The organism is Psychrobacter sp. M9-54-1 (assembly GCF_016613355.1).
Taxonomy (GTDB): Bacteria; Pseudomonadota; Gammaproteobacteria; order Pseudomonadales; family Moraxellaceae; genus Psychrobacter; species Psychrobacter faecalis.
Window position 1 is genome coordinate 57672 of record NZ_JADGFW010000011.1, and the last position, 56151, is coordinate 113822.

At 43.3% G+C, this 56151-nt stretch carries 66 protein-coding genes, 1 tRNA gene and 1 pseudogene (2 of these 68 running past the window's edge); 57 read left to right on the forward strand and 11 right to left on the reverse strand.

Going from position 1 to position 56151, the window contains the following annotated elements; genetic code table 11:
- The 8 genes from trpB to IQ457_RS05290 all read left to right on the forward strand — a co-directional run.
- On the forward strand, window positions 1-540 hold the end of the coding sequence (gene trpB / locus IQ457_RS05255) for a tryptophan synthase subunit beta (protein WP_207161699.1). 735 nt of this gene lie to the left of the window's left edge; only the last 540 of its 1275 coding nucleotides appear in the window; its start codon lies off the left edge, out of view; the stop codon is at window positions 538-540.
- A 109-nt stretch (window positions 541-649) separates the two neighbouring features.
- Window positions 650-1474, forward strand: a complete 825-nt coding sequence (trpA, locus tag IQ457_RS05260; protein ID WP_200662376.1) for a tryptophan synthase subunit alpha — start codon at window positions 650-652, stop codon at window positions 1472-1474.
- Window positions 1475-1761: 287 nt separating this feature from the next.
- Window positions 1762-2724 (forward strand): acetyl-CoA carboxylase, carboxyltransferase subunit beta, encoded by a 963-nt coding sequence (gene accD / locus IQ457_RS05265; protein ID WP_200662377.1) that lies wholly within the window; start codon window positions 1762-1764, stop codon window positions 2722-2724.
- A gap of 170 nt (window positions 2725-2894) precedes the next feature.
- Window positions 2895-4262 (forward strand): bifunctional tetrahydrofolate synthase/dihydrofolate synthase, encoded by a 1368-nt coding sequence (folC, locus tag IQ457_RS05270; protein WP_200662378.1) that lies wholly within the window; start codon window positions 2895-2897, stop codon window positions 4260-4262.
- 275 nt (window positions 4263-4537) lie between these two features.
- Window positions 4538-5725, forward strand: a complete 1188-nt coding sequence (locus IQ457_RS05275) for an SPOR domain-containing protein (RefSeq protein WP_191691551.1) — start codon at window positions 4538-4540, stop codon at window positions 5723-5725.
- A 324-nt stretch (window positions 5726-6049) separates the two neighbouring features.
- Window positions 6050-6580, forward strand: coding sequence for a DUF2726 domain-containing protein (locus tag IQ457_RS05280; protein WP_144296353.1), 531 nt, complete (start codon window positions 6050-6052; stop codon window positions 6578-6580).
- A gap of 245 nt (window positions 6581-6825) precedes the next feature.
- Entirely contained in the window at window positions 6826-8280 is a 1455-nt protein-coding gene (locus IQ457_RS05285) for a hypothetical protein (protein WP_200662379.1), read from the forward strand.
- A gap of 115 nt (window positions 8281-8395) precedes the next feature.
- The gene (locus IQ457_RS05290; RefSeq protein ID WP_200662380.1) at window positions 8396-9655 is read left to right on the forward strand and encodes a hypothetical protein; all 1260 of its coding nucleotides are present in this window, start codon (window positions 8396-8398) and stop codon (window positions 9653-9655) included.
- Window positions 9656-9722: 67 nt separating this feature from the next.
- Here IQ457_RS05290 and IQ457_RS05295 read toward each other — a convergent pair whose 3' ends face one another.
- Window positions 9723-10658, reverse strand: coding sequence for a DUF1853 family protein (locus IQ457_RS05295; protein ID WP_200662381.1), 936 nt, complete (start codon window positions 10656-10658; stop codon window positions 9723-9725).
- Window positions 10659-10800: 142 nt separating this feature from the next.
- Between IQ457_RS05295 and IQ457_RS05300 the strand changes: the two genes are divergently transcribed.
- Window positions 10801-11103 carry a monooxygenase gene (locus IQ457_RS05300; RefSeq protein ID WP_200662382.1) on the forward strand — a complete coding sequence of 101 codons (303 nt, stop codon included), beginning with the start codon at window positions 10801-10803 and terminating at the stop codon, window positions 11101-11103.
- A 79-nt stretch (window positions 11104-11182) separates the two neighbouring features.
- On the opposite strand, the gene IQ457_RS05305 is transcribed toward IQ457_RS05300, so the two are convergent.
- The 4 genes from IQ457_RS05305 to gatC all read right to left on the reverse strand — a co-directional run bounded on the left by IQ457_RS05305 (window position 11183) and on the right by gatC (window position 14785).
- Window positions 11183-11259 (reverse strand) — tRNA-Pro (locus tag IQ457_RS05305).
- A gap of 114 nt (window positions 11260-11373) precedes the next feature.
- Entirely contained in the window at window positions 11374-12900 is a 1527-nt protein-coding gene (gene gatB / locus IQ457_RS05310) for an Asp-tRNA(Asn)/Glu-tRNA(Gln) amidotransferase subunit GatB (protein ID WP_200662383.1), read from the reverse strand.
- A complete protein-coding gene (gatA, locus tag IQ457_RS05315; RefSeq protein ID WP_144297883.1) occupies window positions 12900-14402 on the reverse strand; it encodes an Asp-tRNA(Asn)/Glu-tRNA(Gln) amidotransferase subunit GatA in 1503 nt (500 codons plus the stop codon). Before gatA ends, gatB begins: the two co-directional genes overlap by 1 nt.
- 68 nt (window positions 14403-14470) lie before the next feature.
- The gene (gene gatC, locus IQ457_RS05320) at window positions 14471-14785 is read right to left on the reverse strand and encodes an Asp-tRNA(Asn)/Glu-tRNA(Gln) amidotransferase subunit GatC (protein ID WP_200662384.1); all 315 of its coding nucleotides are present in this window, start codon (window positions 14783-14785) and stop codon (window positions 14471-14473) included.
- A 698-nt stretch (window positions 14786-15483) separates the two neighbouring features.
- Between gatC and IQ457_RS05325 the strand changes: the two genes are divergently transcribed.
- The 33 genes and pseudogenes from IQ457_RS05325 (at window position 15484) to rplQ (ending at window position 35435) form a co-directional block, all read left to right on the forward strand.
- Window positions 15484-16521, forward strand: a complete 1038-nt coding sequence (locus tag IQ457_RS05325) for a rod shape-determining protein (protein ID WP_414706782.1) — start codon at window positions 15484-15486, stop codon at window positions 16519-16521.
- Window positions 16522-16764: 243 nt separating this feature from the next.
- Window positions 16765-17625: a rod shape-determining protein MreC gene (mreC, locus tag IQ457_RS05330; RefSeq protein WP_102077546.1), complete on the forward strand. Its 861-nt coding sequence runs from the start codon at window positions 16765-16767 to the stop codon at window positions 17623-17625.
- 190 nt (window positions 17626-17815) lie between these two features.
- Window positions 17816-18301 (forward strand): rod shape-determining protein MreD, encoded by a 486-nt coding sequence (mreD, locus tag IQ457_RS05335; protein WP_200662385.1) that lies wholly within the window; start codon window positions 17816-17818, stop codon window positions 18299-18301.
- Between the two features lie 65 nt (window positions 18302-18366).
- Window positions 18367-19053 carry a Maf family protein gene (locus tag IQ457_RS05340; protein ID WP_200662386.1) on the forward strand — a complete coding sequence of 229 codons (687 nt, stop codon included), beginning with the start codon at window positions 18367-18369 and terminating at the stop codon, window positions 19051-19053.
- Between the two features lie 226 nt (window positions 19054-19279).
- Complete coding sequence (locus IQ457_RS05345; RefSeq protein WP_200662387.1) at window positions 19280-20872, forward strand: Rne/Rng family ribonuclease; 1593 nt, start codon at window positions 19280-19282, stop codon at window positions 20870-20872.
- A 428-nt stretch (window positions 20873-21300) separates the two neighbouring features.
- Window positions 21301-21612, forward strand: coding sequence for a 30S ribosomal protein S10 (gene rpsJ / locus IQ457_RS05350; protein WP_010196670.1), 312 nt, complete (start codon window positions 21301-21303; stop codon window positions 21610-21612).
- 47 nt (window positions 21613-21659) lie between these two features.
- The gene (gene rplC / locus IQ457_RS05355) at window positions 21660-22298 is read left to right on the forward strand and encodes a 50S ribosomal protein L3 (protein WP_068408481.1); all 639 of its coding nucleotides are present in this window, start codon (window positions 21660-21662) and stop codon (window positions 22296-22298) included.
- Window positions 22299-22312: 14 nt separating this feature from the next.
- Window positions 22313-22915, forward strand: coding sequence for a 50S ribosomal protein L4 (rplD, locus tag IQ457_RS05360; RefSeq protein WP_068408479.1), 603 nt, complete (start codon window positions 22313-22315; stop codon window positions 22913-22915).
- A complete protein-coding gene (gene rplW / locus IQ457_RS05365; RefSeq protein ID WP_068408477.1) occupies window positions 22912-23262 on the forward strand; it encodes a 50S ribosomal protein L23 in 351 nt (116 codons plus the stop codon). Before rplD ends, rplW begins: the two co-directional genes overlap by 4 nt.
- 11 nt (window positions 23263-23273) lie before the next feature.
- On the forward strand, window positions 23274-24101 hold the full coding sequence (gene rplB / locus IQ457_RS05370; protein ID WP_068408475.1) for a 50S ribosomal protein L2: 828 nt from the start codon (window positions 23274-23276) through the stop codon (window positions 24099-24101).
- Window positions 24102-24113: 12 nt separating this feature from the next.
- Window positions 24114-24389, forward strand: a complete 276-nt coding sequence (rpsS, locus tag IQ457_RS05375; RefSeq protein ID WP_010196682.1) for a 30S ribosomal protein S19 — start codon at window positions 24114-24116, stop codon at window positions 24387-24389.
- Window positions 24390-24399: 10 nt separating this feature from the next.
- The gene (gene rplV, locus IQ457_RS05380) at window positions 24400-24729 is read left to right on the forward strand and encodes a 50S ribosomal protein L22 (RefSeq protein ID WP_068408473.1); all 330 of its coding nucleotides are present in this window, start codon (window positions 24400-24402) and stop codon (window positions 24727-24729) included.
- Window positions 24730-24732: 3 nt separating this feature from the next.
- Window positions 24733-25567, forward strand: a pseudogene (rpsC, locus tag IQ457_RS05385) (30S ribosomal protein S3).
- A complete protein-coding gene (gene rplP, locus IQ457_RS05390; protein WP_068034608.1) occupies window positions 25465-25878 on the forward strand; it encodes a 50S ribosomal protein L16 in 414 nt (137 codons plus the stop codon). The pseudogene rpsC and the gene rplP overlap by 103 nt, the downstream one beginning before the upstream one ends.
- The gene (gene rpmC, locus IQ457_RS05395; RefSeq protein ID WP_068408469.1) at window positions 25878-26075 is read left to right on the forward strand and encodes a 50S ribosomal protein L29; all 198 of its coding nucleotides are present in this window, start codon (window positions 25878-25880) and stop codon (window positions 26073-26075) included. The genes rplP and rpmC overlap by 1 nt, the downstream gene beginning before the upstream one ends.
- Window positions 26072-26344 carry a 30S ribosomal protein S17 gene (gene rpsQ, locus IQ457_RS05400; protein ID WP_068408467.1) on the forward strand — a complete coding sequence of 91 codons (273 nt, stop codon included), beginning with the start codon at window positions 26072-26074 and terminating at the stop codon, window positions 26342-26344. Before rpmC ends, rpsQ begins: the two co-directional genes overlap by 4 nt.
- A 181-nt stretch (window positions 26345-26525) precedes the next feature.
- Window positions 26526-26894 carry a 50S ribosomal protein L14 gene (gene rplN / locus IQ457_RS05405; protein ID WP_010196702.1) on the forward strand — a complete coding sequence of 123 codons (369 nt, stop codon included), beginning with the start codon at window positions 26526-26528 and terminating at the stop codon, window positions 26892-26894.
- 8 nt (window positions 26895-26902) lie between these two features.
- The gene (gene rplX / locus IQ457_RS05410) at window positions 26903-27220 is read left to right on the forward strand and encodes a 50S ribosomal protein L24 (RefSeq protein WP_068408465.1); all 318 of its coding nucleotides are present in this window, start codon (window positions 26903-26905) and stop codon (window positions 27218-27220) included.
- A gap of 21 nt (window positions 27221-27241) precedes the next feature.
- Window positions 27242-27778: a 50S ribosomal protein L5 gene (rplE, locus tag IQ457_RS05415; RefSeq protein ID WP_102077550.1), complete on the forward strand. Its 537-nt coding sequence runs from the start codon at window positions 27242-27244 to the stop codon at window positions 27776-27778.
- A 12-nt stretch (window positions 27779-27790) separates the two neighbouring features.
- Complete coding sequence (gene rpsN, locus IQ457_RS05420) at window positions 27791-28096, forward strand: 30S ribosomal protein S14 (RefSeq protein ID WP_102077551.1); 306 nt, start codon at window positions 27791-27793, stop codon at window positions 28094-28096.
- Window positions 28097-28107: 11 nt separating this feature from the next.
- Window positions 28108-28506 (forward strand): 30S ribosomal protein S8, encoded by a 399-nt coding sequence (rpsH, locus tag IQ457_RS05425; RefSeq protein WP_102077552.1) that lies wholly within the window; start codon window positions 28108-28110, stop codon window positions 28504-28506.
- A 194-nt stretch (window positions 28507-28700) separates the two neighbouring features.
- Window positions 28701-29234, forward strand: coding sequence for a 50S ribosomal protein L6 (gene rplF, locus IQ457_RS05430; protein WP_068408459.1), 534 nt, complete (start codon window positions 28701-28703; stop codon window positions 29232-29234).
- Between the two features lie 11 nt (window positions 29235-29245).
- Complete coding sequence (rplR, locus tag IQ457_RS05435; protein WP_068408457.1) at window positions 29246-29596, forward strand: 50S ribosomal protein L18; 351 nt, start codon at window positions 29246-29248, stop codon at window positions 29594-29596.
- Window positions 29597-29598: 2 nt separating this feature from the next.
- Window positions 29599-30114 carry a 30S ribosomal protein S5 gene (gene rpsE, locus IQ457_RS05440; RefSeq protein WP_068408455.1) on the forward strand — a complete coding sequence of 172 codons (516 nt, stop codon included), beginning with the start codon at window positions 29599-29601 and terminating at the stop codon, window positions 30112-30114.
- Window positions 30115-30136: 22 nt separating this feature from the next.
- Entirely contained in the window at window positions 30137-30316 is a 180-nt protein-coding gene (gene rpmD / locus IQ457_RS05445; RefSeq protein WP_068408453.1) for a 50S ribosomal protein L30, read from the forward strand.
- Complete coding sequence (rplO, locus tag IQ457_RS05450) at window positions 30316-30756, forward strand: 50S ribosomal protein L15 (protein WP_068408451.1); 441 nt, start codon at window positions 30316-30318, stop codon at window positions 30754-30756. Before rpmD ends, rplO begins: the two co-directional genes overlap by 1 nt.
- A 19-nt stretch (window positions 30757-30775) precedes the next feature.
- On the forward strand, window positions 30776-32107 hold the full coding sequence (gene secY, locus IQ457_RS05455; RefSeq protein WP_180952577.1) for a preprotein translocase subunit SecY: 1332 nt from the start codon (window positions 30776-30778) through the stop codon (window positions 32105-32107).
- 32 nt (window positions 32108-32139) lie between these two features.
- Complete coding sequence (gene rpmJ / locus IQ457_RS05460; protein WP_011279805.1) at window positions 32140-32256, forward strand: 50S ribosomal protein L36; 117 nt, start codon at window positions 32140-32142, stop codon at window positions 32254-32256.
- 254 nt (window positions 32257-32510) lie between these two features.
- Entirely contained in the window at window positions 32511-32867 is a 357-nt protein-coding gene (gene rpsM, locus IQ457_RS05465; RefSeq protein WP_058025564.1) for a 30S ribosomal protein S13, read from the forward strand.
- Between the two features lie 20 nt (window positions 32868-32887).
- The gene (gene rpsK / locus IQ457_RS05470) at window positions 32888-33277 is read left to right on the forward strand and encodes a 30S ribosomal protein S11 (protein WP_058368279.1); all 390 of its coding nucleotides are present in this window, start codon (window positions 32888-32890) and stop codon (window positions 33275-33277) included.
- A gap of 48 nt (window positions 33278-33325) precedes the next feature.
- Window positions 33326-33967, forward strand: a complete 642-nt coding sequence (gene rpsD, locus IQ457_RS05475; protein WP_068408447.1) for a 30S ribosomal protein S4 — start codon at window positions 33326-33328, stop codon at window positions 33965-33967.
- Between the two features lie 81 nt (window positions 33968-34048).
- On the forward strand, window positions 34049-35056 hold the full coding sequence (locus IQ457_RS05480; RefSeq protein ID WP_068408445.1) for a DNA-directed RNA polymerase subunit alpha: 1008 nt from the start codon (window positions 34049-34051) through the stop codon (window positions 35054-35056).
- A gap of 19 nt (window positions 35057-35075) precedes the next feature.
- The gene (rplQ, locus tag IQ457_RS05485; RefSeq protein ID WP_068408443.1) at window positions 35076-35435 is read left to right on the forward strand and encodes a 50S ribosomal protein L17; all 360 of its coding nucleotides are present in this window, start codon (window positions 35076-35078) and stop codon (window positions 35433-35435) included.
- 81 nt (window positions 35436-35516) lie between these two features.
- Here rplQ and IQ457_RS05490 read toward each other — a convergent pair whose 3' ends face one another.
- The gene (locus tag IQ457_RS05490) at window positions 35517-36137 is read right to left on the reverse strand and encodes an L-threonylcarbamoyladenylate synthase (protein ID WP_200662388.1); all 621 of its coding nucleotides are present in this window, start codon (window positions 36135-36137) and stop codon (window positions 35517-35519) included.
- 241 nt (window positions 36138-36378) lie between these two features.
- Entirely contained in the window at window positions 36379-37083 is a 705-nt protein-coding gene (locus IQ457_RS05495; protein ID WP_200662389.1) for an elongation factor P hydroxylase, read from the reverse strand.
- 186 nt (window positions 37084-37269) lie between these two features.
- On the opposite strand from IQ457_RS05495, the gene IQ457_RS05500 reads away from it, so the two are divergent.
- The 6 genes from IQ457_RS05500 to lysM all read left to right on the forward strand — a co-directional run bounded on the left by IQ457_RS05500 (window position 37270) and on the right by lysM (window position 41906).
- Window positions 37270-37863 (forward strand): YceD family protein, encoded by a 594-nt coding sequence (locus IQ457_RS05500; protein WP_200662390.1) that lies wholly within the window; start codon window positions 37270-37272, stop codon window positions 37861-37863.
- 328 nt (window positions 37864-38191) lie between these two features.
- Complete coding sequence (rpmF, locus tag IQ457_RS05505; RefSeq protein WP_068408434.1) at window positions 38192-38374, forward strand: 50S ribosomal protein L32; 183 nt, start codon at window positions 38192-38194, stop codon at window positions 38372-38374.
- Window positions 38375-38755: 381 nt separating this feature from the next.
- Entirely contained in the window at window positions 38756-39724 is a 969-nt protein-coding gene (gene fabD / locus IQ457_RS05510) for an ACP S-malonyltransferase (RefSeq protein ID WP_144297875.1), read from the forward strand.
- The gene (fabG, locus tag IQ457_RS05515) at window positions 39715-40449 is read left to right on the forward strand and encodes a 3-oxoacyl-ACP reductase FabG (RefSeq protein WP_342343303.1); all 735 of its coding nucleotides are present in this window, start codon (window positions 39715-39717) and stop codon (window positions 40447-40449) included. The genes fabD and fabG overlap by 10 nt, the downstream gene beginning before the upstream one ends.
- Window positions 40450-40756: 307 nt before the next feature.
- Entirely contained in the window at window positions 40757-40993 is a 237-nt protein-coding gene (gene acpP, locus IQ457_RS05520; protein ID WP_068034635.1) for an acyl carrier protein, read from the forward strand.
- Between the two features lie 403 nt (window positions 40994-41396).
- Window positions 41397-41906, forward strand: coding sequence for a peptidoglycan-binding protein LysM (gene lysM, locus IQ457_RS05525; protein WP_200662392.1), 510 nt, complete (start codon window positions 41397-41399; stop codon window positions 41904-41906).
- Between the two features lie 147 nt (window positions 41907-42053).
- Here lysM and queG read toward each other — a convergent pair whose 3' ends face one another.
- Window positions 42054-43310: a tRNA epoxyqueuosine(34) reductase QueG gene (gene queG, locus IQ457_RS05530; RefSeq protein ID WP_200662393.1), complete on the reverse strand. Its 1257-nt coding sequence runs from the start codon at window positions 43308-43310 to the stop codon at window positions 42054-42056.
- Window positions 43311-43504: 194 nt separating this feature from the next.
- Here queG and IQ457_RS05535 point away from each other — a divergent pair, with 194 nt between their 5' ends.
- Window positions 43505-45286, forward strand: coding sequence for an NAD(P)H-hydrate dehydratase (locus IQ457_RS05535; protein WP_200662394.1), 1782 nt, complete (start codon window positions 43505-43507; stop codon window positions 45284-45286).
- A gap of 83 nt (window positions 45287-45369) precedes the next feature.
- Here the strand turns inward: IQ457_RS05535 and IQ457_RS05540 are convergent, their stop codons facing one another.
- A complete protein-coding gene (locus tag IQ457_RS05540) occupies window positions 45370-45879 on the reverse strand; it encodes a DUF4124 domain-containing protein (RefSeq protein WP_223808605.1) in 510 nt (169 codons plus the stop codon).
- Window positions 45880-46720: 841 nt separating this feature from the next.
- On the opposite strand from IQ457_RS05540, the gene IQ457_RS05545 reads away from it, so the two are divergent.
- The 8 genes from IQ457_RS05545 (at window position 46721) to IQ457_RS05580 (ending at window position 54933) form a co-directional block, all read left to right on the forward strand.
- Window positions 46721-48553 carry an acetolactate synthase 3 large subunit gene (locus tag IQ457_RS05545; protein ID WP_180952479.1) on the forward strand — a complete coding sequence of 611 codons (1833 nt, stop codon included), beginning with the start codon at window positions 46721-46723 and terminating at the stop codon, window positions 48551-48553.
- Complete coding sequence (gene ilvN, locus IQ457_RS05550) at window positions 48553-49050, forward strand: acetolactate synthase small subunit (RefSeq protein WP_068408422.1); 498 nt, start codon at window positions 48553-48555, stop codon at window positions 49048-49050. Before IQ457_RS05545 ends, ilvN begins: the two co-directional genes overlap by 1 nt.
- Window positions 49051-49184: 134 nt before the next feature.
- Entirely contained in the window at window positions 49185-50201 is a 1017-nt protein-coding gene (gene ilvC / locus IQ457_RS05555; protein ID WP_068408420.1) for a ketol-acid reductoisomerase, read from the forward strand.
- A 347-nt stretch (window positions 50202-50548) separates the two neighbouring features.
- The gene (locus IQ457_RS05560; RefSeq protein WP_068408418.1) at window positions 50549-50974 is read left to right on the forward strand and encodes a hypothetical protein; all 426 of its coding nucleotides are present in this window, start codon (window positions 50549-50551) and stop codon (window positions 50972-50974) included.
- Window positions 50975-51341: 367 nt separating this feature from the next.
- Window positions 51342-51554, forward strand: a complete 213-nt coding sequence (locus IQ457_RS05565; RefSeq protein ID WP_068408416.1) for a cold-shock protein — start codon at window positions 51342-51344, stop codon at window positions 51552-51554.
- A 294-nt stretch (window positions 51555-51848) separates the two neighbouring features.
- The gene (locus IQ457_RS05570) at window positions 51849-52496 is read left to right on the forward strand and encodes a DUF421 domain-containing protein (protein ID WP_200662395.1); all 648 of its coding nucleotides are present in this window, start codon (window positions 51849-51851) and stop codon (window positions 52494-52496) included.
- A 606-nt stretch (window positions 52497-53102) separates the two neighbouring features.
- Entirely contained in the window at window positions 53103-53852 is a 750-nt protein-coding gene (locus tag IQ457_RS05575; protein ID WP_198328480.1) for an electron transfer flavoprotein subunit beta/FixA family protein, read from the forward strand.
- A gap of 148 nt (window positions 53853-54000) precedes the next feature.
- Window positions 54001-54933 carry an electron transfer flavoprotein subunit alpha/FixB family protein gene (locus tag IQ457_RS05580; protein WP_200662396.1) on the forward strand — a complete coding sequence of 311 codons (933 nt, stop codon included), beginning with the start codon at window positions 54001-54003 and terminating at the stop codon, window positions 54931-54933.
- Between the two features lie 81 nt (window positions 54934-55014).
- Here IQ457_RS05580 and IQ457_RS05585 read toward each other — a convergent pair whose 3' ends face one another.
- Together IQ457_RS05585 and IQ457_RS05590 are read right to left on the reverse strand one after the other, a co-directional pair.
- Entirely contained in the window at window positions 55015-55809 is a 795-nt protein-coding gene (locus tag IQ457_RS05585) for a TrmH family RNA methyltransferase (RefSeq protein ID WP_200662397.1), read from the reverse strand.
- Between the two features lie 98 nt (window positions 55810-55907).
- Window positions 55908-56151, reverse strand: the 3' portion of a protein-coding gene (locus IQ457_RS05590; protein ID WP_200662398.1) for a class 1 fructose-bisphosphatase. The gene runs 740 nt beyond the window's last position; only the last 244 of its 984 coding nucleotides appear in the window; its start codon lies off the right edge, out of view; it ends in the stop codon at window positions 55908-55910.

A 56151-nucleotide genomic window follows, 5' to 3' on the forward strand; every position in this document is an offset into this window, starting at 1 on the left:
CATTTAGAAAAAACCGGTAAATTGCCTGATGCGTTGGTTGCCTGTGTTGGTGGTGGCTCAAATGCGATTGGTCTGTTTTTTGATTTCTTAAACGATACTGAGGTCAAAATGTATGGCGTCGAAGCAACGGGCGACGGTATTGAATCAGGTCGCCATTCAGCGCCATTGGCCGCTGGTCGCATTGGTGTACTGCATGGTAATCGTACGTATTTGATGGCGGACGATGAAGGCCAAATCCAAGAGACGCATTCTATCTCAGCGGGTCTTGATTATCCGGGCGTTGGCCCTGAGCACAGCTTCTTAAAAGACATGAAGCGTGTTGAATATGTTGGCTGTACTGATAAAGAGTCGCTAGAGGGCTTTCATGAAGTGACACGTAAAGAAGGGATTATCCCTGCGCTTGAATCCGCTCATGCGGTCGCCTACGCGCTGAAGCTGGCTAAAACCATGACGCCTGAGCAAAGTATTATCGTTAATATGTCAGGTCGCGGCGATAAGGATTTGCATTCAGTAATGAAGGCAGAAGGGATTGAGCTGTAGCCACGTATTTTATGACGCTATAAATCCGCCTTTATAAAATAAATTGATTGGCTCTTTTTAATATATATAGAGCCAATATAGCCAGTTTGAATTAATTGTAGAGAACACTATGACCCGAATTGAAAGCACCTTTGAAACCTTAAAAGCCCAAAATAAAAAAGCCCTGATTCCTTATGTGATGGCAGGTGATCCAACGCCTGATAACTTTGTTGGCTTACTACATGACTTGGTTAAGCATGGCGCAGATATGATTGAAGTAGGCTTGCCGTTTTCTGATCCAATGGCCGATGGCCCAACTGTTGCATCAGCTGGCGAGCGCGCGTTAGCAGCCGGTACTAGTACGCGTGATGCGCTAAACATGGTGGCAGAATTCCGCAAACAAGATACGCAAACGCCGATTATCTTAATGGGTTATCTGAATCCCGTGGAAATCATTGGTTATGACAATTTTGTCGCTTTATGCGAGCAATCAGGTGTCGATGGTATTTTGATGGTTGATTTGCCACCAGCCGAGGCGGGTAGCTTTACGCAGCATTTGACTGAGCATGCGATGAATGAGATTTTCCTATTGTCACCAACCACTTTACCTGAGCGCCGCGAGCAAGTTCTGACCCATTGCGGTGGTTATATTTACTATGTGTCATTAAAAGGCGTGACCGGTTCGGCGACGCTCGATACCGATGATGTGGCTACCCAAGTGCAAGCGATTAAAGCCGAGACCGATTTGCCAGTATGTGTGGGCTTTGGTATTCGTGATGCGGCCTCTGCCAAAGCGATCGGTCAGCACGCCGATGGTATTATCGTCGGTAGTGCGCTGGTGCAAAACTTTGCTGATATCGATGCTAAAGATGCGACTGCGGTCGCAGCTGCTCAGCAAAAAATTATGGCAAAAATGGACGAGTTACGCGGCGCACTTGATAGTTTGACCGCCTAATATTATATCGAGTTTATTGGTATCTAAATTTGAAAGGCTTAGAAGGTCAGCGCAATTTTTATAACAATGTTTATAAAGACATAGGCAAATGACTTTGCTAAAGTTAGTTTACGTGTGTAAACTAACATCACATATAAATTGTTACAGTTGCGTATAAGCGCTCTTTATAACTGCTGATGTTATAACGATATGTGACTTTTAAATTGATTCTTATAAACGGACTTCTTAGGGACAAGAGACTAAGCCAATTAAACCAACTTGGCCAACTTGTCGATAAGCCTTTGATAATGGCGAACATTATGACTGATACGATAACAAAACCTGATATGACCACTGCAAATAATACTGAAACAAGCACGACTGAAAAAAATGGCAGTTCCGCTGGGCAATCATGGTTTGAGCGCCCGATACCGGGCATTAAACAGCAACTGACCGCACCTTTGACGGCTGTCGAAACTGAACCGTCAACCAAGTGTAGCAGCTGTCATTCGATGATTACCAATACGGCGCTGATTTTTAATTGTTATGTCTGCCCGCATTGTGACCATCATTTACCGATGAGTGCTCGTGAACGCTTAAACTGGCTACTCGACCAAGTAGAGGGTGAGCTAGGACAGCAATTCACTGCCAAAGACCCATTGAGCTTTGTGGATAGTAAGCCGTATCCGCAGCGCATGAGCGAAGCACAAGACAAAACCGGCGAGTCTGAAGCACTGATTGTGATGTATGGTAAATTGCGCAATCTTGATATCGTGACGTGTGCCTTTGACTTCCGTTTTATGGGTGGCTCTATGGGCTCGGTGGTTGGTGACCGTTTTGTAGAAGCCGCTGAAAAAGCCCTTAAAGATAAAGTACCCTTAGTCTGCTTTGCGGCTTCTGGCGGCGCGCGTATGCAAGAGGGTCTGCTATCCTTGATGCAAATGGCTCGTACGGCGGCGGCGATTGAGCGTTTGCGCTTAGCTGGTGTGCCATATATCGTAGTATTGACCAACCCTGTTTATGGCGGGGTGACGGCATCGCTTGCTATGCTTGGCGATATTCATTTGGCAGAACCAAAAGCCATGATTGGCTTTGCAGGTAAGCGCGTGATTGAGCAGACCGTGCGCGAGACGCTAGAAGAGCCGTTCCAGCGTGCCGAGTTCTTGTTAGAGCATGGCGTGGTTGATGAAGTGGTGCACCGTCATCAGCTCATTGATACCATTTACCGTCTGCTGGCAAAACTATGCCGCGTGCCTAATGTTGATGCTTAGCAGCTTAGCAAACAGGTAATTGAGCTCGTTATTACTTAATAGCATTTATCGTCAATCACGGTAAATGCTATTTTTGCTTTTTGGCTAGGTAGTTATATACTGTCTCTATTTCCTAATTAAGCATTTTCTCATTCTCTATTTTCCCGAAAAATTTCATATAGGTTCCGCCCATGTCTGACTCTACCGTTTCTAATTCTAATATTCCTAATGAGCACTCGAGTTTGACCGAATGGCTTGATTATATGCAGCAAATTCATGTCTCGGCGATAGATATGGGCTTGTCACGCGTATTGCCGGTTGCTGAGACGTTAGGCGTGGTACAGTCAGCCAAAGACGATGCTTATGTGTTTACCGTAGCGGGCACCAATGGTAAAGGCTCAACAACTGCGGTCATCGCGCAGATATGCCAAGCGGCAGGTTATAAAACCGCGCTGTACCAATCACCGCATCTGAGTGTGTTTAACGAGCGCGTGCGCATCAATGGCGAGATGGTCAGTGATGAGACCTTGATTGATGCCTTTAGCAAGGTAGAGGCGGCAAGGTTACAGTGCGCTTTAACCTTGTCATTTTTTGAGATGACAACATTGGCAGCATTATTAATCTTTGCCGAAGCAGATTGTGATGTTTGGGTGTTAGAAGTGGGGCTCGGCGGTCGCTTAGATGTGGTTAATATCATTGATCCTGATATGGCGGTGATTACCAATATCGCTATCGATCATGTCGATTGGCTAGGCGATAATGTCGAAGATATCGGCCGTGAAAAAGCAGGAATCCTACGCGATGGTATTACCCTAGTTTATGGCGATAAGACGATGCCAGCGAGTGTACAGCAAGCGATTGCCACGCATCAGGCAACTTGTTATCAAGCTGGACAAGACTTTAATTATCGTGAAGTAGATACCGACGTTTGGCAATATAGTAATGCTGCTGTCACTATGCAACTACCGCGCCCCGCGCTATCCTTGACTAATACTTCCAATGCTTTATCAGCGGTGCTGGCAAGCCCATTAAATATTGATAAAAGTGCTATTGAAAAGGCATTGCAGACGGTCAAGCTCGCCGGTCGTTTTGATTATAGTGAGACCCATAATCGCCATTGGCTATTTGATGTGGCGCATAACGAGCAAGGCGTTGAGTTTTTATTGGCGCAATTATTACCGCTTTGGCAGCAGCATTTGGCTAAACAAAATAGTTGCGAACACTTAAGTAGCAGGCCTGCCAGCATTAAAATGCTATTTTCTATGTTGGGCGATAAGGATATCAAGAAAGTCGTGCAGCGTTTGACTGAAGCGGGCTTGCCGATTAGCGATTGGTTTATCGCTGAGATTGATTATCCACGTGCAGCAAGCTCATCGCAGCTGCAAAGTATTTTAGCAAGCTATGTTGATAAGGCACAAATACATGCGTTTAAACGTTTATCAGAAGCCACCGCTGCTGTTATAAAGGGCAGCCAAGCGCAAGACTTAATCGTGGTATGTGGCTCGTTCCATACAATTGGCGAGGCGCTAGCGGCGCTTGCTGCTGATAATTTAAATTAAAATCATAATGATTTAATGTTAGTCTTGGCAGAAGCATGATAGCAGACAGTATAAAAAATATGCTTTATAATCAAACTGCTTTAACATACTGCAATACAATGTTATGTACAAATTAAAATGGCTATGTACAGCTTGACTCAGCATTTAAAAATGGCTGGACGTAACTGGCGGCGATATTAAGTTTCAAAATTGTTTATTAAAGCTATATAAACATAGCTTGGAACGATAGTTGCGCCGCTCAATCAACCTTATTACCAACTAAGAGACGTAAACGGATGAACTTTTCGAGACAAGCCTTATTGGGCATTGGGATGATTATTGGCGGTAGCGTGATGCTGTACGCCATGGTGCAACAAATTGGCGATAGCAATAAAACAAAACCTGCGTCAGCGATGATAGAAAAACAAAGCCCGGCGCAAGAATCTCCACAACCTTTGACGACTGATATCGAGACTGAAAAGCGCATCTTGGCACAAAAACAAAAAGAGCGTGCCGCCCGCGTTGCAGAGCAAGAAAGACGTGCGCAGCAATTCTTAAGCGAGCAAGAGGCGGCTGAAGCGCAAGCATTGGCCAAAGCGCGCGCTGAAAGTCAGCAATATTTGGCAAGCACCGCACCTGCTAAAGATAAAGAAGCCGAGGAGAGTAAAGACGCTGAACAAGACACGGCGACCGCGACCAAATCTAGTACAGATAGCGATAATACTGCCACGGCAACTGAGAGTGATAATAGCGCCCGTGAGCAGCAAAAAGTGGCTCAAGCGCAACAAGAAGCCAAGCTGAAAGAACAAGCAGCAGCTAAAAAGCTAGCAGAGAGTAAAAAGGAAGCGGAAGCAAAAAAGCAGGCAGAGGCTAAAAAACAGGCTGAAGCTGAGAAAAAACAAAAAGCTGCAGAAATCGCTAAAAATGAGGTGCCAAAATCGCCTACGGATTATCAGGTCAAAAAGGGTGATGGGCTGATTAAACTGGCACGGCAACACAATATGCCCGTAGAAGTCTTGGCACAAGCGAATAACCTTTCACCGTCGACCTCGCTACAACTGGGTCAGAATATCACCATCCCATCGCGTCAGCAGGTTGATCGCTTAGCACGTGAAGCAGCAGCGGCTGAAAAAGCGCGTGAAGAAAAGCGTCAAAAAGAAGAAGCGTTAGCCAAGAAATCGGCCGATGCCAAGCGTGAAGCGCAGCAGAAACTGAACGAAGCGCGTAAAGAAGTGAAAGAAACCGATGCTAAAGGCAGTTTTGGTGTACAAGTGGCACTGGCGAATGACCAAGCCAAAGCGGATGAGTTGGCAAAAAAATTCCAATCAGCAGGCTATCAAGTCAAAACCAGTCCTACCAGTCGTGGTGTGCGCGTCATCGTCGGTCCTGAACGCGGTAAAGTGGCCGCTTTGGCGCTAAAAGATAAGATTAATAGCGACCCGAAAGTTAATACGACAAGTGCTTGGGTTTTATACTGGCGCTAAAATAAATTTAAATTGCTGCAATCTGATAGCCATTAGCGCTAAATAAACCGCACAATTTTAACTACGCCCGTTTTCACTTTTATCATTCTCACTAAATTTTTTAACACGACATCTATTGTCGTGTTTTTCGTTTTATCGTTTGCCGATTGGGGCCAGCTTGGTTACGATGTGCGCCGCTATTTTCTGTTTCTTCCTTTTCTTTTCTGTACTGTATAACCTGTCAGCCTATAAAGGCTGCCCTGCCGCGGTTAGCTATGTTTCGTCATTTTATTTAATGACATCCTCTACGTAGCTGATGGCTTTCATTATGTATAAGGTAAAACCATGTCATTTGGCGTTATATTTTTAATATTGGCAGTTGGATTTGTCGGGCTGATCACCCTGCCAAAACTGTTTTCTGATAAGCAGGCCACTGAGCCTGAGCCACCACCTGTGCGCGGTGATGAGCTGGCTATTTGGCCATTTGCGCCCATGCCTATTATGACTGATACGGAAGTTATCTTCTTTAAAAAGTTAAAAAATGCCTTGCCCGAATATCATATCTTTGTCCAAGTTCAGCTGTCTCGTATCATTGAAGCAAACAGTGACGAAACCTCGGAGCGTAGCTTTTGGTTCAATCGCATTTGTCGCCAAAGCGTCGACTATGTCATCGTGGATATCGATGCGCAGACTACCTTGCTGGCCATCGAGCTTGATGATTGGACGCATAATAGTAAAGCGCGGCAAAAGGCGGATGATAAAAAGGATAAAGCGCTTGCCAGTGCCGGTATTGCTATCGTGCGCTTTCATGCCGAACGCATGCCGAGTGCCGATATGCTCAGATATGAGCTGATGCAGGTAATTGAGAGTTATTAATTAGGGGTACTTTGTTATAGGCCACGTCGTTTGAATACTTAATAATAATTATGTAATATTATTTATATATTTCTTTACCTTATAGATAAATTCCAAAAATAAATAGCTTATTCCTTCTATTAAGGAGTAAACTTAAGTTTTTTATAAACAGGCAATTTAGTTTTTAAGTAGGTATTTATGACTTAAATACTAGGATTGTTTCTATCACTATTTTTCGGAATATATTTTGAATTAAGGATTACATAATGAAGGCTTTTAAACTAACCGCATTAGCACTTGCCAGTACTTTAGCCTTGGCAGGTTGTGGTAGTGACAGCGACAACAGTGAATATAATGGCAATGGCCCTAGTACTCCTAACGTTCCTACAAAACCACCTGTCGATGATAGTTTGTCTGAGCTTGATCAAGCAAAAGAAATGATTCGCACGGCTAAACTGTTTGTCAGTGACAATAAAGCGGTTACAGAAGCTTATAAGGGCGTAAGTGATATCCTGACAGAAAAACAAGCGTCACGACTTAGCTATACATTTGAGGTACCAAATTCCCTTTATTATTACATGCAGAAAAATGGTCTATCACAATTAAAGGCAGCTGACATTATAGCTTTGGCCGATGATGAAGAGTTCAATGATACATTAGGTAACGTAGCATTGACGCCAGAAAATAGTTTTGTTGCCAATCTGAATGCTGATGGACAATTTAAGCTTTCGGGCACTACTAAGGTAAACGTTGAGGAATACGATTATGCATATAATCCAACGACGGATAGATATGAAGAAATTATTAATCGAGACACCTTTACAACTGCGTTTGATGGTTTCGAAAATGCCTTAGTTTCTAATAATAATAGTGCCAGCTTTAATGGTGGCATTGGATTCAAGAGTATAAAAATTGGTTCTGGCGCTGATATCGTGACGCTGAGCTCTAATAAAGGCTTTACCGTCAGCGGTCAGTTCAGTGATAAAGTTGTGGTTGATGACGAATTTGATCTCAATGACATCAACAGAGAAGGTATTACTTTAGAAAAGGCTATCGTAAAATTAGGCAACTTAAAGCTAACTGCTAATGATAGTGTGATTGAAGCAAAAGACTTAGAGTTTGCTGCCTTAGATATTAGTAAGAAGTTAGCAGATAGTAGTCTAGTGGTTAGAACGATTCCTTATAAACTTGCTATAACAGGTCAAATGACTAAGCAGAAACCTAACACGAATGTAGCAATCACACTCAATGCGACTGCTAACGATGCTGACATTAAAAACTTTTTGACCGTCACTGATGCTGGTAATCTTGAAGAGAAAGCCAATAAATATGTTGGCATGACAATAGTATTGAACATTAAAGGCAATGTGACTAAAGAAGGGTCAACAACGATTCCGCTTAATTTCCAAGCCAATCTTGAACGTACTGCTCGTAACGTCATTGACCTTAAAGGATTAAAGGCTAGCGTAGAAGGTAAAGAGTTATTTGTCACAGGTAAGTCTAATTTAGACAATAATTACGATGTGGTTAGCACGCAATTTACCGTTAAGCAAAATAAAGCATCGATTGAATTAAAGGTTGATGCCAATGGTGATTTTGTTAAAGATAAAATGGGTAAGCTAGGTGACATTATGGTTGACGGTAGTGACTATGGTGATTTAATGGATAATGATGGCAAAATCACGGCTAAATTTAAAGATAACAGTTTAATCGTTCTATAACCAATATAAGTCTAATGGCAGTGCTCAATCATTTTTAATATTATTCGAGCAATAACAAAAAAGAGACGGCTAGTACTGTCTCTTTTTTATGCACTCTAATAAACGTGAGAAATTTATGTCATTCTTTAGCCGAGCTATCTATACCTTTTCACAACAAGACTTACCATTTTTCGCCAAACATAAGCTGTCATTTATTGTTCCAACAACAATCGCTATCATGGCTTCAACGTCTACTTTAGCTCAGAGTGAAAATTCTAACTTATCCTCTAATCTCTACTCGGCATCTAATCCAACTACAGATTTATTGAATAATCAGAATGTAAACGAAAAGTCTCAGGTGGATTGGACAGTAATGGCAACCGCCCACAGCCCAGCACAACCTATTGCTGCTTTCATTGGTGATTGGGATGCGCCATTATACTCAGGTGAGCATGCGTATTTACAAGGGCGTACAGATTTAAAGGTACGCCCTGCTGGTAGCGTAATGAGCTATGGTTTAGGCTGGCGTTATGATTACTTAATGACGTTTAGCGAAGAGACAGCAGAAGTATATTGGCAATATGAAAACAAACAGCCATCGAGCACCAGTCAGTCATATCCATTATTTTTGGATGCTAAACATAATGAAAGGTTTGGCGCTAATATCGGTTTTACCCAGCCACTAAGTCCTAATTGGCAGTTAATAACTCGTGCCAATATTTGGCAAGGATTACACGCGCTTGAAGGTAAGGTTTCAGGTAACTTAACGACACGAGTATTGCCTGATAGTGAGATTAGCAACATAAGAGATAGCGTTGATAAAGCGGATGCCTATGTGGATTACTACTATGATAAGCCTGCGCTCGGTGAAGAGAATCTAAACTGGAATCCTGCTAAGCCTTCTGGTTATGGCTATTCCTTAGATTTACAACTGGCAGGAAAACTATCTGATAAAACACAAGTCGTAATCAGTGGCTACGATATACTTGGGCGTATGCACTGGAAGGATATGCCAAGAACACGCTATGGCTTAAATTATGATGTCAATGGTCGACCTTTATATACGATTGAAGGTCAGCTCGATACTAAAGATGTCACGCAAACACTACCATGGCAGGTGGAAGGTAGTCTGAGACATCAATTAAATCGTCAGTGGCAACTTGGCGTTCATGGGCAAATAAATGATATCCAAGACTTGTATCAACTATCGGCAGATTATCAGCTGACCGGCAATAATTATCCAATGACCATCACAGGATTGATCGAGCCACAGACTAAAGCGTTAGGTATAGCGTTAGATAGTAAGTATGGCGGTATAAAAGTGCTAACAGATGATATTGATGCAGAAAAAGCCAAGCGTAGTGAGATTAGCTTATATGGACGTTATGCTTGGTAAAAGCTTAATTAAATTAATACAAATAGTTATCGAGAAATACGACTGCTTAATTAGAATTGGTTTAAAATCAATTATTTTTCTCATTAACTTGCTTAGGATAAATCACCATCGGCCTGTCACCTTCAAAATACAATCCTGTTCTTAAAATACCGTTTTCAGAATACATAAAGGCTAACTGACGATTGTCATAAAAGTCGCGCTTGCTAAACCATTCAATATAATGAGCGGCGCGTAATGCAGTTACATCAATCGTTGCAAGCGTGGCATTATCAGCTTTATCGCACCATTCGTGCATCGGAAAGCTAGGTGTTAGCCAATGAGGGTAGACGAAATTAGCGATGTTCATTGGCAAAAAGAAGCGTCCTTTAATAACACCATAACGCTTATCAATCTTCACTTGGCCATGACTTTTAGTCTCGACCCACACCGTACGAAACTGTTTGGTTTGCATGTGGGTCATTTTGCGCTGTAAATTGTCGTTAGAATTGATACCGACCCAATTTATCGGCGCAAACGGTGCTGAACCCATAAAAAACTTAATCGCCAGCTCCCAATGCTCAACCAGATTGTCTTCATGATTATACAAAATCAAATCCAGCTCGCCTGTTGTCTGCTTGCCATTGTATAACTGCACGTTATTGGCAAGCGTCTCGTACCGATGTAATTTGCGTGCAAAGCCATCTTCTAGCCAAAATGACAGTAAACCCTCAAAGTGAAAACCCAAGCGATTGGGGCTAGGACGTTTTAATAAATAGCGGGTTAATGCCTGATAGTCATTGGTAGTATCCAACTCTTTTAAACGCGGCTTATAAGCTTCAAACTGCTGTTGCCAAAAGTCTGCGCTATGTATTGCAACTTTGTGGGTAGTTTGATGCGGTGCGAAATCCAACCACGTCGTCAAGACGTTAGGGCAGGCGAGTACATACGCCAAATCACGCACAAAAGGTCGCCGATAAGCTTCCCAAGGTGCATAGCTATCAAGGCGCGGCGTAAGCTCAGACATAGGACAAACCAGAGTAAATATAAAGTATTTACCCTAGCGACTTGCTTACTAAAAGTCTATAGCGAATCGTAATATGTTAAGATTGTAGTCATCTGGCAGAATATATGATTGCCAACCTTTCAGTAATACAGAGGACTAAATTATGAAGTACCTTTTGCAAATCGACTTTCCTTATAACGGTCCTTTTGGTAGTGCGTTTTTTGATGCCATGAAAGAGCTGGCTGAAGATATTGCAACCGAAAACGGTTTGGTCTATAAGCTATGGACAGAAAACGAAGCAACGCAAGAAGCAGGCGGTATTTATGTGTTCGATAATTTGGACGATGCCAACAGATATTTAGAAAAGCATACCCAAAGATTGACTTCATTTGGTTTTAAAGACATCAAATCTAAAGTATTTATCATCAATGAAGCGCTAAGTGCGATTACTAAAGCATCTTTGTAATACTTCATGAAGAATAATGAGCATAAAAAAAGCCAACCATTGATATCAATGGTCGGCTTTTTTGTTCAACTACTATGTTTGGTCGGAACGGCAGGATTTGAACCTGCGACCACTACACCCCCAGTGTAGTGCGCTACCAGACTGCGCTACGCCCCGAATGACTGACTATTTTACGCAAAATTATGCATATTGCAAGGGCTATTTATTTTAGTCAAAATCTACAATGGCATTTTACTTATCACAGTCAGTTGCATACATAGTTATTCAACCTTAACCTAGTAATTCTTTTAGGATTTGGTTTACTTGTTGCGGGTTGGCACTGCCGCGGCTGGCTTTCATCACTTGCCCAACCAGACCGTTAAAGGCTTTTTCTTTACCGCCGCGATACTCTTCGACCATCGCTTGGTTTTTGGCAATAACGTCTTCAACGATGGCTTTAATCGCGCCCGTATCGGTTTCTTGCTTAAGCCCTTTTTCTTCGATGATTTTATCAGCAGCGTCATTAGCATCGCCGCCTTCGCGTTCATAAAGCGCACTAAAGACTTTCTTCGCCAATTTACCCGATAAAGTGTCATCTTTGATACGTGCCAGCATGCCAGCCAATTGCTTGGCGCTGATAGGCGAGTCGGCGATGTCTTTATCATCTTTGTTAAGGGCACCGAGTAGATCACCCATGACCCAGTTAGCCGCCATTTTGGCGTCTTGTTGTCCGACCTCAGCGACGACATTTTCAAAATAATCGGCGAGCGTACGGCTACCGGTCAAGATGCGAGCGTCATATTCTGATAGTCCAAGCGCTTCTTCAAAGCGTGCACGGCGAGCAACAGGTAGTTCAGGCATCGCAGCCTTGATGGTATCGACCGTATGCTGCTCGATACGCACTGGCAATAAGTCAGGGTCAGGAAAATAACGATAGTCGTTGGCGTCTTCTTTGGTACGCATGGTGCGGGTTTCATCGCGCTCAGGATCGTATAGCATCGTCGCTTGGATAACTTTACCGCCGTCCTCGATGATGTCGATTTGACGCTCGATTTCACGATTGATGGCGCGTTCGATAAAGCGGAATGAGTTGAGGTTTTTCAACTCCGTACGTGTCCCCAAATCTGCGCCCGGCTTACGCACAGAGACGTTACAGTCGCAGCGGAATGAGCCTTCTGCCATAATCGCATCTGAGATACCAAGCCATGTGACCAGCTGGTGAATGGCTTTGATATAAGCAATCGCTTCGGCAGCAGAGCGCATATCAGGCTCAGAGACGATTTCGATAAGTGGCGTACCTGCGCGGTTAAGGTCAACGCCTGTCATACCATCGACGGCATCATGCACGGATTTACCCGCATCTTCTTCTAGGTGCGCGCGGGTGATACCCATACGTTTAGGGTATTCGTTTTTCTCGCCTTCATTGACCACCACGTCAATATAACCTTTGCCAACGATAGGGTTGGCCATTTGGGTGATTTGATAGCCTTTTGGCAAGTCAGGATAGAAGTAGTTTTTGCGGTCAAAAGTGTTAAATAGACCTAATTCAGCATTGACACCGATACCAAACTTTAAGGCACGATCGACCACGCCCGTATTCAATACAGGTAAAACACCAGGCAAGCCTAAATCAACGATACTGGCTTGGGTATTTGGTTCGTGACCAAAGTCAGTCGGCGCGCTGGAGAATATTTTACTTTCAGTATTGAGCTGGCAATGAATCTCAATCCCGATGACCACTTCATAGCCATCGACGAACAGCTCTTTGCGGACAATTTCTTGCTGAGCGGCATTATCAGTAGTAGTTGCTGTGTTCATTATACCGTCTCCTTCGCGATGGTAGAGTGTTGTAAATGGTGGTCGGTATGCTGCTGGAATAGATGGGCGGTAGAGAGCAGTTTGCTTTCTTGCCAATATTGACCAATCAATTGCAAACCAATAGGCAAACCGTTTGTGGTTAACCCAACCGGCTGACTAAGCGCAGGTAAACCCGCTAAGTTAACACCAATGGTATATACGTCCCCCAAATACATGGTTGCAGGATCAAGGTCTTCAGCAAGTTTATAAGCTGCGGTCGGCGCGGTTGGACTGGCGATGACATCACAATTGTTAAAAGCGTCTTCAAAGTCTTGTACGATGAGTCGGCGTACTTTTTGAGCCTTAGTGTAATAGGCGTCAAAGTAACCCGCGGATAGCGCATAAGTACCGGTCAAAATACGACGTTGTACTTCAGGGCCAAAGCCTTCTGAGCGTGAGCGCGTATATAAATCGAGCAGGTCGGTTGGGTTGTCACAGCGATAGCCAAAACGCACGCCATCGAAACGCGATAAGTTCGAAGACGCTTCAGCAGGGGCGAGCATATAATAAGTCGCAAGGGTAATTTCAGGGTCAGTGATGTTGACTTCTACAATCGTCGCACCAAGCGCTTCGTATTGTTTTAGCGCTGCACGTACCGCTTGCTCAACCTCAGCATCTAAGCCTTTGGTAAAGTACTCTTTTGCCACGCCAATACGTAAGCCTTCTAATGGCTTGGCGTTGTCGCCAGCAGTTGTGACGGCATCATTTAAGTCTTGCACGTAATCTGGCATATCATGCTTGATAGAAGTGGCATCGCGTGGGTCGTGACCAATCATCGGTTGTAGCAGATACGCACAGTCCATAGCACTGCGGCCCATGCTACCCGCTTGGTCAAGGCTTGACGCATAAGCAATCATACCAAAGCGCGAGATACGACCATAAGTTGGTTTGATACCGGTTAAACCACAAAATGAAGCAGGCTGACGGATAGAACCACCAGTATCGCTGGCAGTAGCAACCGGAACAAACCCTGCGGCAACGGCAGCGGCACTACCACCTGATGAGCCACCTGGGACGCGCTCAAGATTCCAAGGATTGTGTACCGCGCCATAATGCGAGCTCTCATTATCCGAGCCCATCGCAAACTCATCCATATTGAGCTTACCAAGGCTAATCATGCCGGCTTTATTGATATTGGTGACGACAGTGGCATCATAAGGTGACACAAAGTTATGCAGCATTTTTGAGCCACAAGTCGTTAAAACACCTTGGGTACAAAAGATATCTTTATGCGCCATCGGCACACCAAGCAGGGGACGCTTGTCACCTTGGGCACGCATCTCATCAGCGGCTTGTGCTTGCGCGCGCGCGGTTTCGGAGGTGTGGGTGATAAAGCTGTTAATCTTACTGTCGAGCGCGTCGATACGCTTGATATAGTGCTCAGTTAATTCTGCGCTGCTAAATTGTTTGTCTTGCAGGCCCGTAATCAGCTGCTGGGTACTTAAAAGGTGAAGTTCAGACATAAGGTGTCGTCCGTCAAAATGTGAATAACATTAAATAAAGTGGAATACAGTAAAAATTATTGGGGCAATTATTCAATCACTTGCGGCACAAGGTATAAACCCGCTTCAACAGCAGGCGCGACCGATTGATTGCGCTCGCGATTGATATCGTGTTTGGCGACATCGGCGCGCAGATCTTGGCAAACTTCATGAATGTTTGATAAAGGTTTGATACCAGTAGTGTCGACACTGCCAAGCGTTTGCATCAATTTTAATACGTCGCTGATATCGTCGGCGTAGCTGCTGGCGGTGTCTTCATCAACACCGAGGCGTGCAAGGCGGGCAACTTCTAAGATTTCTTGGCGGCTGACATTGCTTTCAGCGGCGATGGTTTGCTGTGACATAGTTTCTCCAGTGAAGGATGGTTTTTATTAGAGTAGGGATAAAAATAGGTAATGACTAATAACTAAATAAAGTAATAATGTTTAAAATACACGCAAATAAACGATCTACCTGAGTATTTTATAAAGAGTGCCTTTATTATAAAGCATCTCACCGAAGATTACAGAGCGGGGCATCGATTGCTGCTGTATCTTTACTAACTTTACTCAAATAAGAGCGTTACAAAATTGACCGAATAGTTATGGATTGATTGTCAATTGCTCAGCATTGCGCTCACAAATACGTTACAGTATGCAGCCACTGCTCAGCGAAATGCTAAGTAAATGCCTTTAAGTGCCCTTAAATGACTTAGCAAAACCCGCCGCAGCAATAATACTTGGTGATCGCGCCTTGTTAGTGTTTGAATTAAATGATGTTTCATTAAATGGCAAGGTTTGCTCTGTCATTTCAAACTTTGTAACATCTTTTCGCGTTTAACGGCAAAATCCTAGCGTACTGATGCAAATTTCTGTGTTTTTTTTGAGCTAAATCGGTATAATTTAGCTCAGTTTTTTCATTTCATCATTATTGCTTCGGTTTGACTTGCTGCGATGATAAACTCGCGCCATCGGTCATGTCTTACGACGACCTGCTCAACACTGACGAGTAACCCTCAGTCAATTTCGTTCGCCTCATTCGCCTCATTTGTAATACGCTGGATATATTAGCCATGAACCCGTTTGGATTTTTATCAAATAATATCGCAATCGACCTCGGTACTGCGAACACCCTTATCTTTATTCCTGGTAAAGGGGTGGTGCTCGACGAGCCTACAGTGGTCGCGCTACGTAGTAATCGTACCCAAAACCCTACCGTCGCCGCCGTTGGTATTGATGCCAAACAGATGCTAGGGCGTACGCCTGCCAACATCACGGCTATTCGCCCGTTAAAAGATGGCGTGATTGCAGACTTTGAAGTGACACAAAAAATGCTCAAGCATTTTATCACTAAAGTAAAAGCCAAGCGTTTTATGGCACAGCCCAACGTGGTGGTTTGTGTGCCTTGCAAATCGACGTTGGTTGAGCGTAAAGCGATTCGTGAAGCGGTATCGTCGGCTGGCGCGAGCAAAGTCTTGTTGCTAGAAGAGCCAATGGCTGCCGCAATCGGTGCGGGCATGCCCGTGCATGAAGCCAGTGGTTCAATGGTCGTTGATATCGGCGGCGGCACCACTGAGATTGCTGTTATCGCGCTGTCAGGCTGCGTCTATGCCGAGTCGATTCGTATCGGCGGCGATATGTTTGATGAAGCGATTATTACTCATGTGCGCCGTACGCATGGCTGCGTGATTGGTGAAACCACTGCTGAGCGTATCAAGCAAGAGGTGGGTTCGGCATTAAATGAAGACAGCCAATTAGAAGTTGAAGTTCGCGGTCGGAGCATGGCAGAAGGCGTACCAAAGACCTTTACGGTCAATTCAGAAGAAGTACAAAAGGCCCTCAGCGACCCATTAAGCGGTATCGTCAGCGCAGTAAAAGCAGCACTTGAACAGACGCCACCTGAGCTGTCATCAGACATCGCTGAGCGCGGTATAGTCTTAACCGGCGGCGGTGCATTGCTGCGTGATTTAGACAAGCTTATCTCTAAAGAAACCGGTCTGCCTGTGACGGTCGCTGAAGAGCCATTAACTTGTGTCAGCCGTGGCGGCGGTATTGCGCTTGATTTTATCAACAACAAAAGCCTAAATATGATTTTTGTTTAAGTTGTGAATATTAAAGCGCTATAAAAATTGTTTGATTCTATTTGTTTTTTCCTATTAAAGGTAGCCAATAAGGTTGCCTTTAATGACATTTAGCCATACCAAAATGCAATAAAAGTACGATAAGTCACGCGTGGTTATTAACGTGTCGACATTATTTTGAACTGACGCTATATGCTGATATTTGTTGCTCTTATGGCGCATCGCAACTGTTGCTCACCTTAAAACCTCTAGATTAGACCAATTATGATTCCAAGTATTTTTGCTCGTCAGCCGCTCGCGCTTCGTAAGACTGCTATCGTATTGATAGTGGCGCTGGTGTTGATGTGGTTTGATAGCAAGAATCCAGAATGGTTTAAGCCGATACGCTCGACCACCCATGCCGCCATGCAGCCTATTTATGAGCTGTCGTTATTGCCAAGTTATGCAAAACACTGGTCGAGCGGCAGCTTGCAGTCGAAAGAAGCGCTACGCCGTGAAAACATGCAGCTAAAAACGCAACTTATCCATGCCCAAGCTAAGCTGCAGCAGCAGGATTATGTCTTGGCACAGAACGCGCGTTTGCAAGGTATCTTATCGACCACGCGCCCTGAGCAATTTGATTTAAACCTAGCGCAAGTGATTGGAACGGATACCAATCTGCTCAGGCAAATTGTGGTACTGAATAAAGGCGAGCAAGATGGCGTGCAAGTGGGTCAAACGGTCATCGATGAAGTGGGCATTTTAGGTCAGATTATTAATGTTTACCCCAATACCAGTCGCTTATTGCTGATTACCGATGAGCAGCAATCGGTTGCTGTGACCGTCAAACGCACCGGACAGCGGGCTATCGTCACAGGCGAGGGCATACCGACCTCATTACGCCTTAACTACGTCTTTAAAACCTCAGATGTGCGCGTCGGCGATGAGCTGGTGTCATCAGGCTTGGGCGGACGTATTCCGGCGGGCTATCGCGTTGGTCGTATCGCCCATGTCGAAGACACGCAAGAAGATAACTTTAGAAGTATTGAAGTCACGCCGGCAGCAAATTTTATTGATAACGCTTATGTGTTGGTGCTGCAAGATAAACTGGTTAATAGAAGAAATGCCGGTATTAAAGAAAACTAAGGGCTTGTCAGCTTACTCATAAGTCCACATTGCGCGTCATTATTTATAGCATAGACAATCACATAGACGTCTGGATAGACAGATAAGATAAATAGTATTCAAAATTGTTTGGTCAACTAGCGCTGCTACTCTTTTCAATATTAAATGAACGATTAAATAGCTGCTAAACTCTCGCTAAAGGTAAGTATTCATGGCATACGCGGATTTTGATGATGTAACTGGCGTACTCCCAGCCTTGATTATACTGAGTTTCATTATTGCCTCATCGCTGAGCGTCTATCCTTTAAGCCCAAGTATGGCCGCACTGCGCCCAATGGTCATGGTCATGGTGCTGATTTTTTGGTTACTGTTTCAGCCGCGCTATGTCGGGATTTTCAGCGCCTTTGCTATTGGTATTATCGCCGATTTATTAATGGATACTCACTTAGGTCAGCAAGCGTTCGCCGCCGTTATGGTCGCAATGGTCATAAAAATCACCAGTATTTATATCAGACAGCTTAATACCATTAGCGCTTGGCTTATTGCAAGCCTAGGATTGGTTGTTTTCCAAGTCAGCTTATGGATATTGCAACTATTTATCCAAAATACCTTTGTTGCCCAATCTGCTCTATCGTTGCTTATGAGTATCATCAGCTGGCCATTGGTGCTATTGGCATTACGGAGATTTGCCCGCTAGTTTTTTACATTTATTTGTTTCATAAAGCTGAAAAACCATAAATTTATAAAATAAGAGTTATCACAATGAATCTCATTTTAGCGTCTGGCTCGCCGCGTCGTCATGAGCTGCTAACCAGAGCGCAACTCGACTTTACGGTCATGAGCGTCGATATTGATGAAACGCCGCATGTGAATGAATCTCCTAAAGATTATATTGAACGTATGGTTGCTAGCAAAGCAGAAGCGGCGCTAGAGCAATTAAATAAAGAGCTAAATAAAAAGTTAAACGACAGGCAAACTGATTTATCTGAATCAATTATTATTTTAACCGCTGATACCATTGGCGTCTTAGCCGATGGTAAAACGGTATTGGTTAAACCTGATAGCCGTGAAGACGCTTATCGCATGTGGCAACAGATGTCTGATGACACCCACCAAGTATGGACAGCGGTACAAGCAACTCAAGTATTGTTATCTGTTAAGCCTTCAAGCTCTCCAAACTCCGGCAGAGCATTTCAAATCGTGAATCAACAACAAATCACTGAGCGCACCGATGTCACCTTTATTCCTTTAACCGAAGAGATGATGGAAAACTATTGGGACAGCGGCGAGCCTGCTGATAAAGCTGGTGGCTACGGTATTCAGGGTTTGGGCGCCGCCTGGGTAAGCCGCATTAATGGCAGCTATACCAATGTGGTTGGTTTACCGCTGGCACAAACTGTGGCGTTGATTAAAAATATCACAGCTATCAGCGCCAACGATAAAGCCTAAGCACTGAAGAAATAAACTGGGCAAATAAATAGGTTAGAGTAGAGCGTATTTGGTTTAAGACAATTAAACGGCTAATTTTATATGAACTGGCAAAAGGCTATCACTCAATCATTTGCACATAATGACACGCTAGGATAATGGGCAAACCCAAGGTGCATTTGGTACACTGTGAGGCTACCAAACGATGAACGCTTCACAAGAAAGCTGAGTGCTAAGAGAAAATATTATGTCCGAAGAGCTGCTGATTAATATTAGTCCCATGGAATCGCGCGTCGCCGTGTTAGATAACGGGGTGTTGGGCGAGATTTATATCGAGCGTCATCATAAACTGGGCTTGGTCGGTAATATTTATTTGGGCACGGTAGTACGCGTGCTTCCGGGTATGCAAGCGGCTTTTGTCGATATCGGCCAGTCACGCACGGCGTTTTTACATGTCAATGATATGCAGCGCGAACCGCGTCCTGTCAGCGAGAGCAAAAATAAGACCTCAGAAAATACTGATAACGAACGTCCTGTTATCGAAGCTACCGCTGATGATTTGGCGGTGACGCCGCCTGTGGTCAGTGCGCACAGTACTGAGGTTGTAGCTGTTACAAAATCTCTTATCCAGCATCGGCTGCACGAAGGCCAACGTATCTTAGTACAAGTTACCAAAGACCAGCTCGGTAGCAAGGGCGCGCGTTTAACTACCAATATATCGCTGCCATCACGTTACTTGGTCTATCTGCCATCGAGCGATCATATCGGTATCTCGCAGCGTATTGATGGCGAAGAAGAACGTTCTCGTCTCAAGACTGAACTGGCGAGCCTGATGCAAACGGTCAACCTACAAGGTGGCCTGATTGCGCGTACCGCCGCTGAGCGCGTACCGGTTAATAAACTCGAAGAAGATATTTACTATCTATTGCAGCTCTGGCGCACCATTTGCGCCCGTCGCCAAGAAACAAAACCAAATCAAAGCTCTGAGCTTATTTATCAAGAATTATCACTGCCGCTGCGCTCCATTCGTGACTTGGTGCATGCCGATACCGAAAAAGTAGTGATTGATAACGCGCAAATCTATGAGCAAGTCCGTTATTTTGCTAAAGAGTTTGTGCCTTTCGTCTACGACCGTATTGTGCATTATACCGCCGAGCCTTCCTTGTTTGATGTCCACCGTGTCGAGGATGATTTGCGTGATGCCTTAAAACGTCGTGTCGATTTAAAGTCTGGCGGTTACCTGATTATCGATCAAACCGAAGCCATGACCACCATCGATGTCAATACTGGCTCTTTTGTCGGCGGTCGCTCGTTAGAAGATACGGTATATAAAACCAATTTAGAAGCCACCCACGCCATCGCACGCCAGCTACGCCTGCGTAATCTTGGCGGCATTATTATCTTAGATTTTATTGATATGCTTGAGCAGCAGCATAAAGACGATATTTTAGAGAGCCTGCAAGCGCAGCTAGCGCAAGACTACGCCAAAACCAAAATTACCCAAGTCAGTGAGCTTGGACTGGTTGAAATGACGCGTAAACGCACCCGTGAGTCGCTTGGGCAGCAGCTTTGTGAGCCTTGCTCAACCTGTCAGGGTCGCGGCTTTGTTAAAACGGCTGAAACCGTTTGCTTTGAGATATTTCGCGAGATTATGCGCTGTGCGCGCACCTATAACTCGCCTAAGAAGTTTACCGTGGTTGCTCATGCTGCCGTCATTGACTTACTATTGACCACCGAATCAGACACCGTGGCAGATTTAGAGTATCTATTAGGTAGAGTGATTACCTTTGAGGTCGAAAATCTCTATACCCAAGAGCAATATGACATCGTTTTGGACTAGCGCCAGCGTAAACTTATACCATTATAAAGTATCTTAAATGAGGTTTTGATAAGGAAACTATCGATAAAAACGCTTGTTTATAAAGGGGGATATCTCAAAACACTGCCGATATTACCCTTGCAATGAGTGAAATACTATGTATAATACACACCACTGAATTATATATGCGCAGCCAATTAAACAGCTGGCGCTATGACAGCTAGAGCATCGTTTCTAGCACTATTTCATTATGCCTTTGCTGACATCCTATAATGGAAGGGTCGGCGGGGCTTTAAACTATTTTGCTTTTGGCACGCTATAAGTTCCGGTAACGAACTCATTCTGGTTAAGAACAGAAGGCCGCTTAAAGTGAATATTTAACCAAACGGCTTTTGCTCATATCTTTGCAAAGCAAGAATGACAAAAGCACATATTAGGAGCTTGCTGGCATGGCTAACCAGAGAATCCGTATCCGTCTTAAGTCTTTTGATCATCGTCTGATTGATCAATCTGCACAAGAGATCGTTGATACTGCAAAGCGCACCGGTGCGCAAGTTTGTGGTCCTGTACCGTTGCCGACTCGCATTGAGCGCTTCAACGTTCTAACCTCACCACACGTTAATAAAGACGCTCGTGACCAGTACGAAATCCGTACTCACAAGCGTATGGTTGATATCGTTCAGCCTACCGACAAAACTGTGGATGCGCTAATGAAGTTAGACTTAGCGGCGGGTGTTGACGTTCAAATTGCTTTGGGTTAATGCAAAACACACCCAACCCATTAATATAAGATATAAAGAGGTCTAAAATGGCGATCGGTTTAGTCGGTAAAAAATGCGGCATGACCCGTATCTTCACTGAAGCAGGCGAATCTATTCCTGTTACAGTGGTTGAGGTCCATGCTAACCGCATTACTCAAGTAAAAAATACTGATGTAGATGGCTATCAAGCCATTCAAGTTACCACAGGTACTCGTCGTGACAGCCGCGTAACTGCTGCACAAAAAGGTCACTTCGCTAAAGCTGGCGTTGCAGCTGGCCGTGGTGTATGGGAGTTTCGTGCCAATGACAGCGATCTTGAAGGTCGTGAAATTGGTGGTGAGATCCTAGCTGACTTGTTCGAACAAGGTCAGATTGTAGATGTCACAGGACAGAGTAAAGGTAAAGGCTTTCAAGGCGGCGTAAAGCGTCACAACTTTAGCATGCAAGATGCCACTCATGGTAACTCAGTGTCTCACCGTGTCCTTGGTTCAACTGGTCAAAACCAGTCACCAGGTAAAGTCTTCAAAGGCAAAAAAATGCCAGGTCAAATGGGTAACAAACGCGTTACCGTTCAGGGCCTAGAAGTGATATCGGTTGATGTTGAAAAAGGGTTACTTGTCATCAAGGGTGCTATCCCAGGTGCCACCGGTGGCGATGTCATCGTACGTCCGTCAGTCAAAGCCTAAGCAAGGGGATTAACGTGGATTTAAAAACAGTTACAGGGGCGGCAGTTGAGCTTTCTGATACGGCTTTCGGTCGTGAATTCAACGAAGCATTAGTGCATCAGGTCGTCACCGCATATCTTGCTGGTGCTCGTCAAGGTACACGCGCTCAGAAAACCCGTGCCGAAGTTTCTGGTGGTGGCATCAAGCCATGGCGCCAAAAAGGTACTGGTCGCGCTCGTGCAGGTTCTATTCGTAGCCCAATCTGGCGTTCAGGTGGTCGTGCATTCGCAGCCAAACCACAAGATTGGTCACAGAAAGTTAACCGCAAAATGTATCGCGGTGCGATGCAGTGCATCCTAGCCGAATTGATTCGCCAAGAGCGTTTGATTTTGGTTGAAGAGCTAAGCGTTTCTGGTCCTAAGACCAAAGAGCTGATTGCAAAGTTAAATGATTTGGGCGCACCTCGTGCACTCATCGTCACCAAAGAAGTTGACGAAAATCTATACTTAGCTGCGCGCAACATCCCACACGTCAATGTACTTGGTACAAACGAAGTGGATCCAGTGAGCTTGATTGCTTTTGATAAAGTAATCATGTCAGTTGAAGCTGCGAAACAATTTGAGGAAGCACTAGCATGAATAACGCAAGACTTTATCAGGTCTTAAGAGGGCCTGTATTCTCAGAAAAATCTCAAATGCTTGGCGACTCACTTGGTGTACAGGTATTTAAAGTTGACTCTAATGCTACTAAGCTTGAAGTCAAAAAAGCGGTTGAGATGATGTTCGAAGGCGTTGAAGTTTTAAAAGTAAACACTTTGAATGTTAAAGGTAAGACAAAGCGTTTTGGTAAAAATATCGGCCGTCGTAATGACTATAAAAAAGCCTACGTTACCTTAAAAGCTGGTCAAGATGTACAAATGGCTGATGCTGGTGAAGAAGTCGCAAACACGACTGCTTCTACTAGTGAAACAGCGAACAACGAATAAGGATTACACTCATGCCTATCGTAAAAGCAAAGCCAACATCACCAGGCCGTCGTTTTGTTGAAAAAGTGGTGCATCCACACCTTTACAAAGGTCGTCCTTTTGCAGCGCTTCTCGAATCAAAAAGTAAGTCAGGTGGTCGTAACAATAATGGTCGCATCACGACCCGTCACGTTGGTGGTGGTCATAAGCAGCATTATCGTATTATCGATTTTAAACGTACTAAAGACAATATCCCAGCTGTGGTTGAGCGTATCGAATACGATCCTAACCGTACTGCACACATTGCTTTACTTAAGTACGCTGACGGCGAACGTCGCTATATCATTGCTGCTAAAAAACAAGCAGTTGGCGATACCGTCATGTCAGGAGAGAACTCTCCAATCCGTCCAGGTAACTGCTTACCACTGAAAAACATCCCATTGGGTACTGTGATTCACAATATCGAACTTAAAATCGGTAAAGGTGCACAGCTAGCTCGTTCTGCGGGTGCCAGCGTTCAGCTACTAGGTCGTGACGGTATTTATGCTATTCTACGTCTACGCTCAGGTGAAACTCGCCGCGTACACGTGAACTGCCGTGCTGTTATTGGTGAAGTTTCTAACACTGAAAATAACTTGAAATCACTTGGTAAAGCCGGTGCTTCACGTTGGCGCGGTGTTCGTCCTTCTGTTCGTGGTGTCGCTATGAACCCGGTTGATCACCCACACGGTGGTGGTGAAGGTCGTAACAAAGGTCGCCATCCAACCAGCCCATGGGGTCAGAAGTCTAAAGGACTTAAAACGCGTCATAATAAGCGTACTGACAGTATGATCATCCGCCGCCGCGCCAAGAAGAAATAAAGGAAGAATTTCATGCCTCGTTCATTGAAAAAAGGTCCATTCATAGACGCGCACTTATTTGCTAAAGTTGAGAATGCATTAGACACCAACTCACGCAAACCAATTAAAACTTGGTCGCGCCGCTCGATGATTTTGCCACAAATGGTTGGCCTAACCTTATCTGTTCACAACGGCCGTACTCACGTACCGGTTATCGTAAGCGAGCAGATGGTTGGTCATAAACTAGGTGAATTTGCCCCGACTCGTACATATCGTGGTCATGGCATTGACAAGAAAGCTAAGAGATAAGGTGCTTACCATGGAAGTAACTGCAAAATTACGCGGTGCCGCCATATCGGCACAAAAAGTTAGACTCGTTGCTGATGAAGTTCGTGGCAAATCTATCGAGCGTGCTTTGGATATCCTAACGTATAGTAATAAAAAAGGCGCTGTCTTCGTTAAGAAATGTCTTGACTCAGCCATCGCCAATGCCGAACACAACAACGGTTTAGATATCGATACCCTTAAAGTATCAACCATCTACGTTGATGAAGGCATTACGCTAAAACGTATCCTACCACGTGCTAAAGGTCGCGCTGATCGTATCAGTAAGCGTACTTGTCACATCACTATAAAGGTAGGAGAATAAGTTATGGGTCAAAAAGTACATCCAATCGGAATTCGTCTTGGTGTTGTCAAAAAGCATAACGCAAACTGGTATGCTAACCCTAAACAATACTCAGAATACCTCATCAACGACATTCAAGTTCGTGAGTATCTACGTAAAAAACTAGACAACGCTATGATCAGCAATATCATGATCGAGCGTCCTACTGGTGCTGCTAAGATTACCATCGCCACTGCGCGTCCTGGTATTGTTATCGGTAAAAAAGGCGAAGATATCGAAAGACTTCAAAAAGAATTGACCAAAATTATGGGCGTACCTGCTCAGGTCAACATTGAAGAAATCACATCACCTGATCTTGATGCACGTTTGGTAGCAGACGGTATCGGCAGCCAACTTGAGCGCCGTGTTATGTTCCGTCGTGCGATGAAACGCGCCGTACAGAACAGCATGCGTTCTGGTGCTAAAGGTATCAAAGTTGAGCTGTCTGGCCGTCTTGGCGGTGCTGAGATTGCTCGTACTGAATGGTACCGTGAAGGTCGTGTACCATTGCATACACTCCGCGCTGATATTGACTACGCGTCAATTCGTGCAGAAACCACATACGGCACTATCGGTGTAAAAGTTTGGATTTTCCGTGGCGAAATCCTTGACGGTATGAACAGCGTATACAATCCCGTCAAAGAAGAGCAGACTCGTGCGCCAAAACGCCGTGGTCGTGGAAACGGAAACCGTCGAAACACAGACAGAGGTTAAACTATGTTACAGCCAAAACGTACCAAGTTTCGTAAAATGCACAAAGGTCGTAACACAGGTCTTGCTCACCGTGGAAGCACCGTTGCATTCGGACAAATTGGTCTAAAATCGTTGACTCGTGGTCGTATGACTGCCCGTCAAATTGAAGCAGCACGTCGTACCATCACTCGTAAAATTAAGCGTGGCGGTAAGATTTGGATTCGTGTATTCCCAGACAAACCTATTACCAATAAGCCATTAGAAGTACGTATGGGTAAAGGTAAAGGTCCAGTCGAGTATTGGGTATGCGAAATCAAACCTGGTAAAGTGCTATATGAACTCGAAGGGGTTTCAGAAGAACTTGCTCGCGAAGCGTTAACGCTTGCTGCAGCAAAACTGCCCTTTAAAACTACCATTGTTAAGCGGACGATAATGTAATGAAGATCAGTGAATTACGTGATAAATCATTAGAAGAACTGACTCAGTTACTTGATGAAAAGCAACTTGATGCTTTCCGTATTCGTATGGCTAAAGCAACGGGTCAGTTGGGTAACACCCATGAAGTCAGAAGCAATCGTCGCACGATTGCTCAGATTCAGACTTTGATTAACGAGAAACAACGAGGCGACTCATGAGCGATAACAATCAAACAGCTAATGCTAGCGTATTGACAGGACGAGTTGTCAGCGACAAGATGGACAAATCCATCACAGTTTTGATTGAGCGTCTGGTTCGTCATCCTTTGTATGGCAAACAGCTTCGTCGTTCTACAAAAATCAAGGCTCATGATGAAGATAACGTTTGTCAACAAGGCGACCTTGTCCGCATCAAAGAAACGCGTCCAATCTCAAAAACCAAGTCTTGGACTTTGGTTGAAGTGGTTGAAAAAGTAGAAAAAATCTAAGTAAATTGCATTAAAAGCCAGAAGCTGTTAAAATAGCCGCCTTTTTAAGGATGCTGATTGCGCCGAGCGTATATCACTCACATTAAGAGTAGCAGCGGTTATTAATATTAAAATGCCGACTACTCATTCTGTGCTAGCGGCAGCAACTGGTTTTTATTGCTCATACGTGTGGAGTAACGCTATGATTCAGGTTGAATCGATGCTGGAAGTTGCAGACAATAGCGGTGCAAGACGAGTTCAGTGCATTAAAGTACTGGGTGGCTCTCATCGTCGTTATGCATCAGTTGGCGACATTATTAAAGTAACGGTTAAAGAAGCCATTCCGCGTGGTCGTGTCAAAAAAGGCGACGTGATGAATGCTGTAGTTGTACGTACCAAAAAAGGCGTTCGTCGTCCTGATGGTTCAGTTCTGCGTTTTGATGACAATGCTGCGGTATTGTTGAACCAAAACAAAGCACCGATAGCAACTCGTATTTTTGGACCGGTAACTCGTGAACTACGTGGTGATCAGTTTATGAAAATTGTATCACTAGCACCAGAAGTATTGTGAGGTAATCCATGTCAAAATTACGTAAAGGCGATACAGTTATCGTGATTGCTGGGAAAGACAAAGGCAAGCAAGGTACTGTACAAGCTGTAAAAAACGATCGTATTAAAGTTGAAGGCATCAACATTGTCACCAAACATCAGAAGCCAAATCAGGCAACTGGTACTGAAGGTGGCATCGTTAAGCAAGAAGCTTTTTTGCATATCTCTAATGTCGCAATTCTAAATGCGCAAACCCAAAAAGCTGATCGTATTACTTATCAGTTCGGTGAAGACGGCAAGAAACAACGCGTCTATCGTTCGAACGGTGAAGTAGTGGCGACTGCGTAAGACACTAAGGGTGTAATGGTAATGGCAAGATTAAAATCTTTATATAACGAAGAATTAAAGCAACAAATCAAAGAAGAGCTTGGTTTGGCGAACGTGATGCAAGTGCCTAAAATCACTAAAATCACGCTTAACATGGGTGTAGGCGGCGCGTCTCAAGACAAAAAATTGCTTGAAGGTGCTGTAGCTGACATGACCGCTATTGCTGGTCAAAAACCTGTCGTCACCAAAGCGCGCAAATCAGTTGCTGGCTTTAAGATTCGTGAAGAATGGCCAATTGGCTGTAAAGTAACGCTACGCGGTGAGCAAATGTACGAATTTTTAGATCGTCTCATTGCCATTGCAATTCCTCGTATTCGTGATTTCCGCGGTTTTTCACCTAAAGCCTTTGACGGACGTGGTAACTACTCATTGGGTATCAAAGAACAAATCGTATTCCCAGAAGTAGACTTTGACAAGATTGATCGTATCCGCGGTATGGATGTGACCATCACCACGTCTGCTGGTACTGATGAAGAAGGTCGTGCGTTGCTTAAAGCATTCGGCTTCCCATTTAAATAAGGTAAAGACGTTATGGCAAAGAAGAGCATGATTAACCGCGAATTAAAACGCGAAAAAATGGTTGCTAAGTATGCTGAAAAGCGTATCAAGCTAAAAGAAACTATCAATGATATCAACGCATCAGACGAAGAGCGTATGGAAGCGATGTTAGAGCTACAAGCTCTACCACGTAACGCATCTCCAGTACGTCTGCGCAATCGTTGTGCTATCACTGGTCGTCCTCACGGTTACTTCCGCAAGTTTGGCTTATCACGCAATATGCTGCGTGAGCGTGTCATGCAAGGCGATGTGCCTGGTGTTCGTAAAGCAAGCTGGTAAGGAGTAACGATATGAGTATGCAAGATACCGTTGGGGATATGCTAACCCGTATTCGTAACGCACAAATGGCTAATAAAGTATCGGTAGCAATGCCGAGCTCTAAACTACGTAAATCAATCGCTGACCTGTTGGTTAGTGAAGGTTATGTGGCCAGCGCTGTTGTAACTGAGCAAGACAACAATAAAGCAACTTTGACCATCGAATTAAAATACTTCGAGGGCAAAGCGGTTATTGAAACGATTCAACGTTATAGCCGTCCTGGTTTACGCCAGCATCGCGGTAAAGACGCTATCCCTACTGTTAAACAAGGTATGGGTGTTGCTATCGTATCGACCAGCCAAGGTATCATGAGCGATCGTGCTGCACGCGCTGCTGGTATCGGTGGTGAAATCGTTGCATTCGTTGCCTAATTAGCAATCATTGCTATCGGTAACGAGACGATAAAGTCTACTTGATCGTTGTTAGGCACTTATCAATTTTATAATACATATTTTTTAACATTGATAGGTGCCTAATGCAGTCAATTATGCTAAACTAACACGCTTTTTAGCCTGTTAGTTTTTTCGCTAATAAAAGTAAGTTAATTTTTTTAAGGAATATTCCTATGTCTCGTGTGGCTAAAGCCCCAGTAGCACTGCCTAGCGGCGTAAGTGTTACTTTGAACGATCGGCAGGTCGAAGTTAAAGGCAAAAATGGCAATATGTCTTTACGCCTGCATGAATTGGTCGAGCTAAAACAGGAAGATGATGCAATTCTTCTCTCACCTGCAGCCGATTCAAAAGAAGCCATGATGCACACTGGCACCATGCGCTCTTTACTAAACAATTTAGTAATAGGCGTAAATGAAGGTTTTGAAAGACGCCTTCAACTTATTGGTGTTGGTTATCGCGCTCAAGCTACTGGTAATAAAGTAACGCTAAACGTTGGTTACTCACATCCAGTAGAATATACGCTACCTGAAGGTGTATCAGCTGAAACCCCAACGCAAACTGAAATCGTTTTAAAATCAAACGATAAGCAGCAGCTTGGTCAAGCAGCGGCTAATATCCGCGGTTTCCGCCCACCAGAGCCTTATAAAGGTAAAGGTATTCGTTATAGTGACGAGCATGTGATTCGCAAAGAAGCCAAGAAAAAATAAGGTGAGTTGAAATGTTTGATAAAAAAGCAGCTCGTCTACGTCGAGCAAAGAAAACCCGTGCACATATCCGTTTTTTAGGCGTAAATCGCTTAACGGTTAACCGCACCCCAAGACATATTTATGCCCAAATTATCTCTCCAAACGGTGGTGAAGTGATTGCTCAGGCATCTACCTTAGACAGCAGCTTACGTTCAGGTGCAACTGGTAACGTTGATGCAGCGACGTCTGTGGGCCAATTGATCGCAGAACGCGCAAAAGCAGCTGGTATTACTAAAGTTGCCTTTGACCGTAGTGGTTTTAAATATCATGGTCGAGTAAAAGCTTTAGCTGAAGCTGCTCGCGAAAACGGATTGGAGTTTTAATCATGGCTAGAAATGATAAAAATGATAAAAATGAACAGACTGACGGTCTAGTAGAACGCTTAGTTACCGTTGATCGCGTTGCAAAAGTGGTTAAAGGTGGTCGTATTTTCTCATTTACTGCGCTAACCGTAGTGGGTGATGGCAATGGCCGTGTTGGTTTTGGTCGTGGTAAAGCACGTGAAGTACCAGCCGCTATTCAAAAAGCACTTGAAGCTGCTAAGCGCAACATGATTACTGTTGAGCTTGATGGTGCAACATTGTTCCATCCGATCAAAGCACGTCATGGTGCTAGTAAAGTCTACATGCAGCCTGCATCTGAAGGTACTGGTGTAATCGCTGGTGGCGCAATGCGTGCAGTATTAGAAGTTGCTGGTGTTAAAGACGTTTTAACGAAATCTCATGGTTCTACCAACACGGCAAACGTTGTACGTGCAACATTCAACGGTTTACGTGATATGTCAACTCCAGAAAAGATGGCAGCAAAACGTGGTAAATCTGTAGACGAAATCTTGGGTTAACTTAGAAACTAGGTGAGTTACGATGAAAAAAATGAAAGTCACTCAATTTAAATCGGGTGCCCATCGCCTCAAGAGCCACAAAGCGAGCTTGAAAGGATTGGGTTTACGCCGTATTGGTCATACTGTTGAAGTAGAAGATACTCCTTCAACCCGTGGTATGGTCAATCGCGTCAACTACATGGTAAAAGTGGAGGAAGCGTAATGGGACTTAGATTAAATGAATTATCACCAGGTGTTGGCGCGAAAAAAACTGCCCAACGTCGTGGTCGTGGTATCGGTTCAGGTCTTGGCAAAACTGGTGGTCGCGGTGTAAAAGGTCAGAAATCTCGTTCAGGTTCTAGCATCCGCTCAGGATTTGAAGGTGGTCAAATGCCTTTATATCGTCGCCTACCAAAATTTGGCTTTACCAGTAAAATGGCAATGACGACTGCTGAAGTTCGTCTGTCTGAATTAAACAAAGTCGAAGGCGATGTGGTTAGCATTGAAACACTAAAAGCTGCTAACGTTATCCGTCATGACATGAAACGCGTTCGTATTATGTTGTCAGGCGAAGTCACTAAAGCTTATACTTTTAAAGGTATCAAAGTGACTAAAGGCGCCAAGCAAGCAATCGAAGCTGCTGGTGGTAGCATCGAGGAGTAGTAACGTGTCAAAACAATCAATGTCATCGACTGGTATACCGCTTAATCCATTTGCATTTATACGTAAGTATGATGAATTATGGACGCGTTTATTATTCTTAATCGGCGCATTGATTGTTTATCGTTTAGGGTCGCATATTCCTGTACCGGGTATCAATCCGGTTAATTTGGCTGATCTGTTTTCGCGCAACGAAAATACCATTTTGAGCATGTTTAACATGTTCTCAGGTGGTGCACTAGAGCGTATGTCCATCATGGCGCTTGGTATCATGCCATATATCTCAGCATCGATTATTGTACAAATGATGTCTGCGGTGTTGCCATCGCTTGAAGCCCTCAAAAAAGAAGGCGAAGCGGGACGACGTAAGCTAAACAAGTACACCCGTCAAGGCACGCTTGGATTAGCGCTGGTACAGTCATTAGGAATGTGTGCTGGCTTAATCAGTCAGAATCTTACCTTATCTACTGGTTTGACGTTTTATATTCCAGCGGTTACCTCACTGGTAGCAGGCGCTATGTTCTTAATGTGGCTTGGTGAGCAGATTACAGAGCGCGGCGTAGGTAATGGTATCTCAATGCTCATTTTTGCGAGTATTGTGGCTGGTACGCCAGGTATGATTTCACAGTCTATCGAACAGGTCAATCAAGGGCAAATGAACTTGATTGTGCTTTTTATCTTTGTATTGTTAGGCATCGCAGTGACTGCTGGTATCGTTTATATTGAACGTGCGCAGCGCCGTGTTCCGGTAAACTATGCCCAAAAACAACAACAAGGGCGCAAAATTTATGCTCAGCAGCAGTCACACTTGCCGCTTAAGCTAAACATGGCCGGGGTTATTCCCGCCATTTTTGCCAGCTCGTTATTGTTGTTCCCAGCAAGTTTGGGGCAGTGGGTGGGTCAGTCTGCTGATCCTACCTTTACCCAAAAGATATTACAAAATATGGCATTAGTGTTGTCTCCAGGACAGCCGCTATATTTGGTTCTGTTTGGTGCAATGATTATTTTCTTCTGTTACTTTTACACGGCATTGGTATTTAGTCCGCGTGAAGTCGCCGAAAACCTTAAACGTAGTGGTGCGTATATCCCAGGTATTCGCCCCGGACAACAAACTCAGCGTTACCTTGATCATGTATTAAACCGACTGACCTTTATTGGCGCGATGTATATGACGGTTATTTGTTTAATGCCAATGGTCGTGCAGTCATCGTTTGGTGTGCCGTTTCAACTTGGTGGTACGTCATTACTGATTATGGTGGTTGTGGTAATGGACTTCATTTCGCAAATCCAAGCGCATTTGATGACCCATCAATATCATGATCAGACGTTAATTCAATCGCCCACTCAACCTTAAATGAGCGGTACGATATCTCAAAGGAGTATGCTATGAAAGTTCAAGCATCAGTTAAGAAGATTTGTGGTAGCTGTAAAGTTGTGCGCCGTAAAGGCCGTGTACATGTTATTTGTACCGCAGAACCTCGCCACAAGCAACGTCAAGGTTAATATTTTAAAGACATAAAGCGTCACGCTTATTGGATTTATACAATTAATACTTGAAAAATGACGGCGGATGCGATATCATCCGCCACTTGCCGTAGTTTATGCAAAATCTTTTATAAAATGGTCAATGAATAGGCTTGTTATCAAGTTGAAGCAGCGATAATAATTATAAAAGCTTTGGTATCGACAGCAACAAATCTGAAGAATACCCCCTTATTCAAACAATAAGGATATTTTTCTTTAATGGAGAGAAATCAATGGCTCGTATTGCCGGCGTAAACATTCCGGATAATAAGCATGCTGTTATTTCACTAACTTATATCTTTGGTATAGGTCGTACCACTGCTCAGAAAATCTTAGAAGCAGTTGGCATTGCCCCTACTACTAAAGTTAGCCAGTTAGATGATACACAGTTAGATGCTATCCGTGCACAAGTTGCAAATTACATGACTGAAGGTGATCTTCGTCGTGAAGTGTCAATGAATATCAAGCGCTTGGTTGATCTTGGTTGTTACCGTGGCATCCGCCATCGCCGTAACCTACCAGTTAGAGGTCAGAACACCAAGAACAACGCTCGTACTCGTAAGGGTCCGACACGCCCTCTCAAAAGATAATTAACTTAGGAAGCTAAAAGATGGCTAAAGACACTCGTAGTCGCAAAAAAGTGACTCGTCGTTCAGTATCGGAGGGCGTTGCCCATATCCATGCGTCTTTTAATAACACCATTGTTACGATTACCGATCGTCAAGGTAATGCACTGGCTTGGGCCACTTCAGGTGGACAAGGCTTCCGTGGTTCACGTAAATCTACACCATTTGCCGCTCAGGTTGCAGCTGAAGTCGCTGGTAAAGCGGCTCAAGAATATGGTGTTAAGAATATCGACGTTTTGGTTAAAGGACCAGGACCGGGTCGTGAGTCTGCGGTAAGAGCACTTGGTGCATTGGGTTATAAAGTTAACAGCATCTCTGATGTAACCCCAATCCCACACAATGGTTGCCGTGCGCCGAAAAAGCGCCGCGTCTAATATTAAAGACGAAGCTTTTTATCATAAGAGCTTATAGGAGACATAACAATGGCCCGTTATATTGGACCAAAACTCAAATTATCACGTCGTGAAGGTACAGACTTAGGCCTTAAGTCTGGTGTTAAACCATATGACGTAAAAACGAAAAAAGCGGCTCGTCCACCTGGTCAACATGGTGTCAGTCGTAATAAGAGCTCAGAATACTCTCTACAGTTACGTGAAAAACAAAAAGTTAAGCGTATCTACGGTGTACTAGAGCGCCAGTTTGCTAACTATTATAAAGAAGCTGCTCGTAAGCGTGGCGCTACTGGTGAAAACCTGTTAGCAATGCTTGAGAGTCGCCTTGATAACGTCGTTTATCGCATGGGCTTTGGCTCAACTCGCGCTGAAGCACGTCAGCTAGTTAGCCATCGCACTGTGATGGTTAAAAAAGCTGGTCGTGATGAGTTTGTTCGTGTGAACATTCCATCAATTCAGTTGCAAGATGGTGATGTCGTCGCTATCCGTGAGAAGTCTCGCGAACAACTACGTATTAAAAACGCTATTGAACTAGCGACACAACGTGGTATTCCAGAATGGCTAGATGTTGACCACAGCAAGCTACAGGGCACGTTTAAACAAGCGCCTGATCGCATTGATCTACCTGCTGAAATCAACGAAAGCTTGATCGTTGAGCTATACTCTAAGTAAGTAACGTACTGCTCGATGTTATAATAATAGCATTGAGCAATTGACGTTAATTAAACCAGTTTAATAAATCGAGGTGACATCATGATGCTAAGTGCAACTGAGTTTCTAACGCCGAACGCCATTAACGTGGATACGGTTAATGAAACAATTGCGAAAGTCACGCTCGAACCGTTAGAACGCGGCTTTGGGCATACTTTAGGTAATGCCTTACGTCGCATCTTGTTATCTTCATTACCTGGTGCTGCAGTCATTGAAGCGGAGATTGATGGTGTTGACCATGAATACTCAACGCTTGAAGGGCTACAAGAAGACGTACTTGACTTGCTTTTGAACTTAAAAGGCTTGGCGATTACCCTTCATGACCAAAATGAAGTATTCTTGACCTTGGATAAACAAGGTCCAGGCACTATTACTGCTGCAGACATCACGTTGCCGCATAATGTCGATATTATCAATCCAGAATTGGTATTGGGTACATTGAGCGACCGTGGCCATCTTAAGATGCGTTTGCGTGTGGTAATGGGTCGTGGATATGAGCCAGCAAACCAGCGCCGTGAAGATGGTGACACTAAAGCGATTGGACGCTTAAAGCTTGATGCAAGCTTTAGCCCAGTACTGCGTGTTGCTTATCAGGTTGAGAACGCACGTGTAGAACAACGTACCGATCTTGATCGTCTTATCATCGAGCTTGAAACTAATGGCACTATCGATCCAGAAGAAGCAATTCGTAAAGCAGCCACTATTTTACAACAACAGATTTCTATCTTTGTTGACCTAGAAGCTGAAGAAGCGCCTGAGCCTGTGAAAGAAAAAGAAGAGGTTGATCCGGTGCTATTACGCCCTGTGGACGATCTTGAACTAACGGTTCGCTCAGCCAACTGCTTGAAAGCTGAAAACATTTACTATATCGGTGATTTGGTACAGCGTTCAGAGACTGAACTTCTAAAAACCCCAAATCTTGGTAAGAAATCATTGACCGAAATCAAAGACGTATTAGCGTCTAAAGATTTAGAGCTCGGTATGCGCCTAGACAACTGGCCACCAGCTGACCTTCGTGTCGATGATCGCTTTTCTTATCGTAGCCGTTAAACTTTAAGGATTTTTGACTATGCGCCATCGTAAGAGTGGAGTCAAGCTGGGTCGTACCGGCAGTCATCGTAAGGCAATGTTTCAGAACATGACCAACTCATTATTTGAGCATGAACTGATCAAAACAACTTTACCAAAAGCAAAAGAATTGCGCCGTGTTGCTGAGCCATTAATCACTTTGGCTAAAGAAGACAGCGTTGCTAATCGCCGTTTGGCATTTAGCCGTATGCGTAGCAAAACTATGGTAGGCAAACTATTTGGCACGTTAGGTCCTCGTTACCAAACTCGTCCAGGTGGTTATTTGCGTATCGTAAAATGCGGTTACCGTGATGGTGACAATGCGCCAATGGCTTATGTAGAATTGGTTGATCGTGACTAATTTTATACGCTCATTGTATAATAAAAAAAGCTCCAATAATTTGGAGCTTTTTTTATGCCTTTTATTTATAAAAGCTATTATTTATGGTACGAGTGAGCTGACGTCAGCAGCACCTTGTCTGATGATTTCGGGCTGATTAGTGGTCATATCGACGATAGTAGTCAGTTTGGTGGTTTTGATACCAGCATTAATGAGACCATCTATTTGATTACCGAGTAGCTCTTCAATTTCAAAGGGATCGTCCAATATGTCATCGCGGTGCGGCAATATGAGTGAACTGGTTAATATAGGCTCGTCCATCGCTGCTAGCAATGCTTGCGCAATAGGATTGCTTGGCACGCGAATACCAATGGTTTTTTTCTTAGGATGCGCCAACTTCTTAGGTACATCTTTGGTGGCGTTTAAAATAAAGGTAATCGGCGCCGGCGTATGCGCTTTTAGCTGTTTAAATTGCACATTGTCTACCGTGGCATAGTTGGCAATTTCACTTAAATCGCGACATAACAAGGTAAATTGATGCTTATCATCAAGCTCTCGGATATGTTTAAGCTTTTCTAGCGCGTCTTTAGCGCCTAAGCGGCAGCCAAACGCATAACTGGTATCGGTAGGATAGATAAGTAATTGGTCATTACGTAATAAATCTGCTGCTTGTTCGATAAGCCGCGGTTGTGGGTTGTCCGGATGAATGTAAAATACTTGCATGATTTTTCCTTATTTTATAATTATAAAGTGCTTCATAGGCAGTTTTTAAAAAATGAAATTATTTCGTTTTCTAGCTTATCTCTCTGACTGCATCAAAAGATAGAGCTACTATTCAATCAGTATAACGCAAAGTAAATATAATTTTATTAGCAAGGCGTTACGGTGAGTAGGGAAACGTTAACACTACCGCCACGGATTACTTTCGATAGGAAATACATATACAGAGAACAATTTTGTGTTGCTAATCAATAGTGCAAAGCGTCAATAATGCTTGCAATAATATTTTGGCATCACGTGGTATGGTGTGAGGTTCAGCGATATATGCTTTGGCCTGCTGATAGACGTCCTGCGCAAAGGTGCTGGTACTGGTATCAAAGGTGGCAAACAGATTGTCTTGCGAAACTTGAAAAGGACGCCTGCACGCTAAAGTAAATAAACACTCTAACGCTTGTGGTTTGATTTCTACACGCTCAAACGCTTGTTGTTGAACTTCTGTGCGCCCATCAGGTGCATACCAGTAGCCAAAGTCAGAGAGCTGTCTACGACGTTCACCTGCAATAAAAAAATGGCTACACTCATGCAATCCGCTTTGAAAGAAACCATGGGCAAATTCAATACGTGCTGGCTGATTGTCTTTGGCAGGAAAGTACTCTGGTTCGCCAGCGCCACGTACTAGGATAACGTGCTGGTGGGCAAATAACGTATTAAAGAGACTTATCAGCCAATCGGTCGCTGTTTTTTCATTCTTATCAACAGTGTTGATATTTTCAGTATGGATAATTTTCTGCCATTGTTCTGACAGTGCGTTTAACTGCATCTTTGAAATAGCGCTCAAAAACTCAGGTGGCTTTTTGGTTTCTAAAGTATTTAAACGATGTAGCAAACGCTTAGCGTCAGAAACAGAAAGCAAAACAGAAAAGTCAGGATCCACAGCAGGCGATATCATATGAATATATTAACCAAATAAAAATGTAGAGCGCGTGATTTGTAACGCGAGCAAGCTAAGGTAAATGCAAACTTAATACGAAAGCACTTACCAAAAATCTTAACATACTAGTCCTAGCGCTCATCAGCGCTTTCCGTTAGTATGGCAGGCAATATTATACACCGTTTTTGATGAATGAGGCCGCGCATGTCAAGCACTCCAATAAACAAGCCGTCAGCGCTTCAGGCTGACAAAACAGCAGCCGCAATGTCGACCAACCTGCCAGAAGATGTTTCTTTAAGCAAATGGGAAGACAGTGGTTTTGAATGGTCAGGGCAAGTTGCACCGCGTTCGTTTGAGCGCCTAAATGCCATACTATCGACTGAGCACGAGCAATCAAACCTTGAGCTTAAAGCCAACCTATATCGCCATAATAATGTGTTGCATTTGTCTTTTACTCTCACAGGTGAGATATGGTTGACCTGCCAGCGTTGTTTGCAACCGATTGCCATTGATTTGACTGATGATTATGATATTGCATTGTTAGATAACGAAAGCCAAGTGCGTTTGGTCGGTGAAGAGCAGGATTACTTGCTGCTCGATGAAATTATCACTGAGCCTGCGCCTGAGCGTTTATTGCCGTTTAAAAAATTGATCGAAGATGAAATTTTGCTAAAAGCGCCTATGGCACCAAAGCATGATGACTGTGAGATGAGCGTTGAGCAGTTTGGTGACATTCCAGAAGAAGAGGAAAATGAGAATCCTTTTGCGGCATTAGCGTCGCTGAAAGGTAAGTTATAACCGCATAACTGGCAGCATAACGTCGATAAAACGTTACTTTTCACCTTTTATCAGCTTTTTGCCCAAGAGTGAAAAGCAAGGCTTTATTAATTGGCGAAACATGCGTATAATGTCCCGTTTATTGCATTCTAGCAACCTGCCGCTGGCAGAGAAAAGCTGGCTTCGCAAACGAACTATAGATTTTAGACGTAGTCAGCACTTTAATACGTGTGGCAATCTATTTAACTAATGATGCGTAAGACTTAGGTTGTTGTGATTATATAGCCTCTGTCGGTATCGATTAAAGCTGAATTTCAAGCTTAACCCTTTTAAGTATAGGAGCTATATCATGGCTGTTCAAAAAAGTCGTAAAAGTCGTTCTCGTCGTGACATGCGCCGTTCACATCATCGTATGGAAGTGGCTGAATTAAGCATCGACGCTACTACTGGTGAAAAACATCGTCGTCATCACATGACTAAAGATGGTTTCTATCGTGGTCGCCAGCTTTTCAAAGTTAGTCAAGACGCTTAATTTATTTGCCCACTGATGGTTGATGCAAAATGCTGGTAGTTCTAATGACTATCGATAATTTTACACAGTTGTTATGGTGCAAGCAGTTTAAGCAAACAAGAGCCAAGTTATCTCGCTATCATATATTATGAAGTCAGATATCTTGGCTTTTTGTTATCTATTTTTTATCAAGTAGTGATTATAGAGATATCACATTTTAAGCGTTCAGTCTTTGATAACTATGCTTATTGTCTGCGTCAGTGTATAGTTTAATAGCAGTCAGCTGTCTTAAAGGAATAATGATAGCGGTGCTTTGTACAGCGAATCTTTTTATTAGTCTCTAATTCTATAATAAACCCCATTCATTTAGGGGTATTTCCAATTAAATAAGGAATATTGGTTATGGCCTCTGTACCCGATATGGTAAAAAAACAACCCACCCGTATAGCTGTGCTATTCCCTGGACAAGGTTCACAAGTGGTCGGTATGCTGAGCGAGCTTGCTGAAACCTATCCTGAAATTCGTGATACCTTTACCGAAGCCAGTACAGCGCTTGGTGAAGACTTATGGGTAATTTGTCAGGACGAAGACAAACTGAACCAAACCCAATATACTCAGCCGGCTTTATTGACTGCTAGTATCGCTATTTGGCGCATTTTACAACAAAAAATAGAAGATAAGCCTTGTTACCTAGCGGGCCATTCCTTGGGTGAATATAGTGCCTTATGTGCTGCTGGCGTAATATCCTTAGCTGATGCGGTCAAACTGGTGCATAAACGCGGTCAATTGATGCAAGAGGCGGTGGCAGGGGTCGATACAGCGATGGCAGCGGTACTGGGTCTTGAAGACCACCGCGTCGAAAACTTATGCGAACAAGCGACCGAGCACGTTGATGATGCCATTGTTGGCGCCGCAAACTTTAATAGTCCAGGTCAAGTGGTGGTTTCAGGTAACGCCGCTGGTGTCAATGCCGTGATTGATAAAGTTCAAAATACCGGTAAAAAAGCCATCCCATTAAAGGTTAGTGTGCCGTCGCATTGTGCGCTTATGGAGCCTGCGACTAGCGCTTTGGCGCAAGAGTTGGCAGCCATTCAATTTGATCAAGCGGCCATTCCAGTGATTCAAAACCGCCATGCGCGCGTTGAAAGCAATGCAGTCGCTATCAAGCAAGCATTGACCGAGCAGCTCAGTGAACCAGTCTTATGGTCAAAAACCATGCAGGAATTGGCCGACAAGCAAATTAATATTTTAATCGAATGTGGCAGTGGTAATGTTTTAAGTAATTTGGCCAAGCGTCAAGCACATCCTATTGTGAGTTATCCTACCGACAAGCCTGCCCGTTTAGATAAGTTGATGGAGGTATTATCATGAGCCGTACGATTACATTAGTGACAGGCGCAAGCCGCGGTATCGGTAAAGCCGTTGCCAAACGTTTTGCCAAAGAAGGACACTTTGTCATTGGCACCGCGACCACCGAAAAAGGCGCAGCACTTATCGAAGAATACTTAAACGATAGTGGCGGTATTGGGCGCGTGCTAGACGTGCGCGATACGGCGCAGATTGATAAGTTATTTGAAGAAATCGAAAGTGTTTACGGTGCCGTACAAGTGCTGGTTAATAATGCCGGTATTACTCAAGATGGTTTATTGATGCGTATGAAAGATGAAGATTGGAACAATGTTGTCGATACCAATCTGACTTCGGTTTATCGTATGAGTAAGCGGGCAGTACGCGGAATGATGAAAGCGCGTCGTGGTCGTATCATCAATATTACTTCTGTGGTTGCACAAATGGGCAATGCGGGTCAATCTAACTATGCGGCCACTAAAGCCGGCGTCGAAGGCTTTAGCCGAACGCTAGCGCGCGAAATCGGCTCACGCCAAGTGACGATTAACTGTGTGGCACCGGGTCTTATTGAAACCGATATGACCGATGAGCTTGACGAGCGCCTACTTAACTCAATGCTTGATGCGGTTCCAATCAGCCGTCTTGGTCAGCCAGAAGATATTGCCGCCGCCGTATTTTTCTTAGCAGGTGATGAAGCCAGCTATATTACTGGCGCGGTTATTCCTGTCAATGGCGGTATGTACATGTAGGGTTAGAAGTTATTATTCTAATTTAGCGTTATTTATTATTATAACGGTGCGTTACATAGTTATAATAAAAAACTCTGTGAACGAGTGTAAACTATAATAAAGGGTGCTATAATAGCGGATACTTTTTTGTCAAAGCCCTGTATGATAGCTAGGTTTTAGCAGACATTAGTCAAAACGTATAATTGGTTATCTGTCTTCCAGACAGCCGTGCTAATTTGACCAGCCCATTTTATATATACTGCCATAGCGCTTTATCATAAGACTATGGCAATTTGTCGAAATAATAGATCAAAAAGGAGAAATCTACATGAGTAATGATACCGAGCTAAGAGTTAAATCTGCGGTAGCGGAACAATTAGGTATGAACGTTGAAGATATCAATAATGATGCTTCATTCATGGAAGACTTAGGCGCTGATTCATTAGACCTAGTTGAATTGGTTATGTCATTCGAAAGCGATTTTGGCATCACTATTCCTGATGAAGATTCAGCAGAATTAACGACTGTTCAAAAAGCCATTGATTACGTACAAGCGCAATTGTAATTAATTATTCGATTAATAAGTGTGCTATGACCGTTTATCTTTATTGATAAGCGGTTTTTTTTAACGCTATTTTTTAGAGGTAGTGATTATTTCTCTGTTTTACTGCTTATATTTGCTCAATTCACTGCCATATTTGAATGGTAGCTATTAATAATAAAGTTACATAAGCTACGCCAAATCAACATTACTCAACATACTATTACTAGAGACGGTATTTGCCATTGTCTATACTAAGAATGGTAAGCAGTAATAAGGTGATATTTGTTATATCGATTAAAACCACTGTTTAGAGATAAAAGTTATGTTCATATGTAGGCGATGCGAGAGTGACAAACGTTAAATACATTGCCTATTAAAACAATAATGATAAATAATAGATAACAATATTTTAAGGAGCAATTTTATGGGTATGTTCAGTTTTGCAAAAGACATCGGTGAAAAGATTTTTAACCGTGACGATGCCAAGCATGACGCTAAAGTAGAAACTAAAGCGGATGCCAATACCCCAGTACAGAGTACAGAGCCTTCTGCTCAATCAGTTGCCAATCTTTTATTGCGCCGTATTCAGCAGCAAAATCTGAATATCAGTAATCTAAAAGTAAAATATAATGGTTCTACAGACACCGCAGAAATCAGTGGTAAGGCTAAAACCCAAGCGGATCGCGAAAAAGCCATTATCGCTATCGGTAACGTGCAAAACGTCGCTAAAGTTATTGATAATATCGATATCGAAGAAGATGCGCCTGAATCTACTATGTACACAGTAAAATCTGGCGATAGCTTATCTAAAATTGCCAAAGAAGTGTATGGTTCAACGGGTGATTATATGAAAATATTTGAAGCCAACAAACCAATGCTTTCTGATCCCGATAAGATTTATCCAGGTCAAGTTCTACGTATTCCTAAGCCGTAATAGGCTGTTAAGTGCTTAAAGCTAAGCGTTTAAATATAAGTATTTAAACATAAGCGCTTAAACACAGATATTTAAAGTTATGTGCTAATAAAAATGCCTCTTAATATAATTAGAGGCATTTTTCTTGGTCTTTATTTTCCATAGCATTTACGGTTTTAAATTTTCTAATTTTTCCTGTTGTTCTTTAATTGCCCAATGGATATGATCGTCTAGCATGGCATTATGAACGCCTAATTTTGCTTGCAGCTGAGTAATTATTTCCGTACTACCATCTGCATTGCCAAGACCAATGGCGATATTGCGTAAAAAATTCACGTAACCGGTGCGTCTAAGCGGACTGCCTTCGGTTTTTTTCATAAACTCCGCTTCTTGCCATTGCCATAGCTCAAGTAAACTGCTGTTATCAAGATTATGCCTTGGGGAAAAATCTTCTACTGGGGTGATATTGGCATAGCGATTCCACGGACAAATAAGCTGACAGTCATCACAGCCAAAGATGCGATTACCGATGGCACGGCGATATTTGCTGTCAATAATGCCGTCGTGTTCGATGGTAAGGTAAGAGATACAAGCAGAGGCTTTAAGCTCATAGGGCGCAATAATTGCTTGCGTAGGGCAGACGTCAATACAGGCGCTACAACTGCCGCAATGCTCCTTGACCGGTTCGTCATCAGGCAGCTCAAGACTCATAAATAGCTCGCCTAATACAAAAAACGAGCCAGCTTGCTTGTTTATGAGCAGGGTATGTTTGCCCGTCCAGCCAAGCCCCGCCGCATCAGCAATAGGACGCTCAAAGATAGGCGCAGAATCGCTAAAGGGGCGAAAAATAAAATCCTGCTCTGAGCCAATATTAAGATGCTGCCATTCAGGTAGCATAGCTTCAATTTTTAATGCCAATTGCTTTAAGCGACTGCGCATCGTTTTATGATAATCACGCCCCCTAGCATAACGGGCGATGATACCTTGATTGGGATAAGCGTTATCAGTGACCGCGCGCGGCGTGGGCGTTTGGGTTAAATAATCCATACGCACGCTGATGATGGTTTTTGCGCCTTCTACCAATTGTGCAGGTTGGGCCCGCAAATGATGGTTATGGTGCATAAACTGCAATTGCCCCTCATAACCTTTTGCCAGCCATTGTTTTAGATGTTCTGTTTGTTCGATAAATAAAGGATGATGCACCGATAAAAAGCCACAGTCAGCAAATCCTAGGGCTTGCGCTTGGGCTTTAATCCATAGTTTAACCTCTGCTGGTGTAGCAAAGCTTGAGGCATTATGAACGGCAATTCTTGCTTGCCCTGCATGATTAGGCGCAGACGCCTGCGCTGCCAAATTGTGAGCATCTGAGGTCTGTGCGTCTGGCTGTGTCGATTGAAGTTGTTTAGGTTGGGCTTTGCTATTCATAATGCGCTATAAATGATAATGTGAATAGCAGTATGATAAGCCAGTGAGCGACGAGCGCAAGTAGCAAAACCAATAAATCTGTATTTATACCAAGCTGTAAGCTCTCGTAAAATTTGATAGAGCTGATACCACCCATACATTACCTTATGATTAAAATAATAAAACCAGTAAATAAAAATAAGCGAGGATGAACCATGCCAGTAGCAAACGATGTATCCACAAAAACGACCATACCAGTAGCTTTGTATAGTAGTCAGCAGATTTATGCTATGGAGCAGGCATGGTTTGGCGCAGGTCATGATAGTTTTGGCTTAATGCAGCAGGCTGCATGGCAGATGGCACATTATATTGTGGTGCTTTATGAGCAAAAAATGCTTAATTCTTATTCCTCAGTGCTTACTAACACTCATAATCGCATTAAGTGTTCGCCTCGAGCGAATATTTGGGTCGGGAAGGGTAATAACGGCGGTGATGGTTGGCTGATTGCTTATTATTTGCAGCAAATGGGCTGGCAAGTACAAATCATCACGGTTGGTTTTGATAAACAAGATTTTGCGATAGTTGAGACAACGCAGCCATCTAACAAAGAAGCTTCTTTATCTGATGCCAACCAAGCCCTACAAGTAGCGCTATCTGCTAACTGTGATTATCTACGCTTTGAAGATATGAGCTCTCATGACAAGGAAAACGCAGGTAAGCCGCTACAAGCAGACGTGTATATCGATGCGTTATTTGGTATAGGTTTAGATCGCGCGCTTGATGGTATTTATAAACAGGCAATTTGTACCCTTAACGATGCCGCGCAGCATAATGGCGCTTTAGTGGTTGCGGTTGATGTGCCCAGTGGCTTGGTTGCCTCTACCGGGCAAGTATTCGACCAAGTAGGGGTAAACGCTGATGCGACATTATGTTTGATTGCGCGCAAATTTGGTTTGCATACCAACGATGGTATGGATTATAGCGGTGAGGTAATTGATATCCCGCTCATACCTTATCAAATGGCTAGTAAAGAGTTTAAGCCGGAGGCCAAACTTCTGACAACCGCGCATGCACTGAATCCACGCCGACAAAACAGCTATAAAGGCAGTTACGGGCATGTATTGGTGATTGGCGGTAATCGCGTTGATGGCTCGCAGGGCATGGGCGGTGCCGCTATCCTCTCGGCTTCAAGTACAATGGCGACAGGTGCGGGTAAAATCACCGTCGCTTGTCATGAAGCATTTCACGGCGCCCTATTAACTTCATTGCCTGATGCGATGACCATCAATTTACACGATACAGATGGCGTAAATAACCTCATCCAAGAAGCCAGTGTTATTGCTATCGGCATGGGACTTGGCCGTGATGACAAAGCAAAAGCGTTGTTTATAAATTATATCCAAACGGCGATAGAAAATAGCAAACCAATAGTGATTGATGCGGATGGTTTATATCATTTAGCAACATTGCAGGCAGAGCAGCATAAACTGGTTACACAGCTAAAAGCGTATAGTAGCGAACATCAAGTTTGCCTAACACCGCATAGTGGTGAAGCGGCAAGATTGTTAAATAAAGAGGTCAGTGAAGTAGAAGCTGATAGGTTAGCCACAATAAAACAGTGCGCCAAAATCTATGGCGGCGATTGGGTACTAAAAGGGGCAGGGTCGTTAGTGCTAGAACAAAAGGCTGAGGAAAGACAAATTTACGTTTGTGGCGTCGGCAATGCCGGGATGGCAAGCGCTGGCATGGGCGATGTGTTATCAGGCGTCATTACAGGTCTGCTAGCGCAAAAGGATTTAACCGAAGCAGCGCGTAGTTTGCACCAAGCGGTTCTGCTTCACGGTCTGGCAGGCGACTGCTTAGCGGGGCAGGCAGAAAATTTAGAAAGTCTTAGCCATACTCATAATTGTCGCTCATTATTGATCGGCCAACGAGGCTTGCAAGCACAGGATATGCCCGTTGCTATCCGCCATATTATGCACTTGATAACTGACTGAATCATCAGTTATCAGTATCAATGACTAACGTTGCGTTGAATAGAGCAGTGATGGTATTATTCAAAGGTATATGAAGACCGAGTTTAGGTACCATTACAATATTGATTGATGGCTTGCTGTACACGCTCGCGTTTTAGCTCAATTTCACGGCCATCTAAATATTGACGTTTACCATTGGCATCCATCTCGTAGATACGCCCACCAACATTTAGGTTGGTTAAATTATTGCGTAATGACTGGCAACGCTGAGCATTCGCCTGTGCTTCTTGTTCTTTAATGCGCGCCTCTAGCTGAGCCACGCGCTGTTCTTCAGCACTTTGCGGAGCCGCTTGATTGGCTTCGGTTTTCCCTGCCAATTGTCCGGCGTTACTTTGTCTGCCGTCACTACGAAACTCTATCACTTCAATATTTCTACCGTTTTGCGGGGCGTGTTGGCTGTACTTCACCTCGCCATGCGCGCCGATAGATTTATAAACCTGAATGGCATGACTGGCATTGATTGGCAGCATGAGCATACACGCCGTGCTGATACTTAAAAGCAGTTTGGTAGCGGTGTTCACACGAAACGCAGATGCCATGGTAACAATTGCCATAGTGACAATCCTCTTAATAGGTAAGAAACGGACGTATTTATCAGATAAGGATAATATTTAATCGTCTTGATAACAATATAAATACACTAGCGTTTGATTTTAGCAAATAATACTTATAAATGTACATTATTTAATAACTAATAGTTAGGCATAGGGTTTAGAAGTTTTTCTTGACAAAGGTGCCCAAACCATCGAATATAATAGCAGTTGATTGGTCAGTGAGCGGCTTTTATAAAATTGCCGTGGCACTTGAAAATAAGGACTACGGGTTGCTTATCAGTAGCTTGCTCAGTTTTATTTTCTTTGTGACAATGATATGGAATAAAATGCCATTATCCTAATGCGTATTCAAAGCTATATTTATTGTCTGCGGACTTATCTGTCTACAATGACTAAGATAAACTTATTATTACTGTGGTTCGTAAGATTTGGCTGTAATAAAAAATAGGGCGCAATGTGTAGTTTTAACAACAACTCATTAAATAAGTTATAAGATTTAGCGATCCTATAGCGTGTCAATATTATTGAGAGTCGTTTTATATCCTGCCTCTATTTATTTATCACTGTCGTAACTTGGTATTCTCAAAATAATAAGCCTCTTTTATAGGTGCATTCGCATCTTGTCACTGTCTGTCGATAAAATCCTGCCACAAAGCTGACCCTACATATATTGCTGTGTTTGAGGGCCATGCTGTTCTATATAACAGTGTTACTTGAATATAGTAGGCACACATTCTTGATATGGATAAGAATCCCAAGTCTTCTTTATAAGACCAATAACCTTGTAAAAACGGTGTTTTCTTTTATAAATGAGCGACCATTCTTACCACAAAAAAAGGTGATGACAGTGACGCAAACCACGCAAAGTCCGAATATGACTGGACATACCCAAACGGGTAATGCCGCCAAAAATTTTGAAGAAAAGCAACAACGCCTTGCAGAGGGTAGCGAGCAGCCTGTGATGCTATCTGGCGCTGAGATGTTGGTGCAAGCATTGACCGATGAAGGGGTCAAATATATTTTTGGCTATCCAGGCGGCGCCGTTCTACATATCTATGATGCCTTGTTCCAACAAGAAAATATTGAGCACATTTTAGTGCGTCATGAACAAGCAGCCGGCCACATGGCAGATGCTTATTCACGCGTGACCGGTCAGACAGGTGTGGTGCTCGCGACCTCAGGTCCAGGTGCGACCAATACCGTGACGGCAATCGCCACCGCCTTTATGGATTCGGTACCGATGGTGGTTATTTCAGGTCAGGTACCTAGTAGCCTAATCGGTGAAGATGCCTTCCAAGAAACCGACATGGTCGGTGTATCACGTCCTATCGTCAAGCATAGCTTCCAAGTGCGCCACGCTAGCGAAATCCCTATGATTGTCAAAAAAGCCTTTCATATCGCTCAGTCTGGACGTCCAGGCCCAGTAGTGATTGACGTACCAAAAGATATGACAGCGCCAAGTGAAAAATTTGCCTACGCTTATCCAAAAGACGTGTTTATCCGCTCGTATCAGCCCTCACTAAAAGGTCATAGCGGTCAAATTAAAAAGGCCGTTGAAACTTTATTGTCGGCACAGCGTCCTGTTATTTATGCAGGCGGCGGGGTCATTTGGAGTAAAGCCAGTAAAGAGTTGACTGAGCTTGCTCATCGCTTAAACTTGCCAGTTACCAATACCTTAATGGGTTTGGGTACTTTCCCAGGTTCTGATAGTCAGTTCCTAGGCATGCTTGGGATGCATGGCACCTATGAAGCCAATATGAGTATGCATCACGCTGATGTCATCTTGGCAATCGGTGCACGTTTTGATGACCGTGTGACCAATAATGTTAAAAAATTCTGTCCGAATGCGACGATTATTCATATCGATATTGATCCAGCATCCATTTCAAAAACCATTAATGCCCATATTCCAATCGTCGGCGATGTTAAAGCAGTCTTGACCGATATGTTAGAAATCATCGGTGATGATAAAGAACTTGAGCAGCATGCCTTGTTAGATTGGTGGTCACAAATTAATGAATGGCGTACGCGTCATGGCCTACGTTATGACACTAATACCGATAATGGTATTAAGCCACAAGCGGTGGTGCAGGCTTTGGATAAAGTAACCAATAGTAACGCCATTATCACCAGTGACGTCGGTCAGCATCAGATGTTTGCCGCGCTTTATTATACTTATAATGAGCCTGGTCAATGGTTGAACTCCGGCGGTTTGGGCACCATGGGTGTGGGCTTGCCTTATGCGATGGCGGCAAAACTTGCCAATCCTGAGCGTGACGTGGTGTGTATTACCGGTGAAGGCTCTATTCAGATGAATATTCAAGAGCTATCGACTTGCCTACAATATAACTTGCCAGTCAAGATTTTGAACCTAAACAATGCACAGTTGGGTATGGTTAAACAATGGCAAGACATGCTGTATGAAGGCCGTCATGCGCAGTCTTATATGAACTCACTACCAGACTTTGTCAAATTGGCTGAAAGCTATGGTCATGTCGGTATTAAGATTACCGATCCTGCGACTATGGAAGCACAATTGGCTGAAGCTATGGCTATGACTGATAAATTGGTATTTATCGACGTTTATGTCGATCGTAATGAGCATGTTTATCCGATGCAAGTCGCTGGGCAAGCGATGCGTGATATGTGGTTAACAAAAGGGGAGCGTACCTAATGCAACAACAACATCTGATTTCGGTATTGATGGAAAACGAAGCGGGTTCGTTGTCGCGGTTAGTCGGCTTGTTCTCCCAACGCGGCTATAACATCGAGACGCTAAACGTCGCCCCTACGGATGATCCAAGTATCTCACGTCTGACGGTCACCACCATTACCTCGCCTGAAAGAATCGAGCAAATCACCAAGCAATTGCATAAATTGATTGAAGTGGTTAAAGTGCTAAATCTAACAGACAATGTGCACGTCGAGCGTGAGCTCATGCTTATTAAAGTACGAGCGTCGGGCGGTGTACGTGAAGAGATTAAACGCAGTGCTGATATTTTCCGCGCTCAAATCGTTGATGTCAATTCTAACCTATACACCATTCAAATCGTTGGTGATAAAGCCAAGCTTGACGGCTTTATCGATGTGATTGGTCGCGAGCGCATTATGGAAGTGGTGCGTTCGGGTGTGATTGGTATTGCACGTGGCGAAAAAACCCTAAGCTTGTAATTTTATAATCGTTATTAAAAATCTTAATTTATTATCAACAGCGCGCTCATTTTAGCCAATACTTTAGAGTTTCGGTTAAAGTAGAAGCGCTTATTATCCATGGCCAGCCATGTTTTAGGAAAAGGACTCTATTTATGAACGTTTATTATGACAAAGACTGTGACCTATCAATCATCCAAGGCAAAAAAGTTGCCATTATTGGTTACGGTTCACAAGGCCATGCACACGCGTTGAATTTACAAGACTCAGACGTCGATGTCACCGTTGGTCTACGTGCCAACTCTAGCTCATGGAAAAAAGCGGAAAACGCGGGCCTTAAAGTTGCTGAAGTAGAAGAAGCGGTAAAAGCGGCTGACGTCGTGATGATTTTGACCCCTGATGAGTTTCAAAAACAGCTTTATAGTGATGTGATTGAGCCAAACATCAAAGAAGGTGCCACCCTTGCTTTCGCTCATGGTTTTGCGATTCATTACAACCAAGTAGAGCCACGTAGCGACCTTGACGTTATTATGGTGGCGCCTAAAGCACCAGGTCATACCGTACGTTCAGAATTTACCAAAGGTGGCGGTATTCCAGATTTGATCGCTATCTATCAAGATGCGTCTGGTCAAGCTAAGCAGTTAGCCTTGTCTTATGCTGCTGGTGTTGGTGGTGGTCGTTCAGGCATCATCGAAACGACCTTTAAAGATGAAACTGAAACTGACTTATTTGGTGAGCAAGCGGTACTTTGTGGCGGCGCGGTTGAGCTGGTAAAAATGGGCTTTGAAACCCTAACAGAAGCCGGCTACGCTCCTGAAATGGCTTACTTTGAGTGCTTACATGAGCTAAAGCTTATCGTTGACCTCATGTATGAAGGCGGTATCGCTGATATGAACTACTCAATCAGTAACAACGCTGAATACGGCGAATATGTGACTGGTCCAGAAGTGATCAACGAGCAATCACGTGAAGCGATGCGTAATGCGCTAAAACGCATCCAATCTGGCGAATACGCGAAGATGTTCATCAGTGAAGGCGCAACCAACTATCCTTCAATGACTGCCCGTCGTCGTAACAACGCTGAGCACCAAATCGAAGTGACTGGTGCGAAATTGCGCGGCATGATGCCTTGGATCGGTGGCAATAAAATCATCGATAAAGACAAAAACTAATTTATTAGTGAATGGTTAAGCAATTAAGCAATAATCAAATCTCTATCATTTTAGTTATCTAAAAATCAAAACCCATGTTATCACTCGATAGCATGGGTTTTTTAATGGCTAGCAATTCAATAATCTAGAGAAAGTTGCCACCGTAATCACTTGTTAGTGGTTGAAAACTCTTTATTACTGCCTCATATAAGCAGACTTGTCTATCTTATAAATGATGTTGTCTTGCTTAAACTATTATTTAATTTTTGCTTTATTTTATTTAAAAAAATTAGTAAAACCAAACGCTAAAGAATGATCTGCGCGCTTGGTTCTGATTCTTATTTTTTCTTGATTACAGGTTGTCTGTTGTGCAAATACCAAGTCCTAACTGGCTAACGCCGCAATTTATCTACATTACTCTGAGCGCTGTGGTAGCAGTATTGATTTGGATAGAAGGTGAGATGCTCAAGCGCAACCAAGGTAAGCTGCCGCAATCTAAGTTCTTTCGCATCAGCTCTTTACTTGATACCGCTTGGTTCTTTGTCTCTACTCTGGCGTTGTACGTCATTGATTTGGCGCCGTTGGCCATTGCCGTGCCAGTCGCTTATAGCATCTATACCATCTACGGCTGGATATATGGTACGCGTCTGCTCAAGCGCAAAGGCATACCAGACTCACCGAAGGATTTGGTGGTGCCAGCTAAATATATCGCCTATAGCCAATCCTTTTCTTTGATATTTTTTGCCTTGTGTCTGCTGGTTTTATTATCACCATGGTTGCCGTTACCTGCATAACAATGTTTTAGCGTTTAGATGATATTTTTGGTTGTTGTGCTATTAAGAGCAACGTAAATCAATTTTTTTAGCTTAGATACTATAAAATAACCATTAAAATCAATTATTTAAATGATAAATATTTATTTAATGATAAAGCTGACAGAAGGCCGCGGTTTTTTACAAAAAAAAATAATTTAACCTGTTGCAGTTTAGAAAAGCTGCTATAATCAGCTTGTACTCATAGGATTTTAGGCAAGAGCTTGAGGTTATCTTCTAGATAAATCAAGGGTTTAAGCCGATGCGCTTAGCAAAAAACACTTGAGTATATATCAATTAATCGGTGATGACACACGTCTCGCCAACAGTTAAAGAGTTAGGAAAATTTATGTCAGAGAAAGTTGAAGGCACTGTAAAGTGGTTTAATGAAGCTAAAGGTTTTGGTTTTATCGCTCAAGACAATGGCGGACAAGACGTATTCGCTCACTACAGCGCTATCCAAGGTAACGGTTTCAAAACTCTAGCCGAAGGCCAAAAAGTGTCTTTCATCTTAGGTGATGGCAAAAAAGGCCCACAAGCTGAGCAAATCGAAGCTATCTAATCTTAGTGATTATTGAGTAAACTGATTTATCAGCCAGCTTGATACCATAAAGATGATCGATAAGTATTGATTCCTTTGTTTGTTAAAACAATAAAAATACTGTTTAGACTTTAAAAAAAAGCAACCATTCATCAGGTTGCTTTTTTTATGATGTTTTTTTGAGGAAGTGACTTAAATTCTGTAAGTTTGGACAAACCGTGATTATTTATTTTTGACAATAACACTATTATCTTAATAGTGAATTATTTTAAAAAAGTTTTTAGACGTTAAAAGCAAATAGAAAAAGGCGAGTGTATGCAGTGGGAAAAATGGTTTGCGATTGAATGGCAGCAAGTGCTCGGTATTTCACTATCAGCGCTTGGATTATACGGCGGTCTTATCGTATTTACGCGACTGATGGGGTTACGCAGTTTTTCTAAGCTTTCAAGCTATGATTTTGCCATGACCGTTGCTATCGGTAGCATACTGGCGTCAACCATCTTATCTGACAGTCCATCTTTGTCACAAGGCTTAGTCGCCGTTGCGGTATTGTTTCTTATTCAAGGTACCATCTCTGTCATCAGGCGTAAGTCTAAACCTCTAAAATCACTGATTGATAATCAAGCAATTATCTTAATGGCGCACGGAGAGTATTTTTGCGATAATTTAAAAGAAGCCAATCTGACCAAAAGTGACGTGCAAGAAGTATTGCGTAGGAATGGATTGAAATCAAAAAGCGAAGTATTCGCTGTTATTATGGAAACGACTGGCGATATGAGTGTCATTAAGCAGGATAGTACCGCGCCTGACTGGTCGCTGTTCGACGACATTCGTGACAGCCATTTGCTAATTAACTCTAACAATAAAACTGATAATATGCCTAGGGCGTGTCCTCAATTCAAGCGCTTGTATCTAAATGGGCTAAAAATGGCTAAATTTTATCAAACATCGTCAAATAGCTGACTAATATCTCGATATTATTTGCGCTATTTTCCTCGTTTGACGGCAATTTATCTCATTTTTATCACCATTTTTAAAATGAGGACACGCCCTAGACAATAAAAAGTCGGAAGATGAAATCATAGTAAAGTAGGCAATAATTACAAAGCTGCCTCTGTTATAAAGGACGGTCGAGTTAGCGTATTCGAGCAAATTAACTCTCTATTTAGGCTCTTATAGACAGTTTTTGCAACAATGGTGACAAATTTATGACGCATTATTCACGGCGTTGTCTTGACCTTAGTCCTGAGCTCACGCAAGATAGACGGGTCTGATAATAACGGTTGGCTTAGCTTTAGCAGGATTTGATCGTTTACTGGTATACTTTTGTTATTGGTAAATACTTAGATGAGTAAATACCGATAATAAATCACGACTAGCGAATAATAAATATGATGCCGCGATATCTTGGGTGAGCGGCTTATACATATTTATGTTTAAATCTATGCTAATGTGGTAAAAACCTTTAGTAGTATTTTGAACGACAATTTGCACCATAGTTTGAAAAAAATGAACCTTTGGTTCTTAATTGGTAACTTTTAATTCATAACATTAATAAACGAGGAACGTATGAAAGCATTAGTAGCGGTCAAGCGTGTCATTGATTACAACGTAAAAGTTCGTGTAAAAGCTGATAATTCGGGCGTAGATTTATCTAACACTAAAATGTCAATCAACCCTTTTGATGAAATTGCTGTTGAAGAAGCCGTTCGTCTAAAAGAAGCGGGCGTGATTGATGAAGTCATCGTCGCCTCAATCGGTCCAAAAGAATCACAAGAGCAAATTCGTGCAGCTTTAGCCTTGGGTGCTGACCGTGGGATTTTGGTCATATCTGACGAAAAACCTTATCCATTACAAGTTGCTAAAATCCTTAAGAATATCGCTGAAACTGAGTCTACGGATATTATCTTATTGGGCAAACAAGCCATCGATGACGACAACAACCAAACCGGTCAGATGTTAGCAGCATTGATGGGTATCGGTCAGGGTACTTTTGCGTCAGAAGTAAAAGTTGAAGGCAGCAAAGTCAACGTCACGCGTGAAATCGACGGTGGTCTGCAAACCCTAGCACTTGAGCTACCAGCGGTTATCACCACTGACTTACGCTTAAATGAGCCACGTTATGCTAAATTGCCTAACATCATGAAAGCGAAGAAAAAGCCACTTGATGAAAAAACACCTGCTGATTTCGGTGTCGATATGACTTCTAAGCAAGAAATTATCAAAGTCGTGCCACCTTCTGAGCGTAAAGCTGGTATCAAGGTAGGTTCAGTTGACGAGTTGGTCGATAAGCTAAAAAATGAAGCAAAAGTTATCTAAGGCGTGAGTCTTTTAATATTTCGCTACGGCATATCTTGTGCAAAATGATGTTATCTAAAAGGTTTCATATTTAAGCTGATTTGATAAATCGTTTTGTACACAAACAACCGCATGAATAGATGATACGAATAAATAAAGGATAAAAACAATGGCAATTTTGGTATATGCAGAACATGACAATGCCAGTCTAAAAAAGGCAACTTTGAACACCATCGCTGCTGCTAAGCAAATAGGCGATGACGTCCATGTATTGGTCGCTGGTAGCAGCGCGCAAGCAGCAGCTGATGCCGCCGCTAAAGCTGAAGGCGTGACTAAAGTACTATTAGCTGATAATGCCGCTTATGAGCATCAATTGGCAGGCAATATTGCTTTATTGGTTACTGACATCGCTGGTAATTATAGTCATATCATCGCTGCTGCTACCACCACTGGCAAAAACTTTATGCCACGTGTCGCCGCTTTACTTGACGTAAGCATGTTGTCAGAAATCTCTGCGGTCGTAGACGCAAACACCTTTGAGCGTCCTATCTATGCAGGTAACGCTACAGCAACGGTTAAGACTTCAGAAGATAAGGTGGTTCTAACAGTCCGTACCACTGCTTTTGATCCTGTGGCAAGCGAAGGCGGTTCAGCGTCTGTTGAGACACTCGATAATGTTCAAGATTTGGGTAAATCAAGCTTCGTCAATGAAGAGATGGCAAAATCTGACCGTCCTGAATTGACTTCTGCAAGCATCGTGGTTTCTGGTGGTCGTGCATTAGCGAATGGTGAAAACTTCACTAAATATATCGAGCCGCTAGCGGATAAGCTTGGCGCTGCGGTTGGCGCATCACGGGCTGCTGTTGATGCAGGCTATGTACCAAACGATATGCAAGTTGGTCAAACAGGTAAAATCGTTGCACCAGACCTTTATATCGCAGCGGGTATCTCAGGCGCGATTCAGCATTTAGCAGGTATGAAAGATTCTAAAGTCATCGTTGCTATCAACAATGATCCAGAATCACCAATCGCGAGCGTTGCTGATTACTTCTTAGAAGCCGATTTGTTTGAGGCATTGCCTGAGCTGACTAGCAAGATTTAATTGTTACCTCTTGCATAAGTAATGAAGCAAAAAAGACCCGCTATTTTTATAGCGGGTTTTTCGTGTTTTCTCTAAATGATTCTAAGCATAACTTCTCTGACGCAATGTCTCATACAAGCATAATGAGCCTGCAATGGCGACATTCAGGCTTTCTTGCCCGTTAGGCTGCGGCAAGGCGATAGGGGTGGCACACTGCATTAGCTCGTCGCAAACACCTTGGCCTTCATGCCCCATAATCCAAGCGATTGGCTTTCTTAAGTCATGTTGATAAATGACCGTATCGGTATGTGAGCTGGTGGCAAATAGCGGCGTTTGTACGAAATCTAAAATATCTTGCACACTTAACCCCTCGTAAATGCTGAGGGCAAACTGCGCGCCCATACCTGCTCTGAGCGTCTTTGGTGACCATGCTTGCGCTGTTGCACTGGTACAAAGTATGTTTTTAATGCCAACCGCCGCCGCCGTACGCAGTAGCGTACCGACATTGCCGCTGTCCTGGACATCATTAAGAATCAAGCAGTCATCATTGATGGGTTTAAGGCTAGGCGCTGGAATGTTAATCAGCGCCATGATATCGATGCCAGTCCCTAAGCTACGAATACCTTCGTACAGGCTATCTGCTAAAGTCAAAATAGGCGTATAAGTCGGCAGGCGCGTCAAAAGCTGCTGAACTTCAGAATGCTGGTGCGCCGATTCAGACAGTAATATCTGCACAAATGGGTAATCGCTACGCAGAGCGGCATCGATAAGGTGCACGCCTTCAATGACGGTTTGCCCTTGTTTCTTACGCTGGCGCGCTTGCGTCAATAGCCCTTTGATAAGTTTGACAGTCGTATTTTTATCTGAGGTAATCAGCTCGGTGGGATTTGCTACCATAATAGATCGCTTAAAATATAAAGAGTTTGAATCATCAGCGTAAAGTCGATTGTTTATATCGCTGTACGCTGTGTATTATCAAATTGGATGCAAATGATTTATTTATCAGCATGTTTTAAATGCAGGTTTTTAACGTAATCGACTTCATTTTTACTACCAAGTACCACAGGGACACGTTGGTGAATATCCGTTGGTTCTATATCCAAGATACGCTGCACCGCGTCAGTAGCAGCACCGCCCGCGCGTTCAATCAATAAGCTCATTGGGTTGGCCTCATACATCAGGCGTAACTTGCCGGCTTTATTGGCATCTTTGGTGTCAAATGGATAGGTGAATAAACCG

Excerpts from the sequence above, each read along its gene's own strand:
- accD (WP_200662377.1), top strand. The coding sequence starts at position 1,762 with ATGGCGAACATTATGACTGATACGATAACAAAACCTGATATGACCACT.
- rplQ (WP_068408443.1), top strand. The coding sequence starts at position 35,076 with ATGCGCCATCGTAAGAGTGGAGTCAAGCTGGGTCGTACCGGCAGTCAT.
- rpsK (WP_058368279.1), top strand. The coding sequence starts at position 32,888 with ATGGCTAAAGACACTCGTAGTCGCAAAAAAGTGACTCGTCGTTCAGTA.
- IQ457_RS05535 (WP_200662394.1), top strand. The coding sequence starts at position 43,505 with ATGCCAGTAGCAAACGATGTATCCACAAAAACGACCATACCAGTAGCT.
- IQ457_RS05285 (WP_200662379.1), top strand. The coding sequence starts at position 6,826 with ATGAAGGCTTTTAAACTAACCGCATTAGCACTTGCCAGTACTTTAGCC.
- trpA (WP_200662376.1), top strand. The coding sequence starts at position 650 with ATGACCCGAATTGAAAGCACCTTTGAAACCTTAAAAGCCCAAAATAAA.
- IQ457_RS05490 (WP_200662388.1), bottom strand. The coding sequence starts at position 36,137 with ATGCAAGTATTTTACATTCATCCGGACAACCCACAACCGCGGCTTATC.
- rpmC (WP_068408469.1), top strand. The coding sequence starts at position 25,878 with ATGAAGATCAGTGAATTACGTGATAAATCATTAGAAGAACTGACTCAG.
- acpP (WP_068034635.1), top strand. The coding sequence starts at position 40,757 with ATGAGTAATGATACCGAGCTAAGAGTTAAATCTGCGGTAGCGGAACAA.
- rplN (WP_010196702.1), top strand. The coding sequence starts at position 26,526 with ATGATTCAGGTTGAATCGATGCTGGAAGTTGCAGACAATAGCGGTGCA.
- ilvC (WP_068408420.1), top strand. The coding sequence starts at position 49,185 with ATGAACGTTTATTATGACAAAGACTGTGACCTATCAATCATCCAAGGC.
- rpmF (WP_068408434.1), top strand. The coding sequence starts at position 38,192 with ATGGCTGTTCAAAAAAGTCGTAAAAGTCGTTCTCGTCGTGACATGCGC.
- rplF (WP_068408459.1), top strand. The coding sequence starts at position 28,701 with ATGTCTCGTGTGGCTAAAGCCCCAGTAGCACTGCCTAGCGGCGTAAGT.
- IQ457_RS05540 (WP_223808605.1), bottom strand. The coding sequence starts at position 45,879 with ATGGCAATTGTTACCATGGCATCTGCGTTTCGTGTGAACACCGCTACC.
- queG (WP_200662393.1), bottom strand. The coding sequence starts at position 43,310 with ATGAATAGCAAAGCCCAACCTAAACAACTTCAATCGACACAGCCAGAC.
- rpsD (WP_068408447.1), top strand. The coding sequence starts at position 33,326 with ATGGCCCGTTATATTGGACCAAAACTCAAATTATCACGTCGTGAAGGT.
- rpsJ (WP_010196670.1), top strand. The coding sequence starts at position 21,301 with ATGGCTAACCAGAGAATCCGTATCCGTCTTAAGTCTTTTGATCATCGT.
- IQ457_RS05280 (WP_144296353.1), top strand. The coding sequence starts at position 6,050 with ATGTCATTTGGCGTTATATTTTTAATATTGGCAGTTGGATTTGTCGGG.
- fabD (WP_144297875.1), top strand. The coding sequence starts at position 38,756 with ATGGCCTCTGTACCCGATATGGTAAAAAAACAACCCACCCGTATAGCT.
- rpmJ (WP_011279805.1), top strand. The coding sequence starts at position 32,140 with ATGAAAGTTCAAGCATCAGTTAAGAAGATTTGTGGTAGCTGTAAAGTT.
- secY (WP_180952577.1), top strand. The coding sequence starts at position 30,776 with ATGTCATCGACTGGTATACCGCTTAATCCATTTGCATTTATACGTAAG.
- IQ457_RS05345 (WP_200662387.1), top strand. The coding sequence starts at position 19,280 with ATGTCCGAAGAGCTGCTGATTAATATTAGTCCCATGGAATCGCGCGTC.
- rpmD (WP_068408453.1), top strand. The coding sequence starts at position 30,137 with ATGAAAAAAATGAAAGTCACTCAATTTAAATCGGGTGCCCATCGCCTC.
- mreD (WP_200662385.1), top strand. The coding sequence starts at position 17,816 with ATGGCATACGCGGATTTTGATGATGTAACTGGCGTACTCCCAGCCTTG.
- rplE (WP_102077550.1), top strand. The coding sequence starts at position 27,242 with ATGGCAAGATTAAAATCTTTATATAACGAAGAATTAAAGCAACAAATC.
- IQ457_RS05300 (WP_200662382.1), top strand. The coding sequence starts at position 10,801 with ATGAAGTACCTTTTGCAAATCGACTTTCCTTATAACGGTCCTTTTGGT.
- rplP (WP_068034608.1), top strand. The coding sequence starts at position 25,465 with ATGTTACAGCCAAAACGTACCAAGTTTCGTAAAATGCACAAAGGTCGT.
- IQ457_RS05570 (WP_200662395.1), top strand. The coding sequence starts at position 51,849 with ATGCAGTGGGAAAAATGGTTTGCGATTGAATGGCAGCAAGTGCTCGGT.
- rplW (WP_068408477.1), top strand. The coding sequence starts at position 22,912 with ATGAATAACGCAAGACTTTATCAGGTCTTAAGAGGGCCTGTATTCTCA.
- rpsE (WP_068408455.1), top strand. The coding sequence starts at position 29,599 with ATGGCTAGAAATGATAAAAATGATAAAAATGAACAGACTGACGGTCTA.
- IQ457_RS05290 (WP_200662380.1), top strand. The coding sequence starts at position 8,396 with ATGTCATTCTTTAGCCGAGCTATCTATACCTTTTCACAACAAGACTTA.
- rpsQ (WP_068408467.1), top strand. The coding sequence starts at position 26,072 with ATGAGCGATAACAATCAAACAGCTAATGCTAGCGTATTGACAGGACGA.
- folC (WP_200662378.1), top strand. The coding sequence starts at position 2,895 with ATGTCTGACTCTACCGTTTCTAATTCTAATATTCCTAATGAGCACTCG.
- IQ457_RS05500 (WP_200662390.1), top strand. The coding sequence starts at position 37,270 with ATGTCAAGCACTCCAATAAACAAGCCGTCAGCGCTTCAGGCTGACAAA.
- lysM (WP_200662392.1), top strand. The coding sequence starts at position 41,397 with ATGGGTATGTTCAGTTTTGCAAAAGACATCGGTGAAAAGATTTTTAAC.
- rplR (WP_068408457.1), top strand. The coding sequence starts at position 29,246 with ATGTTTGATAAAAAAGCAGCTCGTCTACGTCGAGCAAAGAAAACCCGT.
- ilvN (WP_068408422.1), top strand. The coding sequence starts at position 48,553 with ATGCAACAACAACATCTGATTTCGGTATTGATGGAAAACGAAGCGGGT.
- rpsM (WP_058025564.1), top strand. The coding sequence starts at position 32,511 with ATGGCTCGTATTGCCGGCGTAAACATTCCGGATAATAAGCATGCTGTT.
- rplO (WP_068408451.1), top strand. The coding sequence starts at position 30,316 with ATGGGACTTAGATTAAATGAATTATCACCAGGTGTTGGCGCGAAAAAA.
- IQ457_RS05575 (WP_198328480.1), top strand. The coding sequence starts at position 53,103 with ATGAAAGCATTAGTAGCGGTCAAGCGTGTCATTGATTACAACGTAAAA.
- IQ457_RS05275 (WP_191691551.1), top strand. The coding sequence starts at position 4,538 with ATGAACTTTTCGAGACAAGCCTTATTGGGCATTGGGATGATTATTGGC.
- IQ457_RS05480 (WP_068408445.1), top strand. The coding sequence starts at position 34,049 with ATGATGCTAAGTGCAACTGAGTTTCTAACGCCGAACGCCATTAACGTG.
- rplX (WP_068408465.1), top strand. The coding sequence starts at position 26,903 with ATGTCAAAATTACGTAAAGGCGATACAGTTATCGTGATTGCTGGGAAA.
- IQ457_RS05580 (WP_200662396.1), top strand. The coding sequence starts at position 54,001 with ATGGCAATTTTGGTATATGCAGAACATGACAATGCCAGTCTAAAAAAG.
- gatB (WP_200662383.1), bottom strand. The coding sequence starts at position 12,900 with ATGAACACAGCAACTACTACTGATAATGCCGCTCAGCAAGAAATTGTC.
- IQ457_RS05565 (WP_068408416.1), top strand. The coding sequence starts at position 51,342 with ATGTCAGAGAAAGTTGAAGGCACTGTAAAGTGGTTTAATGAAGCTAAA.
- rplC (WP_068408481.1), top strand. The coding sequence starts at position 21,660 with ATGGCGATCGGTTTAGTCGGTAAAAAATGCGGCATGACCCGTATCTTC.
- IQ457_RS05295 (WP_200662381.1), bottom strand. The coding sequence starts at position 10,658 with ATGTCTGAGCTTACGCCGCGCCTTGATAGCTATGCACCTTGGGAAGCT.
- rplB (WP_068408475.1), top strand. The coding sequence starts at position 23,274 with ATGCCTATCGTAAAAGCAAAGCCAACATCACCAGGCCGTCGTTTTGTT.
- gatC (WP_200662384.1), bottom strand. The coding sequence starts at position 14,785 with ATGTCACAGCAAACCATCGCCGCTGAAAGCAATGTCAGCCGCCAAGAA.
- IQ457_RS05585 (WP_200662397.1), bottom strand. The coding sequence starts at position 55,809 with ATGGTAGCAAATCCCACCGAGCTGATTACCTCAGATAAAAATACGACT.
- IQ457_RS05495 (WP_200662389.1), bottom strand. The coding sequence starts at position 37,083 with ATGATATCGCCTGCTGTGGATCCTGACTTTTCTGTTTTGCTTTCTGTT.
- gatA (WP_144297883.1), bottom strand. The coding sequence starts at position 14,402 with ATGTCTGAACTTCACCTTTTAAGTACCCAGCAGCTGATTACGGGCCTG.
- IQ457_RS05340 (WP_200662386.1), top strand. The coding sequence starts at position 18,367 with ATGAATCTCATTTTAGCGTCTGGCTCGCCGCGTCGTCATGAGCTGCTA.
- rpsN (WP_102077551.1), top strand. The coding sequence starts at position 27,791 with ATGGCAAAGAAGAGCATGATTAACCGCGAATTAAAACGCGAAAAAATG.
- rpsS (WP_010196682.1), top strand. The coding sequence starts at position 24,114 with ATGCCTCGTTCATTGAAAAAAGGTCCATTCATAGACGCGCACTTATTT.
- IQ457_RS05545 (WP_180952479.1), top strand. The coding sequence starts at position 46,721 with ATGACAGTGACGCAAACCACGCAAAGTCCGAATATGACTGGACATACC.
- mreC (WP_102077546.1), top strand. The coding sequence starts at position 16,765 with ATGATTCCAAGTATTTTTGCTCGTCAGCCGCTCGCGCTTCGTAAGACT.
- rplV (WP_068408473.1), top strand. The coding sequence starts at position 24,400 with ATGGAAGTAACTGCAAAATTACGCGGTGCCGCCATATCGGCACAAAAA.
- rpsH (WP_102077552.1), top strand. The coding sequence starts at position 28,108 with ATGAGTATGCAAGATACCGTTGGGGATATGCTAACCCGTATTCGTAAC.